Here is a 56,291-nt window from a genome sequence, read left to right on the forward strand (position 1 = left end):
GTCCCACTTGCGCGGACCGTCCTGGAGCTCGACCTGAGGGTGCGCCTTGAGGTTGTGGTACCAGACCGGGTGCTTCGGCGCGCCGCCCTGCGACGCGACCAGGGCGTAGCGTCCCTCGTGCTCGACGCGCATCAGCGGCGTCTTGCGGATCCTGCCACTCTTCACGCCACGGCTGGTGAGGATGACCACCGGCAGGCCCGTGTCGAGCAGCGTCGTCCCCTGAGTGCCGCCGGAGCTCTCGTACAGCTCCACCTGCTCGCGCACCCACTGCGTCGGGCTGGGCTCGTACTCGCCCTCCAGAGGCATGGCATCGGTCCTTTCGTCGCGTCGTACGGCATCGCTGCTCGCGTCGGTGTGCAACACCTCCACGCGGGCGTTCATTTCCGGTGACCGGTTCCGACGTACTGCAGTGAAGGCTTCCGGCCAGTTTCCCCGGTTCGCCGATGTGGCCGAACTTCGCGTCGCCGCATAGATGCCCGAGGCATCTAATGAAGATCGGAACGACGCACTCATCGTCTGCGAGGTCATCCATGACGGACTTGACGCATCAGCCGGCACCCGTCGCCTTCCCGCAGGACCGCACCTGCCCCTACCACCCGCCCACCGCCTACGACCCGCTGCGCGCCGGCGCCCCGCTGGCCCGCGTCACCCTCTACGACGGACGTCCCGCATGGCTGGTCACCGGGCACGCCGTCGCCCGTGACCTCCTCGCCGACCCGCGTCTGTCGACCGACCGCACCCGGCCGGGCTTCCCGGCGCCCACCCCCCGCTTCGAGGCGGGCCGCCACCGCCGGGCGGCGCTGCTGGGCGTGGACGACCCCGAGCATCACGCCCAACGGCGCATGCTGGTGCCCCGCTTCACCCTCAAGCGGGCGAACGCGTTACGGCCGGACATCCAGCGGATCGTCGACGATCTGCTGGACGCCATGATCGCGCAGGGGCCGCCCGCGGAGCTGGTCGGTGCGTTCGCGCTGCCCGTGCCCTCGATGGTGATCTGCGCGCTGCTCGGCGTGCCGTACGCCGACCACGAGTTCTTCGAGGAGCAGTCGCGGCGGCTGCTGCGCGGCCCGGGCGTCGAGGACGTCCTCGCGGCGCGCGACCGGCTCGAGACGTACCTCGGCGATCTGATCGACCGCAAGGCAAAGGACGCGGAGCCCGGCGAGGGCGTCCTCGACGAGCTGGTCCATCAGCGGCTGCGCACCGGCGAGGTGAGCCGGGCCGACGTGGTCGCGCTGGCGATCATCCTGCTGGTCGCGGGCCACGAGACGACCGCCAACATGATCTCCCTTGGCACCTACACCCTGCTGCAGCACCCCGATCGGCTGGCCGAACTGCGCGCCGACCCCGGGCTGTTGCCCGCCGTGGTGGAGGAACTGCTGCGGTTGCTGTCCATCGCCGACGGACTGCTGCGCCTCGCCGTCGAGGACATCGAGGTGGCCGGGACGACGATCCGGGCGGGCGAGGGCGTGCTGTTCTCGACATCGGTCATCAACCGCGACGAAACCGTATACGCCGACCCCGACAGCCTGGACTTCGGCCGTTCCGCCCGCCATCACGTGGCCTTCGGCTTCGGCATCCACCAGTGCCTCGGCCAGAACCTCGCCCGCGCCGAGCTGGAGATCGCCCTGCGCACCCTCTTCGAGCGGCTGCCCGGCCTGCGGCTCGCAGTTCCCGCCGAGGAGATCCCCTTCAAGCCCGGCGACACCATCCAGGGGATGCTGGAACTCCCCGTGACCTGGTAAGAGGCTGACGCACCATGCACATCCACATCGACAGGGACCTCTGTATCGGCGCCGGCCAGTGCGCCCTCGCCGCGCCGAACGTCTTCACCCAGGACGACGACGGCTTCAGCACCCTCGTCCCCGGCCACGACGGGCCGACCCCCGACCCGATGACCCGCGAGGCGGCCCGCGCCTGCCCGGTGGGCGCGATCACGGTCGGGGAACCGGCGAACTGAGCCCCGGCCGAAGCCCGTCCGGGACGGCCGCCCCCGCCGGGTGCGCACGTGATCCGGAGGGGTCGTACGACCTCACCGCGCCCCGACGAGTGCCCGTGCCGCCGCGCGGGCCTCGTCGGCCGGTTCGGTGCGGCCGGTGACACCGGCCGTGACCATGGCACCCTCGGCCAGCAGGAACAGCTGCCCGGCCAGCTCCGGTGCCAGCCCGGCATCGGCGACGAGCCCCGCGAGGTACTCCCTGAACGCGCGCTTGTGCGCCCGCACCTGACCCGCCACCGCCCGAGACGTGGCACCCAGCTCGCCGTACGCGTTGATCCACGCACAGCCGCGAAAGCCCTCCTCGCCGAACCAGCCGCGCAGCCAGTCGAACACGGCCAGGATGCGCTCGCGCGGATCCTCGTGGAGCTCCACGTGCGTGGCGAGCCGCCCGCGCCAGCGCGTGTCGCGCCGCTCCAGATACGCCTCCACCAGCTGCTCCTTCGCCGGGAAGAGCTGGTAGAGCCGCTTGAGGGAGACGCCCGAGGCGGCGCGGATGTCGTCCATGCCGACGGACTTCACACCCCGCCGGTAGAACAGCTCCTCCGCGGCGTCCAGGACCCGCAGGCGGGCGCTCGCGCTGTCCACGGGCACGGGCATCACTCCTCGACGATTCCCCGACACGGCGGAGGACAGCGGACGTTGACCTGAGAACGATCGTTCTCTACCTTAGCCGACCAGGTGGAGAACGATCGTTCTCCCCGCCGTTCCGTCGAGGAGGACACCATGGCCGACCGCCCGCCCCTTCCCCCGTTCACCCGGGAGACCGCTGCCCGGAAGGTGCAGGCCGCCGAGGACGCCTGGAACACCCGGGATCCGCACAAGGTCGCGCTCGCCTACTCCGAGGACTCCGTCTGGCGCAACCGCGACACCTTCCTCACCGGACGCGCCGAGATCATCGGCTTCCTCACCGCCAAGTGGGCCCGCGAGCTGGAATACGCCCTGCGCAAGGACCTGTGGGCCTTCGACGGCAACCGCATCGCCGTCCGCTTCCAGTACGAGTGCCACGACACCGACGGCCGGTGGTGGCGCTCCTACGGCAACGAGCTGTGGGAGTTCGACGAGCACGGCCTGATGACCCGGCGCGAGGCGAGCATCAACGACGTACCGATCGAGGAGCACGAGCGCCGCATCCACGGCCCGCGCCCGCTGGGCGAGCGGGGCCGCGCCTTCCCCCTGAAGTGACCGGCGGGTCGGCGGACGCGGTCACTGCCGGGCGATCTTCGAGTGCGCACGAAGTCATAGGCTCGGACCGTCAGCCGCCGACGAAGGCAGGAGCAGCAACGATGCAGTACGTGAAGCTGGGTTCCACAGGTCTGGACGTCTCCCGGATCTGCCTGGGCTGCATGACCTACGGTGTTCCGGACCGTGGCGCGCACGAGTGGACCCTGGACGAGGAGGCCTCCCGGCCGCTGATCCGCCAGGCCCTGGACGCCGGGATCACCTTCTTCGACACCGCCAACGTCTACTCCGACGGCACCAGCGAGGAGATCGTCGGCCGGGCGCTGAAGGAGTTCGCCCGCCGCGACGACATCGTGCTGGCCACCAAGGTGCACGGCCGGATGCGCCCCGGCCCCAACGGCGGCGGGCTGTCCCGCAAGGCGATCATGACCGAGATCGACCACAGCCTCACCCGCCTCGGCACCGACTACGTCGACCTCTACCAGATCCACCGCTGGGACCCGCACACGCCGATCGAGGAGACGATGGAGGCCCTGCACGACCTCGTCAAGGCGGGCAAGGTGCGCTACATCGGGGCGAGTTCGATGTACGCCTGGCAGTTCTCCAAGGCGCAGTACACGGCCGAGCTGCACGGCTGGACGAAGTTCGTGTCGATGCAGAACCACTACAACCTCCTCTACCGTGAGGAGGAGCGCGAGATGCTGCCGCTCTGCGCCGACCAGGGCGTGGGCGTCCTGCCCTGGAGCCCGCTCGCCCGCGGCCGGCTGACCCGCGACTGGGGGACCGTCACCGGCCGCAGCACCACCGACAACTTCGGCAGCACCCTCTACCAGGAGGGCGACCGCGCCGTCGTCGAGACCGTCACCCGCATCGCCGACGAGCGCGGAGTCCCGCGCGCCCAGGTCGCCCTGGCCTGGCTGCTCCACCAGGACACGGTGACCGCGCCGATCATCGGAGCCTCCAAGCCGCAGCACCTCCAGGACGCGGTGGCCGCCGTCGACCTCACGCTGACGGAGAAGGAGATCGAGGAACTGAAGCAGCCGTACGTGCCGCACCCGGTCGCCGGCCACTGAACCACCGGACGCCGACGGGAGGGCTCAGGCGCCGGTGCCCGGGCTGAACGGTGTCAGCGACACCGTGGAGGCGTTGCCGCCGACCGGCACCGGGCCGCCCTGCCACGGCACCCTCAGCGGCTTGCGCTCGTCGGGCGGCGTGACGAGCAGCGCGGCCGGAGTCGCCGTACGGGCCTCGCTGATCTCGGGGTTGGAGAAGGTCAGCCCGGCCCAGGCGCTGCGGCCCGGCGCCAGCGCCACCTTCGTCCGGGCCGGCCCGTCCTCGCGCCGCGGGTCGGGCCCGAGCTGCCGGCCGGAGGCGTCCACGAAGGCGGCGCCGGGGTAGCCGTACACCGTGCAGGTGCGGGCCGAGGTGTTCGTCAGCACGACGGGGAAGTTCTCCTGTCCGGCGCCCGGGTTGTTGCGCCCGACCGTGGCCCGCAGGTCGCCGGTATGGCAGCGCGACGACGCGGGCCGCGCGGACGCCGTGGCCGGCGCGGTGGACCGCACGGTCCCCGCGGCGGCCGTCCCGGTGGGCTCGGTGGGCTCGGTGGAGTCGGTGGAGTCGGTGGCGGTCGTCGCCGGCGGCTGCTGCGCTGTGCTCGCGGCCGTGCCGCCGCCGTCACCGCCGCCGCAGGCGGTCAGCGCGCCCAGCGCGGTGAGCGCGCTCACGAGCAGGACGGGAAATCGCGTGTAGGGGGCCATGCTGGACGTCTGCCCCGCTCGCCCGGCCGCGATGCCGGGACCGCGCGGCTTCACTCCGCTGATCCCTCTGCCAGGCCCTCTGCCAGTCCCGACGGCAGACCCTCTGCCAAGCCCTCCTCCAGCAGCCCCAACTCCGCCCAGATGGTCTTGCCTTCCGTGGTGTGCCGGCTGCCCCAGCGCTGGGTGAGCTGCGCGACCAGCAGCAGCCCGCGCCCGCCCTCGTCCCAGGTCTTCGCCCGGCGCAGATGGGGCGCGCTGTGGTTGGTGTCGGACACCTCGCAGATGAGCGTGGTGTCGTCGTGGATCAGCCGCAGCCGGATCGGCGGCGCCCCGTAGCGGATGGCGTTGGTGACCAGCTCGCTCACCACCAGTTCGGCCGTGAACGTCGTGTCGCTCAGCGACCAGGCGGCGAGCTGGTCGACGACCTGCTTGCGGATCGGCGCGACCAGCGACGGGTCGGCGGGGATGTCCCAGGTCGCCACCTGGGTGGAGGGCAGCCCCTGGGTGCGGGCCAGCAGGAGGGCGACGTCGTCGGCGGCGCCGCCCGGCGGCAGCAGCGTGTGGAGGATGTGGTCGCAGGTTTCGTCGAGGGAGCCCGCGTCGGCCTCCAGCGCGTCGCACAGCGTCCGGTGGCCGGCGTCGACGTCCCGCTCCCGCGACTCGATCAGCCCGTCCGTGTAGAAGGCCAGCACGCTGCCCTCGACGAGGTCCAGTTCGGTGCACTCGAACGGCAGCCCGCCCACGCCGAGCGGGGGACCGGACGGCAGGTGCACCCGGCGCGCGGGGCCGTCCGGCGGGAGCAGCACCGGCGGCGGATGCCCGGCCCGGGCCATCGTGCAGCGTCGCGACACCGGGTCGTACACCGCGTACAGACAGGTCGCTCCGACCTCGCCGGGGCTGCCCTCGCCCCCGGCCTCCTCCGACAGCCGCAGCACGAGATCGTCGAGGTGGGTGAGCAGTTCGTCCGGTGGCAGGTCGATGTCGGCCAGTGTCCGTACGGCGGTGCGCAGCCGGCCCATGGTCGCCGAGGCCTGCACCCCGTGCCCGACGACGTCCCCGACGACCAGGGCCACGCGCAGCCCGGACAGCGGGATCACGTCGAACCAGTCGCCGCCCACCCCCGAGCGGGCCGCGGGGAGATAGCGGGAGGCTGCCGAGACGGCGGCGCTGCGCGGCAGGGAGCGCGGCAGCAGGCTGCGCTGCAGGGCCAGGGCGGTCTCCCGCTCGCGCGAGTAGCGGCGGGCGTTGTCGATGCAGACGGCCGCGCGGGCGGTGATCTCCTCCGCCAGCAGCGCGTCGTCCTCGGTGTACGGGTCGGGGTGACGGAACCGGTGGAAGAGGGCGACGCCGAGCGTGGAGCCGCGGGCCTGGAGCGGAACCGCCATCGTGGAGTGCACACCGTACTGCTGGAAGAGGCGGTGACGGCGCTCGTCCCAGGACACCCACCGTTCCAGGTCCCCGGAGGGTGCCGAGACCACGATCGCCTGGCCCGCCAGCAGCGCCGCGGCCTGTGGTGAGGGCGCCGGGTACTCCTCCGCGTCGCCCAGCATGGTCACCGCCCCGGGGCTGCCGGGGTTCACCGAGTGGTGGGCGGCCCGGCGCAGCACGACCGGCGGGACCAGCCGGACCGGCGGCTCCCCGCCGTACTGGTCCGGGTCGAGCAGGTCGACGCTGACGAAGTCGGCGAGCAGGGGCACGCACACGGCCGCCAGTTCCTGCGCGGTGCGCGAGACGTCGAGGGTGGTGCCGATGCGGACGCTCGCCTCGTTGACCAGTTGCAGCCGCTCACGGGACAGGTACTGGTCGGAGAGGTCGTGGGCGGTCACGCACACCCCGCGCACCCGGCCCTCGGCGTCGGTGACCGGGGCCATCCGGGCGAGCCAGGCGCGCGGACGGTCCCCACCCCCGGCGCGCAGCCGTGTCTGGGCGTCGAGCGACCGGCCCGTGGTGAGCACCTGTGCGAGACGGCGTTCGAGGTCGTCGCTCTGCGGGATCCCGCCGATCTCGGCGAGTCTCAGTCCGCGCACCTGCTCCTCGGGCAGCCCGACGAGGTCCGCCATGGCGTCGTTCATCCGGTGCAGCCGCAGCCGCTCGTCGAAGAGGGCGAGGGCGCAGGGGGACTGCACGAGCGCCGCCGCGTCCAGCGGGTCGTCGGGGGAGTGGGGGGCGGAGGCGTCCAGGGGCGTGACCACCAGCCAGTGGCCCGGCTCGCCGTCGTGGGGCCTGAGGTGATGGGCGAGCACCCACACCTCGACCGTACGGCCGTCCCGGTGGCGCAAAGTCACCGTTCCATGGTCGCGTGGTTGCGCCGGACGGGGCGACACGCCGTCCGGGTCCGCGAGCAGACGCGTGGCGGGCCGGCCCACCACGTCCGCGGCGGTCCAGCCGAGCAGACGTTGCGCACCGGCGTTCCACCCGGTCAGCGTGCCGTCGTCGGAGATGACAGCCCGGGCCGTCGCGGCGTCGTCGAACGGGTAGTCCGGGCTCATCCTCGCACTCCATTGCGCACACTCACAGTGAACGGTGTGTCACTCGGTTCCAGAGTAGTGCGTCCGCGTCGCGCGCGGTCGGGAACCCCCCGTCTTCACAGGATTCGGCCGATCGACGTCAAGACCGAAATCGGTCGATCTGGCGCGTCCTGGTGCCCGGCAGAAAGCGCTGACCCGACTCTTGACGCGCAACCGAGGCACGCTGTCAGAATCTGTGCGATCACGTTTCTTTGTGTGTACTTCTGGGCCCTCGTGAAAGGGGAGCCGCTGTGTCGGTCACTAGGAGATCGGTCCTGATCGCCTCCGCGGGCGTGCCCGCTACCGGGGCGCTGCTGGGAGTGGGGGCGATCCCGGCCGCGGCGGCGGACCCGCGCGCCATGGGCCGCAGCACTGTCCCGCTGCGTGACGGCTGGCGTTTCGCGCTGGTCAACCCCGGGGGGATCGCGGACCCGACCGGCGCCTACGCGAACGCGGCCGACCCCGGATACGACGACACCGGCTGGCGTCAGGTGGCCGTACCCCACGACTGGAGCATCGAGCAGACGCCCACCACCGAGTACGGCACCACCAGCGGGACCGGTTTCCTGCCCGGCGGGCTCGGCTGGTACCGCCTGTCGTTCACCCTGCCGCCGGCGTACGCGGGCAAGCGGATCGCGGTCGAGTTCGACGGCGTCTACATGGACTCGCACGTCTACTGCAACGGCACGGAGGTGGGCCGCCACCCCTACGGCTACACCGGCTTCACCTTCGACCTCACCGGCCATGTGCACACCGACGGGCGTACCGCGAACGTGCTCGCGGTCAAGGTGCAGAACCAACTGCCGAGCAGCCGCTGGTACTCCGGCAGCGGCATCTACCGAGAGGCACGCCTGGTCGTCACCGAGCCGGTGCACGTGGCCCGCTGGGGCACGTACGTCACCACGCCGGACGTCACCGCCGAGCGTGCCCTGGTGCGGGTGCGCACCGACGTGGTGAACGACTCCGGCGCCGCAGCGCAGGTGGAGGTGGTCTCCCGGATCACAGACCCGCGCGGCCGTACCGTCGCCCGCACGTCGTCGACCGCGCACGTCGCCGACGAGCGCACGGAGACCCATGAACTGTCCGTACCGCAGCCGCTGTTGTGGGACTTCGCCACCCCGGAGCACCGCTACGCGCTGCACACCGAGCTGCGGGTCGGAGGCCGCACCACCGACACGTACCGCACCGGCTTCGGTATCCGCACCTTCCGCTTCGACCCCGACGAGGGCTTCCACTTCAACGGCGTCCACGCCAAGATCAAGGGCGTCGACCTCCATCACGACCTCGGCGCGCTCGGCGCGGCCGTGCACGTCGACGCGATCCGCCGCCAGATGACGATCATGAAGTCGATGGGTGTCAACGCCCTGCGCACCTCGCACAACCCGCCCGCGCCCGAGATGATCCAGGTCTGCGAGGAGCTGGGCATCGTGATGATGGTGGAGGCGTTCGACTGCTGGCGCACCGGCAAGAACCGGTACGACTACGGCCGCTTCTTCGACGAGTGGTGCGAAAAGGACGCAGGCGAGATGGTGCGGGCGGCCCGCAACTCGCCCGCCGTGGTGCTGTGGTCCATCGGCAACGAGATCCCCGACTCCACCTCCACCGCCGGCCTCGCCATGGCCGACCGGATCATCGCCGCGATCCGGGCCGCCGACGACACCCGCCCCCTGGTCATCGGCTCCGACAAGTACCGCCGCCTGCCCGCCAAGGGCTCCGCCGCCGACCTGATGCTGGCCAAGCTCGACGGGCTCGGCCTCAACTACAACTCCGCCCAGTCGGTGGACGCCCTGCACGCGGCCTACCCGCATCTGTTCCTCTTCGAGTCCGAGTCGTCCTCGGAGACGTCCACCCGCGGCGCGTACCAGGAGCCCGAGCACCTCAACACCGGCGAGAACCACACCCCCGGCCGCCGGGCGACCTCCTCCTACGACAACAACCTCGCCTCCTGGACCATGAGCGGCGAGTACGGCCACAAGAAGGACCGGGACCGCAAGTGGTTCGCGGGCCAGTTCCTGTGGTCCGGCATCGACTACATCGGCGAGCCCACGCCGTACGACGTCTTCCCGGTGAAGGCGTCGTTCTTCGGCGCGGTCGACACGGCCGGTTTCCCCAAGGACATGTACCACCTCTTCCAGAGCCAGTGGACGAGCGAGCCGATGGTGCATCTGCTCCCGATGAGCTGGAACCACGAGGAGGGCGAGACGGTCGAGGTGTGGGCGTACGCCAATGCCGACACCGTCGAGCTGTTCCTGAACGGCGAGTCCCTGGGCGTGCGCACCTTCGACCGGAAGAAGACCCTCGACGGCCGGGAGTACCTGGAGACCACCGAGCCCACCGGAGACGACAAGACCTTCACCGGCGGCCCCTACCCGGGCAGCTACACCAGCCCCAACGGCAGCGCGGGCAAGCTGCACCTGATCTGGAAAGTGCCCTTCCGGCCGGGCGAGCTGAAGGCGGTCGCCCGCCGGGACGGCCGGGCGGTCGCGACCGACCTGCTGCGCACCGCGGGCGCGCCCCACGCCGTCCGGCTGACCCCCGACCGCAAGGCCCTGACGGCGGACGGCTCTTCGCTGCTCTTCGTCACCGCCGAGATCGTCGACGCGCACGGCGTGGTCGTCCCCGACGCCGAGCACCTGATCTCCTTCGACGTCACCGGCGGCTCACTCGCCGGGCTGGACAACGGGCGACAGGAGAGCGCCGAGCGCTACCAGGCGAGCACCCGCACCGCCTTCCACGGCAAGGCGCTCGCCATCGTCCGCGCGGGCACGAAGCCCGGCGCCCTGAAGGTGACCGCCCGCGCCGAGGGGCTGCGCTCCGACACGGCGAGCGTGCGCATCCGACCGGGCCGCTCTGCGTCCACCACCGCGCCCGCCGCGTTCGCACCGGACTTCCCGCCGCCGCCCGCCTATCCGTACGCGGACGCGAGCTACTCCGGCCGCCCCGACTCGCTTCCGGCCGCCATGCTCGAGGGCAACCCGGCCACCGGCTGGTCCAACGGCTTCAGCAAGGCGGCCACCGGCCTGCTGCCCGCGTTCGACGGGGCCCGCGCGAAGGACTGGGTGTCGCTGGACTGGGGCCGTACCCGGACCGTCGACCACGTCGAGGTCTCCTTCACCGCCGACGCCGCACACAGCCTGCCGTCCGCGCTCGCGGTCGACGTCTGGGACGGGCTGCGGTGGGTGCCCGTCACCGGGGCGAACACCGACTGGGCCACCGCGTCCGACGCCCCCACCGTCGTCACCTTCCCCGCGGTCCGCGCCTCCCGCCTCCGCCTGACCCTGACCAGCAGCCACCCGGGCGAGCCCCGAGGGGCGGTGCGGATCAGCCGTCTGGCGGTACCGGGGGCGTGACGGGGGGCGACAACGCCGGGGCGTGCGGTGACGCGGGCCCCGGCCCGCACCCGTACGGCCCCGGTGCGCAGCTCGCCGCGCACCGGGGCCGCGCTGTGATCGGTACCTCCTTACTTCCTTCCTGACCTGCGGGTATTTACGCGTGAGTACCCGGGCGGTACCGTGAGGGCATGCCAGCTCTGAATGTGGAGTTCAGCGAGCGCGAGCTAGAGGACCTGCGACAGATCGCCAAGGAACGCGGTACGTCGATGAAGGCGCTCGTGCGGGAGGCGGCCGCCGCCGACATCGCGCGGCACCGGGCGCTGAAGGAGGGCGCGGAGGCCTTCCGGCGGTTCTTCACGGCCCATGCCGAGGAGTTCGCCGTCGCCTTCCCCGACGACGAGCCACCGGTGAGCGGCGAGGGGCGGGTCGCCTGAGCGATGGCTTCCGTCGTGCACATCGACGTCCCCTGGCTGCTGCAGCGGCATGAAGAGGTCATGCCGGAGCAGCCCACCATCAACGACTTCTCCGCGCTCGTCGCCGCCGTCGCCCGGCACCGGGTCGACCCGCCGCGGCTCGGCGTGAACTCCGATCCCGCCTGGCGGGCCGCGGCCCTGCTCCACACCCTCGCCGTGCTCAAGCCGCTGCCCTCGGCCAACGCCCGCTTCGCCTGTTCGACGGCGGTGGCCTACATGTTCGTCAGCGGTGTCGGCATCGACCCGCCCTACGGCGCCCTGGTCGACCTCGCCCGCGATCTGATGTCCGGCAAGGCGGACGTGTACCGCGCCGCCGACCGGCTGCGCTCCTGGCAGATCTGAACGTTCCCTCCGGGCCGCCGGCCGAGGGCGGGAGGATCAAGGCCGGCGGCCGTTTCGCGCGGGAGAGCCGCCGTCCCGCGCGGGGCCTTCGAGGTAAGGCCGTGTCCAGTGGACTACAGCGCGTGGCGGGCCGGGAGCGTGCGCGCCGCACGGGCCTGTGCGCGCGTTTCACACGGGGCGCGGAAATTCCCGAAAACGCTTGCCACAAGGGGGGATTGGGAAGCGGCATTCTGACTTTCTGTCAATGGCGGGGACGCCCTCCGGGTGGGTTGTTGGGTGCAAGTCGGGTATGCAAGGCTGAGCGCTTCCCCGCGCGCCGGAAAAGGCAGGCCGTACCGCGTGTTGCCTTGACGGCGCGCGGAGATCCTGTGTTGTTCCCAGCGCGTGGGAAGGAATCCGCTCACCGTGCCCACCCCCCACCCCCCTCGTCCGCTCTTTCCGCTCTCCGGCGGCTTTGTGGAGGAATCCGAAGAGGAGCTCGCCGCCCGGGCCCGCGGCGGCCCCGACGACGACGTCGCCCAGGCCACGGCCCTGCTGATGGCACGGCACTGGCAGCCGGTGCACGACTACGCCGTCATCTGCCTGGCCTCGTCCGCGCAGGTCGCGGCGATGGTCACGGCGGCCGCCTTCCATCAGGTGCTCGACCGGCTCACGCTGGGGGAGTCCGCTGCCGCGCTGCGCCCGCGGCTGCTGCTGGCCGTCCGGGGCACGGTGCGGCAATGGGCCGGAGCCGAGCGGATAACCGGGGCTCTGCCGCAGCTGCGCAAACCGGCGGGCGGGCGCGGTATGCGGGTCGCCAAGTACATGACAGCAGAAAACCGCCGGCTGACCGAGCGGGCATTCCACGCCCTTCCCGCCGAGGCCCAGTGCCTGCTGTGGCACATCGACGTGGAGGCCGAGCCGGTAACCGTTCCCGCGACCCTGCTCGGCATGAGCGAGGAAGCCGCGGCGGCCGCATACGAGGACGCCCGGGAAAAACTCCGCGAGGGCTGCGTGCGCGCCCATCGGGAACTCGCGCCGACCCCGGACTGCCGCCATCACAACCGTCTTCTCGACATTCCCCTGCGCCGCGGCGGCGGGCTGCTGCCCGAGGTGCGCCGGCATCTCGCCCAGTGCCGCCACTGCCGCGCGGCCGCCGACCAACTGGAGCAGTTCGAGGCCGCGTTGGGCACCCTGCTCGCCGAGGCCGTACTCGGCTGGGGCGCCGGCCGCTACCACGACTCCCGCCCCGGCCGCCGCGGCCGGGCCGGCGGCCTCCCCCGGGGTTCCGCACGCCACCGAGGCGGCCGCCCCGGCCGCGGGCTGCGGCCGCGTCGCCCTCTGCCCGGTGCCCGCTCCACGCGCACGCTGCTCACCGGGGCGGGCCTCGCCTCCGGCGTGCTGCTGACGATGCTTCTGCTGAGCGGGGTGTGGTCCGACGACGGCCACGGCACCGGCCCGGCCGCCTCCGCCGCCGCCACGGGCGCACCGGGTACGACCACCCCCGGTGCGCCGGGTACGACCGCCTCGCTGCCGCCGGCCGTCTCCACCGCGCCGCCCGGAGCCGCCGAGCTGCCCACAGCGCCCCGGCGCACCAGGCTGCGCAACGTCGCCGCCGGGCTGTGCCTCGACATCAGCGGCCGGGCCGCAGCCGGTGCCCAGGTCCAGCTCGCGGTGTGCTCCTCGGCCTGGACCCAGCAGTGGGGTTACGAGGACGACGGGCTGCTGCGCAGCGCGGCCGCGCCCCAGCTGTGCCTGGACTCGCACGCGGACGCCGGGGTCGTCATCCTCGGTCCGTGCGCACCGCGCGGCGACCGGCGGGCCGACGACGTGCGCTACGACCTGACCGCGCGGGGCGAACTGCTGCCCCGCTGGGACGAGTCGCTCGCCCTGGCCTCGGTGTCCGAAGACCCGGGCGCCGACATCGTCGTCAACGTCCGCGACGGTTCCGACGCCCGTCGCTGGAGCACGGACGACCCGTCGGCGGCCCCCGGCTCGCGGTCGGTGGTCGGCGCGGGCGCCCGGCAGGGCCGCCCGGCGGATCTGCGGGACCACATCTGACGGCGACTCCCGGGGCGGCTACGTCACCACGTCCCGCGGTGGTTCGCCCGCCAGGAAGGCCGCCGCGTTGCGGACCGCGGCCACGCCGATGCGGACGACCGTCTCGCGCGTGACGCCGCCGACGTGGGGGGAGAGCACCACGTTCGGCGCCTTCAAAAGGCGCAGGGACGGCGTCGGGGGTTCGGGCTCGAAGACGTCGAGGCCCGCTCCGGCGAGCGCGCCCTTCTCCAGGGCGTCGGCGAGGGCGTCCTGGTCGATCAGGGCGCCCCGCGCGGTGTTGACCACGAACGCCGTCGGCTTCAGCAGCGCGAGCCGGCGCGCGTCGAGCAGGTGCCGGGTCTCCTCCGTGAGCGGCGCGTGCAGGGTGACGTAGTCGCAGGCGGCGAGGAGTTCGTCGAGGGGGACGTGCCGGGCGGTGAGGCGGGCCTCCGTCTCCGGGGGCACCCGGCTGCGGGCCGTGTACAGCACGGTCATGTCGAACGCGGCGGCCCGGCGCGCCACCTGCTGTCCGATCCCGCCGAGGCCGACGATGCCGAGCGTCTTGCCCGACAGCTCCGTGATCGATCGCGTGAGCCGGGGCAGTGCCCAGTCGCCTTGTGTCAACGCGGTGTGGGCCGGGACGAGTTGCTTGGCGAGGGCCAGCATGAGGGCGAACGTCTGCTCGGCGACGTTCTGCGCCTCCGCGCCCGTGGAGCCGATCGTGCACACGGTGACGCCGCGGGCGCGCGCTGCCGTCACGTCCACGTAGTCGTAGCCGTGGCTCGCGCACTGCACCAGCTCCAGTTGTTCGGCGGCTGCGAGGTGACCGGCGGTGACCGGGGCCAGCGCCGTGACGACGGCATGCGCCGCGCGCAGGGCCGCCGGGTCCTCGTCGGTGCTCTCGACGACGGTGACGTGCGTGTCGCCGGGGAAGACGGAGGCGAGTCCGGCGCCCGCGGCCCGGCCGCCGACGTGCGGCGGGACGACCGCGAGCACGTTGCGGCGGGCGCTCACGCGATCTCCTCGGCGAGGTCGTCGGCGCCGACCGTGCCGGGGCCGGCGTGCCCCGACAGGGCGAGGGTGAGGTCGAGTTCGGCGAGCAGACAGCGGATCACGTGTTCCACGCCCGCCTGCCCGTCCAGGCCGAGACCGTAGACGTACGGCCGTCCCAGCAGCACCGCCCGTGCGCCGAGCGCGAGCGCCTTGAAGACGTCGTCGCCGGTGCGCACGCCGCTGTCGAACAGCACCTCGAGCCGGTCGCCGACCGCCTCCACCACCCGGGGCAGGGCGTCCGCGGCGGCGATGGCGCCGGCCACCTGGCGGCCGCCGTGGTTGGACACCACCACACCGTCCATCCCGGCGTTCGCCGCTCGGCGCGCGTCATCCGGGTGCAGGACCCCCTTGAGCACGATCGGACCGTCCCAGTTCTCGCGCAGGAACTCCAGGTCCGGCCACGTCTTGCCCGGGTCGGCGAACATGCCGACGAAGTGCATCACGGCAGCGTTCGGATCCTCCTCCACCGGCTTGGCCAGGCCCGCCCGGAAGGCCGGGTCGGAGAAGTAGTTGGCCGTGCCCACGCCGTGCAGGAACGGCAGATACGCCTGGTCGAGGTCGCGCGGCCGCCAGGACAGCAACGGGGTGTCGAGCGTGACCACGAGCACGCTGAACCCGCTCGCCTTCGCCCGGTCCAGGAAACTGAGGGCCACCTCAGGGTCCTTGGGCCAGTACAGCTGGAACCACCGCTCGGCCTCCCCCATCGCCTTCGCGACCTGCTCCATCGGCGTGCTGGAGGCGGAGGAGAGGACGTACGGCACCCCCTGCGCGGCGGCGGCCCGGGCTGCGGCCGGCTCCGCGTCCGGGTGCATGATCGACAGCACGCCGACCGGGGCCAGCGCGAGCGGCGCCGGCAGCGGGCGGCCCAGCACCTGAACCGACAGGTCACGCTCGCGTACGTCACGCAGCATCCGCGGCACGATCCTGCGGCGCTCCAGGGCGGCCCGGTTGGCGCGGGCGGTGCTGCCGTCGCCCGCGCTGCCGGCCACATAGCCGACGGGAGCGGGGCCGAGCCGCTGTTCGGTCAGTTCCTCCAGCCGGGTCAGGTCGGTGGGCAGGCGGGGCACCGCGCCCGTCATCCCGTTCAGGTAGATCTCGTACTGGAAGTCCGCCCAGTGCTTGGCCATACCGGATCCGCCTCTCGTCACAAGGACCGTGGTGCCAGACCATACCGACCGGTAGGGCGGTCACGGCAGGCGCAAGGTGAACGGAGCGAGTCGTTCCGGGGCTCTCCGAGCGCTGAAGCGGAATGTTTCCGGACGATTAACTGACGGAGTGAATCGCGTCATTTGACCGGTTCTCATGATCGAAAGCGCTTGGAACCGGCATTGGAACGTTCGAATTACGTCACTTCACGCCACTGATTCAATACGCAAGGTTACTTAAACCCATGGGGTCGATGTGAGTTTCGGCAGCGGACTCGGCAGAGTGGCGCTCGCCGTCGCGGCCTCTGACCGAGGACACGGCCGGCACCACCCCCGAATCGAAGCGGAAGGATGCACACAATGCGGAACCCCGCGCGCTGGGCAGCGGCTCTTACCCTGACGGCCACCGCCGTCTGCGGCCCCCTGGCCGGCGCCGCCCACGCCGCCCCGGCCTCGCTCTACGCGCCCTCGGCGCTCGTCCTGACCCTCGGCCACGGAGACAGCGCCGCGAGCGCCACCCCGGCCCGTGCGGTCACCCTCTCCTGCGCGCCCACGGCCTCCGGCACCCACCCGGACCCCGCCGCGGCCTGCGCCGAACTCCGCCTGGCCGGCGGCGACCTCGACGCGCTGAACGCCGGCGCCGAACCGCTGTGCACCAAGCAGTACGACCCGGTCGTCGTCACCGTCGACGGCGTCTGGCAGGGCAAGCGCGTCTCCTACGAACGGACCTTCGCCAACGAGTGCGTGAAGACCGCCCACGGGCCGACCGTCTTCGCGTTCTAGGACCGGGATCACACGGACCCCGTGAAACGCCGCGCGAGGCTCGCAGGTGGGGAGTGCGAGCCCCTGTTGCGGGGCGGCGTGTGATCTCGCACCGGGGGTCGGCCAGGCGGAGTGGGGCCGCCGGCCGACCCCCGGCATCGTGCTGGTGCGAGCAGAGCCGGCCCTCCGGTCACACCGGAGGGCCGGCTCTGCTTCTGCTTGTGCCCCCGGGTCAGTCGTCCCGGCGGGCCGGGTCCGTGCGGCCCTGGGCCGGGTGCGTCCCGCGGCCGCCGTCGCGGGCCGGGGCGTCCGGCTTCGCCGTCCTGCGGTGGCTCGTGTCGCACCACGGGTAGCGGCGGCTGCGCCGGCAGGTGCACAGCGCGACACGGAAGCGGTCGGAGGAGACGGTGGTGCCGTCCTCCAGCTCCACCTCCACCGGGCCCTCCACCAGCAGCGGGCCGGGGCGCTGGACCTTGATCCTGCGGGGCGGGTCAGACGGGGAGTTCGGCACGGACCACCACCAGTTCCTCGCTCGTGTCCTCGGCGGACAGCAGCCCCCGCGCCCGCAGCCAGCCCTGCCGCTCGCGCAGCACCGGTCCGAAGCCGATCCGGTGGCGCCGGATCACCGACGCCTTCAGCCCGGCCGCACGCAGACAGATCAGGGTCTGTTCGGGGTCGCTCAGCGCGGAGTGGACGATCAGCAGGATGCCGCCGGGGCGCAGCAGGCCGGGCGCCTCGCGGCAGATCCGGTCCAGCAGCAGCCTGCCGTCGCCTCCCGCGTCCCAGGCGCGGGCCGCCCCGCGCGGCGTCCGGTGGCCATCGGGGGCCGGAACGTAGGGCGGGTTGGCCACGATGAGGTCGAAAGACTGCCCGCGCACCGGCTCGAACAGGTTTCCGCGCCGGATGCGCAGTCGCAGACCGGACCGCCATGCGTTCAGCCGAGCGCTCCACACCGCCCGCCGCGACACGTCGACGGCTGTCACCCGCATGCCGAGGCGGGCGGCCTCCAGGGCCAGCGCGCCACTGCCGGTTCCCACGTCCAGCACGGCCGCGCCCCGCGGGAGCGGCTCGTCACACAGCGCCCCGGCCAGGAGCCGGGTGTCGTCCTGAGGGGCGTACACGCCCGGGAGCACCAGAGGAGTCACGGGCGTCGGGTTCCCCCTCGATCAGGAAATATGAGGCACTTCTGTGGCGGTCGGGGCGTCCAGGGGCGTCCGCAGGGAGGAGGCGCCCGTACGCCAGGCGTCCAGCAGGCGGTCGGCGAGGCGGCCCTCCAGGTATTCGGTGGCGTCGATGCCGAAGACCACGTCGGGCGCGAGGTGCGGTTCGTCCGCCAGCAGGCCGTCGATCACCTCGTGGCGGACGATCTGCTCGTGCACGGCGTCCGCCTCCACGTGCTCGTCGTAGAAGAACACGGCGGCCGGGCCCGCACCCGCGCGGCGCATCGCCTCCGCGAGCCGCCGGGAGCCGGGGGAGGAGGTGATCTCCACGTCGGCGAAGTGGCCCACCAGGGCGCCGCGCAGTTCGCGGTGCAGGCCGAAGAGCGACATCAGGTTCACGACGGCCAGCATCTGAGCGCAGGCCGCGTCCAGGTAGCGGCCGTACGTGGTGTCCAGCCCGAGGTCCGTCATCAGGTCGGCGAACAGGCGGGCGTGCACCCGGTCGGCCCGGCCGCCGCCGAACTCGTCGAACTCCACGGCCGCCATCGCCGCCTTGGCCCGCCCCGTCAGCCGGGGCAGCACCCAGGCGTGCGGGTCGGCCTCCTTCAGGTGATACAGGGAGCGGTGCGCCGCGTACTCGCGCAGCTGCCACAGCTCGCCCTTCTCGCACAGGTGGTGGCTGACGCCGGTGCCGTCGGCCGGTTCCACCAGCAGGTCACCGACGGCCTCCTCGACGCTGTCGTGCACCGGTGTGTCCGCGCGCAGCGCCGCCAGGAAGCGGTGCTCCAGCGCGGCCCGGGTGCGCAGCAGGTCGGGGTCCCACTCCCGGTCGTCGGGCACCCCGGCGAAGCCCCGGTAGTGCAGCTCGTAGCACAGGTACAGAGCGAGCTGCAGGTCGTCGCCGTACGGGTCCGCGCCGGCCACCGCGGGGGCGGCGGGCAGCGGACCGGTGCCGCGCAGATGGTCCAGGACGGCCCCGGACAGGGGGCCGCGGGCCGACGGCAGCCGAGGTCCTCGGAGATCATGTGCCATGCCGCCTGGGTACCCGGGCCCGCTGAAGACACGCGTGGCGCCCCGGGCATACGCGAGCCGGGCCCGCGCGCCGCCGGGTACACGCGAGCCGGGGCCCGGAAACGGATCCGGGTCCCGGCTCGGGGCGACGGGCCGCACGGCGGAGGCGATCGGCGTACCTCCGCCGCGCGGCCCGCCCGCGCGTTCAGTCGCCCTGCGACTCCTCCTCGGCGCGGACGTTGGGCGTGATGGCCTCCCCGGCCTCGCCCCGGCGGTGCTTGTCCCGCTCGTCGTCCGTGACGCGCTTCTCGGCGTCCTCCACCTCGCGCAGGACCTCCCCCAGGGCGGTCTCGGGGCGGCGGTCGGTGTCCTCGGCCATGTCGTGGTTCTCCTCGCTGTCGCCGTTCACTTCGTCACCGTCGCGATCCGCAGCGGCACCGGGTCGGGCGGTGCCGTGTCCTCGGCCCGACGGCAGATCTCCGCCCACCAGGACGGACCGTCCTCGATATGCCGCAGCATCACGCCCTCGCGGATCGCCCATGGGCAGACCACGACCGCTCGCAGTCCGGTCAACTTCATCGCCGTGTGCCCGACCACCGCACCGGCGAGGCTCTGGGCGGAGCGCGGCGCGGAGATGCCGGGCAGCGCGGCCCGTTCCGCGGCCGGCAGCTCGGCCAGCCGGGCGGCGGCCCGGCGCAGGTCCGCGCGGCGCAGTTCCCGTTCCACGAACGGCCCGTGCCGGCCGGGCGCCGCCCCGCACAGCCGCCCCAGCTGCTGGAAGGTGCGCGAGGTGGCGGCCGCCGTGCGCGGGCCCTCCCAGCGGATCCGCGCCGCCACGTCCCGCAGCTGGTGGCGTACCCGGCGGCGCAGCGCCTTCAGCTGTTCCGGCGCCGGCGGATCCTGGCCGTCCTCGAGGAACTCATGGGTCAGCCGCGCCGCGCCCAGCGGCAGCGAGGCCACGAAGTCCGGCAGCCGGCCGCGCCCGAAGGCGACCTCGAGCGACCCGCCGCCGATGTCCAGCAGCGCCAGCGGTCCCGACCGCCAGCCCATCCAGCGCCGCGCCGCGAGAAACGTCAGCTCGGCCTCCAGCTCACCCGGCAGCGTGCACAGCTCCACACCCGTGCGGGCCCGCACCTCGCGCAGGACCTCGCCCCGGTTCGGCGCGGCGCTCACGACCGCGGTCGCGAACGCCAGCGGCCCCGCCGCGCCCCACTTCGCCGCCGTCCGGCCCGCCCCGGCGACCGCCTCGGCGAGCTGCTCCACGTCCTCCTCGGGGATCGGGTCCCCGGGTCTGACCCGTTGCCCCAGCCTGAGTCGCCATTTGGCGGTGTGCACCGGCAGCGGCACCCCGCCTTCCGCGTCCGCCACCACCAGCCGGACCGTGTTCGATCCGACGTCAACCACACTCATCCGCATGGCGTGGCGGGTACCCAGCGCACCGGGATCATGCCGGAACGCACCGGCCCATTCCTTGACCGGCATATAACCACGGAGGCATATTGGGGTTATGTCCGACGACATCTCGTTGTGGGCCGCCCTCGCCGACCCGCACCGGCGCGCCATCGTCGCGCTGCTTCTGGAGCGGCCGCGGTCCGTCGGCGAGATCGTCGAGGCCCGCGGACTGAGCCAGCCCAGCACGTCCAAGCACCTGAAGGTGCTCAGACAGGCCGGTCTGGTCCGGGTACGGCAGGACGCGCAGCGCCGCGTCTACGCCCTCGACCCGGCCCCGATCGCCGCGCTGGACGCCTGGCTCGCCCCCTACCGCAGGCTGTGGAACACGAGCCTGGACGCCCTCGGCCGCCACCTCGACGGTGCGCCGGACGCGTCCGGGAACACCGGGGCCCCCGAGCCCCCTCGGCAGCCCCCCACCCCGAAGGACTGATCCGCCATGGCCGCCGACCTCACCGGTACCTACCTCACGCTCGACGACGGCCGCCCCGCCGTCCGTTTCAGCCGCACCTACGACCACCCCGTGGACCGCGTCTGGCGTTTCGCCACCGACCCGGACGAACTCGCCCGGTGGTTCCCCGCCCGCGCCGCGTTCGACCTCCGTCCCGGCGGCACCGTCACCTTCCGCGGCGACCCGAACATGCCGGAGTCCACCGGCCGGGTCATCGCGGTCGACCCCCCGCGGCACCTGTCCTTCTCCTGGGGCGACGACGAACTCCACTTCGACCTGGAGGAACTCACCGGGGGACGCACCCTCTTCAGCCTCACCGACGTCCTCGCCGCACCGGACACCGCCGCCCGCAACGGCGCCGGCTGGGAGGTGTGCCTCGCCGCACTCGACGCCGCCGCGCGCGGCGAACGCCTCCAGGGCCCGCACGCCGGTCCCACCGCCGACTGGAAGGCGCTCTACGCCGCCTACATCGACGCAGGCGTCCCCTCCGGCGCCCCCGTACCCGGCCTGGACTGACCCGTAGCGCCGCAGGAAGGGGTCACGCCATCTGCCGCCGCACCAGCTCGTGCAGCCGCCCTCCCGTGTCGGCGAGCAGCTGCGCGGGCGGCCCCTGCTGGGCCACCCTGCCGTTCTCCATCACGATCACGCGGTCCGCGTCCAGCACCGTCGACAGACGGTGGGCGATCACGATCCGCGTCGCGTTCAGCGCCTTCGTCGACTCGATCACCGTGCGCTGCGTCTCGTTGTCCAGGGCACTGGTCGCCTCGTCGAAGAACAGGATCCGCGGGCGCCTGATCAGCGCCTGCGCGATCATCAGCCGCTGCCGCTGCCCGCCGGAGATCGCCCCGTTGCCGGCGACGATGGTGTGCAGGCCCATCGGCATCCGCTGGATGTCCTCCGCGAGCCCCGCCAACTCGGCCGCCGCCATCGCCTCCTCCGGCGTGTACGGCTCGGTGCCGCAGATGACGTCCAGGATCGAGCCGGTGAACGGCTGCGCGTGCTGCAGCACCACCCCGCACTGCCGCCGTACCGCGGACTGGTCGAGGGCGGCCAGGTCCTGCCCGTCGTACAGGACGCTCCCCGAGACCGGCTTGTCGAAGCCGATGAGCAGGCGCAGCAGGGTCGACTTGCCGCAGCCGCTCGGGCCGACGACCGCCACGAACTCGCCCGGGCGCACCTCGAACGACACGTCGTCCAGGACGAGCGGCCCGTCGTCGGAGTAGCGGAACGACAGCCGGCGCGCCTCGATCGCCCCGGACAGCGGGCCCGGCCGGGTGCTCGCCGCGGCCACCTCGGGCGCGGCCTGAAGCACCGGCCTGATCTCCTCGAACAGCGGCAGCGCCGCCACCGCGGAGACGAACGCGCCGGTCAGCTGGGTGACCGAGGTCAGCAGCATCGTCACCGACGTGTTGAAGGTCAGGAAGTCGGCCGCCGACAGCGCGCCGCGCGCCGGGCCGGCCAGCAGCATGAACATCACCAGCGAGCACAGGGGCAGATACACCGCGCCCAGCACCGAGTTGAGATTCTTGATGCGCCCGAGCCGCTGCTGCAGCTCACGGCTGCGCGCGAACTCAGACGCCCACGCCGCGTACGCGTAGTTCTCGGCCGCCGCCACCCGCAGCTTCGGCAGTCCGCGCAGGGTCTGGAAGGCCTGGTTGTTCAGCTGGTTGGAGAGCACCACCAGCTTGCGCTGCCAGCGCACCTGCCACAGCCCCAGCGCCGTGAACACGCCCGCGATCACCACCAGCATGCCGATCGCCGCCATGGCCATGGGCACGCTGTACCACAGCAGCAGTCCCAAATTCATCGCGCCGATGGTGACCGACTGCGCCACCGACGGGCCGACGCCCGCCAGCAGCCGGCGCATCGCGCTGACGCCCATCGCCGCGCTGGCCAGCTCGCCCGTGGAGCGCTGCGCGAAGAACGTCGTCGGCAGCCGCAGCAGCCTGTCCCACACGGCCGGTTGCAGCGTGGCCTCGATGCGTCCCTCCAACCGCAGGATGGTGAGGTTCTGCAGCAGCATGAACGCCGCCGCCACCACACTGGAGACCATCACCGCCAGGCACACCTGCACGATCGGCCCGGACTGCGCCCGCGGCACGTACTCGCCGAGCACCCGGCCCGTCGCCACCGGCACCAGTGCGCCGATCGCCACCGTCACCAGCCCGGCCAGCAGCAGCCACGTCAGGTCCGAGCGGGTGCCGCGCAGTGTGAACCGCATCAGCCCCAGCGGTCCGAGTCCCTTCTCGGGCAGCGGCCGGTAGAACATCACCGCGCGCGGCTCGAACTCCCCGGAGTTCGCCTTCTCCACCGGTGTCTCCCGTCCGGTCGACGGGTGGACGGCGACGTAGCCGCCGCGCCGCCACAGCAGCGCCACCGGCGCACCGGACAGCGCCCGGTGACCGACCAGCGGGCCCGCGTTCTCCCGCCACCAGCGGCCGTGCAGGCGTACCGCGCGCGTGCGCAGCCGCGAGGCGAGCGCGACCCGCTCGACCGGGTCGAGGCGGTCGTCACCGGTGCCGGACTGCGGCGGTGCGGTCAGCGTGATCCCGGCGGCCTCGGCGACCAGCTTGCAGGCCGCGTAGGTGGCGTCCGCGTCGGCGGACGTGGTGCGCTTGGCCGAGGTGCGCCCGATGGAGGCGAGCAGGGTCCGGTCGGCCTGGGCGCGTACCGCCTCACCGGCCTTGATGCCGGCGGCCGTGCGGGTTTCGTGGGTGCGCTCCAGCTGCTCGATCCAGCGGTCCAGGGTGGCCAGCAGCCGGTACTGCTGATCGACCATGCCCTGCCACACCGCCGGGTCCATCAGCAGGTCGGCGGCCGCCTCCTGGCCGTACAGGGAGCCGTACTGGACGCTGCCGGGCGGCACCTGCATCCAGAACACGTCGTCGTCCGTGATCTCCGCCGGGCGTTCGTCGGCCATCGGCGCCTGGAACAGGATCGACAGACCGCGGCCCACGCCGAGTGCGAGGGCGTACTCCAGCGGGCTCGTCGTCGGCGGCACGTACTGGGGGTTGCCGTACTCGTCGTAGGACCAGGTCTGCGTCTGCGCGGGCTGGTACAGCTCGCGCAGCGCGATGCGGTGCACGACGCAGTCGCGCACCGGGCGGGCGACGAGCGTGTGCTGGGGACCTGCGACCGGCCCGAGCAGCAGCGAGCCCGCCTCCAGCCGGCCCAGGTGGTGCCAGTGGCCCTGCTCGGCGGCGTCCACCGCGAACAGGTCCAGCGCCCCGGCCGCGACCAGCCACAGCGTCTGCGGACCCTCCAGGTCCAGCCGGCCCAGGCCCGCGCAGTGCAGCGGTGTGCCCAGCTGCCCGAGCGCGCCGAGTACCAGGTCGCCTTCGTGTACGGCCGTCATCTCACCGCTCCCTGACCAGCGCCGCGTACGCGCCGCCGCGTGCCACCAGCTCCTCGTGTCGCCCGCGCTCCACGATCTGGCCGTGCTGGAGCACGACGATCTCGTCGCTGTCGCGCACCGTGCTCAGCCGGTGCGCGATCACCACGCAGGCGCAGCCGCGGCGGCGCAGATTGTCCATCACGATCTGCTCGGTCTCCGCGTCCAGGGCGCTGGTGACCTCGTCCAGGACGAGGATGCTCGGACGGCGCACCAGGGCCCGCGCGATCTCCAGCCGCTGGCGCTGCCCGCCGGAGAAGTTGCGGCCGTCCTGCTCCACGCGGCTGTGGATGCCGCCGGGCCGGCGCATCACCACGTCGTACAGGGCGGCGTCGCGCAGCGCCTCCAGCACGGCGTCGTCGGGGATCGACGGGTCCCACAGCGCCACGTTGTCGCGGACGGTGCCCTCGAACAGGAACACGTCCTGGTCGACGAAGGACACCGAGGCCGCCAGCGCGCCGCGCGGGATGTCCTCCAGGCGCTGACCGTCGATGCGGATCACGCCCTCCCACGGTGTGTACAGGCCCGCGATCAGCCGGGACACCGTCGACTTGCCGCTGCCCGAGCCGCCCACCAGGGCCACCTGCCGGCCGGGGCCCACCGTCAGGTCGAAGCCGGTCAGCAGCGCCTTGTCCAGCGGGCTGTAGCCGAAGGTGATGTTCTGCAGCTCGACATGGCCGTGCAGCCGGCGCGTGGAGTCCGCGCCGCTCTTGCGGTCGTAGAGCGGGTCGGCGCGGAAGTTCTCCACGTCCTTCAGCCGGGCCACGTCCGCGGCGAAGTCCTGGATGCGCCCCGCGACGCCGTTCAGCCGGGTCAGGGGAGCGGTGAACCGGGTCACCAGCGCCTGGAAGGCGACCAACAGACCGACCGAGATGTGCCCCTCGATGGCCCGCATGCCGCCGATCCACAGGATCAGCGCGCTGTTCAGCGTGGCGAGTGTCGGCGCGACCACGCCCAGCCAGGCGCTCGGCACCCCGAGCCGCTGCTGCTCCTCCAGCGTGGTGGCGTGCTGCCCGGCCCACTTGCGGAAGTAGCCGTCCTCGCCACCGGTCGCCTTCATCGTCTCGATCAGCTGCAGACCGGTGTAGGCGGTGTTCGTCAGCCGGGCGCTGTCCGCGCGCAGCTTCGCCGTGCGCGTCGCCCGCAGCCGGATGACCACCCGCATGGCGACGACGTTCAGCAGGGCCACGCCGATGCCGACGACCGTCAGCTGCGGGTCGTAGGTGTACAGCAGGAGCGCGTACAGCACGACGACCACCGCGTCCACGCCCGCCGCCGCCAGATCACGGGACAGGGTCTCGGCGACCTGGTCGTTGGACTGCAGCCGCTGCACCAGGTCGGCCGGGCTGCGCTGGGAGAAGAAGGTCACCGGCAGCCGCAGCAGATGCCGCAGGAAGCGGGCGCTGGAGAGCGTCGAGGAGATGATCCGGCCGTGGTGCAGGTTCGCCTGCTGCAGCCAGGTCAGTGCGACCGTGAGCGCGACGCACGCCGCCATGGACGTGAACAGCACGCCCAGCAGCGAGGTCTGCCCGCCGATCAGGAACATGTCGATATAGGTGCGGCTCAGCGCCGGCACCGCGGCGCCCACCAGCACCAGCAGCAGGCTCGCCAGCACCGCGGCCGGCAGGGTGCCCGCGGTGCCCGTCAGCCGGGCGGGCATCGCGCCCCACACGCCGGGTCTGCGACCGCCCGTGGTGAAGTTCTCGCCCGGCTCCATGACCAGTACCACACCGGTGAAGCTGCCGTCGAAGTCCTCCAGGGTCACGAACCGGCGGCCCTTGGCGGGGTCGTTGACGAACACGCCCCGGCGGCCGAAGCGGCGGCCCATCCCGTCGTAGACGACGTAGTGGTTGAACTCCCAGAACAGGATCGCGGGCGCCTTGACCTCGGCGAGTGCCGCCAGGTCCATCTGCATGCCCTTGGCGGTCAGGCCGTAACTGCGGGCGGCCTTCAGCAGGTTGGAGGCGCGCGAGCCGTCGCGGGAGACGCCGCAGGCGATGCGCAGCTCCTCCAGCGGGACATGCCGGCCGTGGTGGCCGAGCACCATCGCCAGGGAGGCGGCGCCGCACTCCACGGCCTCCATCTGCAGCACGGTCGGGGTGCGCACGGTCTTCCTGCGCGGCTTCGGCACGGACCGCTTGGGCGGGGCGGCGCGGCGGCGGCCCCGGGTCTCGGGAGCGGCGGTGGTCACGGCAGCAGCCAATCGACGGGACGCTGATCAGCCAGGTGGATCGAACCCGTGGCCAGGGTCATGGAGGTCAGGGGGTACGGCGGCCCGTCCGCGGAGGACCAGCGGTAGCCGCTCTTCGTGCGTGACGACGTGTCCAGCTCGACCGTGACGGCGACCGGGCGGCCCTTCTTCGTGAACTGCTCGCCGAGCTGGCTGTCCCCGAGGAACGCGCCGATGGCCTGCGCCGACTGGGCGGCGCGGTCCACGGACTTCACATGGCCGCGCAGTACGCCGTACTGCTGGGCCGGCACCGTCTGCACGGTCAGGTCCACGGCGGCGTGCGCGGGGATGGTGGAGGCGTTCTCCGCCGGGACGTACACGGTCGCGTAGAGCGGGTCGCCGGCGTGGGCGACCTTCTCCACGGCCGCGACGTTCGCGCCGGTGGAGATGATCTGCCCGATGGTGGCGGCGAGCGCCGTGATCCGGCCCGCCGCGACCGTGCGGACCGTGGTCTCGCCCTCGGCCGTACGGACCTTCAGCACCGGGGCGTCGGCGGGCAGCCGCGCGCCCTCCTCGGCGAGGACCGCCGTCACCTGTCCCGCGACCGGGCTCTGCAGGACGTAACTGCCCTCTCCGTGCGTGAGAACGGCCGGCGCGCCGACCGTGGAGGCCACGGAACCGGTCACCGCCCACACCGACGCGGCCACGATCGCGACCACCGTCACCGACAGCACGAGCCAGCCCTGCGGGCGGGCGAGACGCACCGGAAGATCGAGCTCCTCCGGCGACTGGAGCTTGGCGAGGGCCTGTTGGCGGAACTGCACGGTCACCTACATCGGGAACGAAAAGCCCTGGGCACACCCGTGGGTCCCGGAGCCGGGGGGCGGCTTCCGGGACCCGGGGAGCACAAAGGGTGCGATCAGAGACCGGCGACCAGGTTGGTGACCGGGGCGACGTTCAGGCCGGTGACACCCTCGACGGTGCCGACGGCCGTGTCCACCAGGCCGGCGACCGGGGCAACGCCGTTGACGGCACCGGTGACGGTGTTCAGGGCGTTGAGGGACAGACCGCCGGAGACGTTGTCGAGCTCGGCGTCGGAGATCTCGACGGTCTCAACCTGGGGGGTGGAGTTCATGATGGAACTTCCCTTCGTATGGGTATTTCACAAGGGGGTACCGGGGGCCACGGGGGATCCCTGCGGTGCGTTGGATAAAAGCACGCGGTGACCGCGCGATTCCAATCAACCATCGCTCTCACCTGGGCACTTGTGCCGCTCGCCGACCCAAAGGTGCAGGCGTGCGCACGCCGCGTCGGCGACTTCTTCACACCGTGCTCCGCTTCGTCGCACACCTCCGCTTGCCGCCCGCCGGCCGAATCGGACACATGGCGCAAACGAAGACCGGGCGCCGTGCGGTTGTGCAGATCCGCCGCGCCCGATGGCCTGGTTGAGCATTCGATGTGCAGATTCCCTGAAGCAGATATTCCGTTACGTGTCCGCAACCGACCGTCGCCGGACCGATACCGATCGTGTCAGCCGAGCAGCGCGTACACCGTGGTCGCGTGCGCGGCCAGCTCGCCCGACTCCGCGTCGACGAGGGAGACGTCCGCGAAGGCCATCCGGCGGCCCAGCTTGGTGAGCACCGCCGTGACCAGGACATCCGCACCCGTCACGGCGCGCTGGAAGGACGTCGACTGCTGCACGGTCGTCATCGGGACGTAGCCGTCGCGCGAGGCCGACACGGCGAGCACGGTCGCCGTGTCGGCGGCCGCCATCAGTGCCTGCCCCGACAGCGCCCCGCCCTCCCGGGCCAGCCGGTCCGACCAGGGCAGCCGCAGCACCGCCCGGCCCGCCTCGATCTCCTGCACCGACAGCCCCAGATCCAGCACCCAGGGCGCGAAGTTGCCGGCCAGGATCTTGTCCGCTTCCGCGGTGGTCATCGTCATGCAGGGGATTGTTCCCACGCGGCGCGCGCCACGCCCGTGTCCTGGCCGGATCACCGTCCACCCCGCGGCCGAATCCGTCTTCACCCGACGACCGAATCGCCGCCAGCGCCACGCGAGTTGACGCACCGCGTTGAACGCCTGGCCCGCCCCTTGCGTACCAACGGCCATCCAGGCGCCGCTGACAGGGCCCCGACCCCCACAACCCCCAGGAGGGCGAGAAGGTTGAGTCACAAGCGAATCCCGAAGCGCAAGGCAGCCATGGCGGCAGGCGGTGTGGCGGCGCTCGGCGCGGCGGCGATCCTGCTGCCCCAGGCCAACGCCTCACAGGACGGCGCCTCGGGCACGCCGGCCCCCCGCACGCTCAAGGCGGCCGACGCCCAGGGCCTGGCCGCGCAGCTCTCCGGACTGCTGGGCGACTCCTTCGCCGGCTCCTACTACGACGCGGGCAAGCGCCAACTCGTCGTCAATGTCGTCCCCGGCGACAACAACAACGTCGTCGCGCAGGCCAAGAAGGCGGGCGCGGCCGTCCGCGAGGTCGCCCACAGCCTGGCCGCCCTCGAGTCGGGCGCCCACACGCTGAAGGCGCAGGCCTCCATACCCGGCACCGCGTGGGCGATCGACCCGCGCACGAACAAACTCCGGGTCACCGCCGACCGCACCGTCACCGGCGCGCGGTGGGACCGGCTCCAGGCGACCGTGCGGCGCCTGGGCCCCGGCATGGCCACCGTGCAGAAGTCCGCCGGCACCTTCAAGACCTTTGTCTCCGGCGGCGACGCCATCTTCGGCGGCGGGGCGCGCTGCTCCCTCGGCTTCAACGTCACGGCGTCCGACGGCTCGCCCGCCTTCCTGACGGCCGGTCACTGCGGGGTCGCCGCCAAGCAGTGGTCCGACGCCCAGAACGGACAGCCGATCGCCACCGTCGACCAGGCCGTCTTCCCCGGCAACGGCGACTTCTCCCTCGTGAAGTACGACGACCCGAACACGCAGGCGCCGAGCGAGGTGAACGTCGGCGGCGGGCAGACCGTGCAGATCAGCCAGGCCGCGGAGGCGACCGTCGGACAGCAGGTCTTCCGGATGGGCAGTACGACGGGACTGCACGACGGGCAGGTCCTCGGCCTCGACGCCACCGTCAACTACCCCGAGGGCACGGTCACCGGGCTCATCCAGACGAACGTGTGCGCCGAACCCGGCGACAGCGGTGGCTCCCTGTTCACCCAGGACGGCCTCGCGGTCGGGCTCACCTCCGGCGGCAGCGGCGACTGCACCTCCGGCGGGGAGACGTTCTTCCAGCCGGTCACGACGGCACTGCAGGCGACGGGAGCGACGCTGGGCGCGGGCGGCGGTTCCGCTGCCGGAACCGGCGGCGCGGGCCAGGGCGCGGGCGATCAGCAGGCCGGCGGTGACCAGCAGGCCGGCGGTGACCAGTCCGGCAGCGGCGCGGGCGACGGTTCCGGCGCTCAGGACGGTTCCGGCGCGGGCGACGGTTCCGGCGCTCAGGACGGTTCCGGCGCGGGCGACGGCTCCGGCGCTCAGGACGGCTCCGGCGCGTCGGACGGCTCCGCGCTCACCGGGACCAACTGACCTCGCCCCACCCCGAACCCCCTGACCGGCCTCACCCGCGGTTCCCGGCCGGCAGGGGAGACGGTCCGGCCCTCCGGTGGGAGGGCCGGACCGCTCACAGCGCCGCACACCGCCGTGCCCCCGCCCCCGTCTCACCGCGCCCGGAGCAGCATCAGCGCCACGTCGTCGATCCGTTCCTCCCCGGCCGCGTACTGCGCGACGAGACCGTCGGCGAGTTCGTCCAGGGGCACGTTCCCGCAGGCGGCGAGCCGCTCGGACAGCTCGGCCAGCGCGTCCCCTATGTCGGTGCCCGGGGACTCGATCAGCCCGTCGGTGTACAGCAGGAGCAGCGCACCCGGCGCCAGTTCGACCTCGGTCGTCGCGTACGCGGCCGCCGTGTCGATGCCCAGCAGCGGACCGCCCGCCCGGTCGAGCACCTTCACCCGCCCGCCCGGCCGGCGCAGCAGCGGCGGCGGATGCCCGGCCCGCGCCATCACCGCGCGCCCATGCCCCGGGTCGAGCCGCAGATACAGGCAGGACGCGAACAGCTCCGAGCCGAGCTCGATCAGCAGCCGGTTGGTGGCGCTCATGACCTCACCCGGGCTGTGCCCGACGGTCGTGTACGCCCGCACCGCCGTGCGGATCTGCCCCATCAGCCCCGCCGCCGTCACGTTGTGCCCCTGCACGTCGCCGATGACCGCCGCCGCCAGCGGCGGGGAGGGCACCAGATCGTAGAAGTCGCCGCCGATGTCCATCCCGCGGGTCGCGGGAAGATAGCGGGCGGCGGCGTCGATGCCGGGCAGCCGCGGCAGCGAGTGCGGCAGCAGCGCCTCCTGCAGCCCGTGCGCCAGCTGGTGCTTGACGTCGTACAGCAGGGCACGTTCCAGGGCCTGCGCGATCAGCCCTCCCAGACTCGTCAGCACCGCCCGCTCGTCGGCCGGGAAGGGATGCGGCTCGGTGTAGGCGAGGACGCAGGTGCCGACCGGCCGGCCGGAGGCGATGAGCGGCAGGTACGCCCAGGCCGCGAAGCCGTCAGGGGTGGCCTGGCGGGACGGGTACAGCCGCTCCAGCTCCGGCTGCGAGGCGAAGAACCCCGGTACCCCACTGGTGAGGGCCTGTACACCGGGCGTCGGTTCGGTCAGCGGGGTGCCGTCGAACCGCTCCACGATGTGCGCGTCCGGGTAGCCGCGATGTCCCAGCACGTGCAGCCGGCCGGCCCGCGAGCCGAGCAGCACGACGGCCCGGCTGCCGATGGCCGGGGCCAGCTCCTGTGCCACCAGCTCCACCACGTCCTGCACGCCCACCGCCTCGGTCAGCGCGCCGGCCAGGCTCAGCACCTGCGAGATGGTCACCAGCCGGGACGGGGCGTCCCCGGGCTGCGGACCGGCCCGGTACAGCTCCGACACCGCCCGGGCCCGGGAGATGCGCACGCTCAGCCCGGTCGTGCTCGGATACAGGCGGAACGACAGCCAGGTGCCGGGCGGGCGCATCGCCACGAACGACGTGACCTGCTGGCTGATCAGCGCGGCCCGGTAGCGGTCCTCGTACATCGGATCGCGCAGCCAGGGCAGCGTGGCCCACGGCTGGTTGCCGAGCAGCGTGGCGACGTCGACGCCCAGCAGCTCGGCCGCCGCCGCGTTGGCGAAGGAGACATGGCCGTTCAGATCCAGCGAGCACAGCCCGTACGGCAGCCGCGCCACCATCCTGGCCGCCTCGGCCGAGCCGAGCGAGCCGGTCAGGCCCTCCGGGGGCGGCGTGGCGAGCAGATCGGGTTCGGGCCGCAGCGGCCGGCCCTCGGTGGCGGCCCGCTCCAGCTGCCGTGCGAGACGGTCGCAGGCCTGGGCCAGCCGCCGCAGGTCCTCCCCCTGCGGCTCGGCCGGACGCCCGCCGGGCCAGGTGACGAACACCGCCCCGTACACCGCGGAGTCGGTGGCCACCGGCAGCGCGGCCAGCCCGAAGGGGTAGGGGAGCACCACCGAGATGCGGGGGTAGCGGCGGGCCATCTCCTCCTCGCCGCCCACCCAGACCGCGCGCCGCTCGCGGGCCGCCTCCGCGACCGGGATCGGGGCGCTCAGCCCCACCCGCTCCCACGGGGCGGCGAACGCCCGGGGCAGCCCGACCATCACGGCCATCTCCAGCACCGGCTCGTCGGGAACCCGCAGGTACACCGCGCCCGAGTGCGCCCCGACGTCCTCCAGCATCGCCGTCAGGGCCAGTGACAGCAGCGGCCCGCCGCCGGGCTCCCGGGGGGCCGGTCCGCGGTCCGGCTCCTCGTGGGCCGGCGCTGCCTGCCCGGGCGGCTGCCCGTCGCTCACGCCGACCACCTCCTCGCCCGCCCGCGTGGGCCGCGGACCCGGCGTTGAACGGATTCCCCGCGGGCAGGCCGGAAAGCCCCGGGGAGGTCCCAGGGAACAAATCTGCCTTGCCGGGCCGAGCCGCGCACGGCGAGCGCCCGCGAGCCGCCGCGACGGCGGGGGCACCGGTCGTCGCGGCGGCCCGCCGCGCGGGAGGATCGGCTGCCGACGCCCCCGCGCTCACGCGACCGAACCGACTACCCCCCTTGCGGTCGATCATGCCCGGGCAGTCGAGGCGCGGGGCGGTGCACGGGCTGTGCCTGTGCGCCCCCGCGCCCCGCGTTGGCCGGATCTCCGCCACCGGGGTACGTCACGAACGCCAACAATGGGGCACGCGTTCACCACTATGACTGCGGCGCAACAAGGAGAAGGGACAGCGGTGATCCGGGTACTTCTGGTCCATGACGCGTCTTTGGTGCGGTCCGTCCTCGCGGACTGGCTGCGCCGCGAGGACGACCTGCGCGTCTACGACACCTCATGGCGCGCCGCGCCGGGCCGGGTGCGGTCGGTACGGCCCGACGTGTGCGCCGCGGACCTGGAGTGCTACGACGCACCTGGCGTCCCGCCGCTCGGCGAGCTGTGCAGGCGTGGCGCGGCCGACGGGACGGGGCCACGGCTGCTGGTGCTGGCCGACGCGCACCGGCCGGGGATGCTGAGAAGAGCCAGGGAGGCGGGGGCGCTCGGCTACATCGGCAGGAAGGGCGCGCCCGAGCGCCTGCTCGAGGGCATCCGGCGTGTCGCCCAGGGGGAACGTTTCGTCGACGACTCGCTCGGCTTCGGCTTCCTCGAGGCCGCCGAGATGCCGCTGACCCGCCGTGAGCTGAGCGTGTTATCCCTGGCCGCCGGTGGCGCATCCGTCGCCGAGATCGCCGGGAGCCTGCACCTGTCCCACGGCACGGTGCGCAACTACATGGCGGCCATCACCCGCAAGACCGGCGCCCGCAACCGCGTCGACGCCATCCGCATCTCCCAGGGCCAGGGCTGGGTCTGAGGGAGTGGCCCAGGGACCGACCAGCTCGCGATAGAGCGGTGAGCGGGCCGGCAGCTCGCCGTGCGTGCCGTACGCCGTGCGCGGGCCGTCAAGCACCAGCACACGGTCGGCGCGCCGCGCCGAACTGATGCGGTGCGCGACTACGACCAGCGTGCCGCCGGCGCGCTGCGCGAAGGCCCGCTCCGCGCGCTCCTCCGCCTCCGCGTCCAGGTGGCAGGTCGCCTCGTCCAGCAGCACGAGCGGCGCGTACGACAGATAGGCCCGGGTCAGCGCGATCAGCTGCCGCTCGCCGGCCGACAGTGCCGCCGGGTCCACCGGCGCACCCGGACCGCCGAGCCGCTCCAGCAGGGATGTGAGCCCGACCGCGTCGGCCGCCGCGAGCAGCTCCGGCTCGGGCACCGGAGCCGGCCGCAGCAGACCGAGGTTCTCACCGAGGGTGCCGCTGTGCACGTACGCCTCCTGCGGGACAAGGACGCGCAGGGCGGCGGCCCGTGCCGAGGGCACCGGCGCGCCGTGGACGCGGATGTCGCCGCGCACGGGCTCCAGCAGCCCCGCGACGAGCGCGGTGAGCGTCGACTTCCCGATGCCGCTGGGTCCGACGACGACCAGGTGGGCGCCGGGCGGGAGCGTGAGGTCGAGGTCGTCGATCACGGGGGCGGCGCCGGGGCCGTACGAGAAGGTCACGCCGGTCAGGCGCAGAGCGGGTTCGGCGGGCGCCGGGGCCGGTGCGGGCACCGGAGCCGGCGCAGGGCCCGCCGCGCCGGTGCGGTCCGCGGGCCCGCGCACCCCGACCGTCCCCTGCGCACCGCCCGGCCTTCCGGCGTCCGTCCGAGGTGCCAGCCGGCGCAGGACCACCGTCAGCCGGGCGCCGCTCGTGCCGAGGCCGTGGATGAGCGTGCCCAGCGCGGGCAGCAGGGACTGGGTGACGTAGGCGAGGGCGCCGACCAGGGCGCCCGGGGTGACACCGCGGTCCAGGAGCCAGGGCGCCGCGGCCGGCAGCAGCACGGCCGGCAGATGACCGCCGACGGCGAGGGCCGCCGTGCGCAGCACGGAGAAGCGGGCCAGGGACCGCGCGGCCCGCAGTTCGGCGTCGACGTCGGCCCCGACGTCCGCCGCGATCCGTTCCTCCGCCCCGGACGCCGTGATGTCCCGCATCCCGGGACAGACGGCGCCGAGGCGGGCGGCGAGCGCCTCGTCGGCGGCGAGGTAGGCCTCCTGCCGCCGCGCCAGCGGCCGCAGCGTCGCCGCGAACAGCGCCACACCGGCGGCCAGCGGCGGCCCCACGACGAGCAGCAGGGGCGGGGCGAGAGCGAGCAGCCCGGCGACCGCGCCGACGGACGTGAACACGAACGACCGCGCCACCATCACCAGCCCGGCGAACGTGTCCCGGGCGATCTCCACCTGCTGCGTCAGCCCGGACAGCGCCCCGTCGTCCGCCTCGCGCACGCCGCGCGCCACCACCCGGGTCACCAGCCGGTCCCGCAGCGGTTCCACCAGGGCGGCGACGGCGCCGTACACCCGCCCGGTGCCCAACGCGCCGACCAGCACCCCCGCGCCGGCCACCGCCAGCCAGACCAGCCCCGTCCCGGACCGCCCGGCCAGGAACCCGTCGTCCAGGGCGCGGGCGAGGGCGTACCCGAGCAGGAAGGTCTGCCCGGTCTCCAGCACCGACCAGCCGGCCAGCCGCAGCAGCACCCGCCACCGCCGGTGCAGAAAGCGCGTCCCCCGCGCGAACAGCCCGACGCCCGCGGCCGTACGTCCCGCGCCGCTCATCGCCGTACCCCCTCCGGGTCCGCGCCGGCGAACATCGCCCGGTAGCCGGGGTCCCGCCACAGCGTCGCGTGTGGCCCCACCGCGCGGACACGTCCGCCGTCCAGCCAGGCCACGGCGTCCGCGCGGGCGGCCGTGGCGGCGCGGTGGGCGACGAGCAGGCGGGTGCCGTGGGTGCCGGGGGCGGTCAGCGCCTCGGTGATGCGGTGCTCGGTGACCGTGTCGAGGCTGGACAGCGCGTCGTCCAGGACGAGCAGCCGTCCGCCCCGGGCGAAGGCCCGTGCGAGGCCCAAGCGCTGGGACTCGCCGCCGGAGCGGGGGGCCTCGGCGCAGGCGGTGGCGTACCCGGCGGGCAGGCGGCGCACGAAGTCGTCGGCGTGGGCGGTACGGGCCGCCTCCCGGATACGGGCGGGTGAGGGGTGCGGCAGGCCGAGAGCGAGCGCGTCCCCCACCGTGGTGCCCAGCAGTACCGGGCGGTCGAAGGCGCAGGCCACCGCGGTCCGCAGCTCCTTGTGGGACAGCTCGCGCAGGGGCACCCCGTCCAGCAGGATCTCCCCGGCGTCCGGGTCGGCGAGCCGTGCGGCGAGCGCGGCGAGCAGTGACTTGCCCGTTCCCGAGCGGCCGACGAGAGCGAGGGTGGTCCCGCCGGGCACGACCAGGTCGACCCCGTCGAGCACCGTGCGCTCGCCGCGACGCGCGCTCACCCCGCGCAGCTCCAGCCGTCCCGGCCCACCCCGCGGCAGCCGGCGTCCGCCGTGACGCGGGGCGGGCACGGCGTGCAACTCGCCCAGCCGTCCGGCCGCCGCGCGGGCCCGTGCCACGGCGGTGAGCCGGCCGACGAGCGCACCGACACCGGTGGCGAGGACCGCGTACCGGGACGCCGCGAGCAGCTCCCCGGCGGTGAGCCGGTGCCGCGCCAGCAGCAGGCCCGCGACCGCCACCACCGCCAGCTGCAGCAGGGGTGCGACCGCCACCGCCTGCGCGGCGGCCCGGCCCTGCACCCGCCACATGCGGTGGCCCGCCCGGGACAGTTCGGGCAGCGGCGTCAGGATGCGGGCCGTCTCGCGCTCCTGGAGCCCGGCCGCGCGGATGGTGCGCCGGCCGGCGACGGCCTCGGCCAGTGTCGCCGCCATCCGTCCCTGCACCCGCTGGTAGTCGGCGACGCAGGCGGAGGTGTCGCGGGCCAGGGCGCGCAGCAGCAGGTAGAGCGGCGGTGCCCCGGTGAGCAGGACGACCGCCAGCCACGGGTCGATCACCGCCAGCGCGACGACACCCCCGGCCGGGACCGCGATCGCGGCCGGCAGCGCGGCGCGCGCGGCGGGTGCCGTTCCGGCCGCCGTGGCGTTGCTGACCAGCCGGGCGACCAGCTCACCCGCCGGGAAGCGGTCCTGGGCGCGGGGGCCGAGGGCGAGCACATGGCCCGTCGCGCGGCGGCGCAGCCAGGCCGTGGTGCGGGCGTCGACGGTGCCGTGGAGCACGGTCTCGGCCGCGTCCAGCACGGTCGTCAGCAGGACGAGGGCCGTGCACAGGAGCACCCAGCGGGTCGCGGGCTCGTGCGCCAGCACCAGGTCCAGGGCCCGGCCCAGCGCGGCGGGCAGCAGGAGTCCGGCGCCGGCCGACGCCACGGAGGCCACGGACAGCGCCGTGCGGCGGGCCGCGCTGTGCCGGGCGGCGTCGCGCAACAGTGCCGCGCTCTCGCGGGTCACCGCGTCGCCTCGCTGGTGTGGACGTGGCATGCCGGCTGCTCCCGGAGAAGAGTGAGGGCCCCGGGTGGCCCCTCCTTCAGCGGAAGGGCACACCCGGAGCCGTGGTCACGCGGTGGGCGTCACAGACAGAGCAGAACGCTCGCCGCGCTGATGCAGGACAGCAGGCTGACGGTGCTCGCGCCGCCGCCGTTGTGCTCGTCGGACTCCATCGTCTGCAGGTCGAGAAGAGCCATGATCGTGTCCTTTCGTCATGGGGACAGGGGTGGTGTCACGACCGCGGGACTGCGGCCGCGTCTTCAGGGCCGCGTGAGCGGCGGGAGGAACGGCAGGTGTGCCGGGCCGGGGCCGTCGAGGGCCGCGCCGAGCGCCAGCAGACAGCCCGCCGTTCCGGTGGCGAGGTCCATGGCGAGCCGCATCATCTGATGGCCGGGGAAGGCGAGTTGGCCCTGGTAGGCCATCGCGTACCAGCCGAGTCCGGAGATCTGGCCGGCCAGGTGCTCCGGTGCCGCCCCGGTGCGGCTCAGGTACGCGATCATTCCGGCGCGGCCCTGGAACAGCCCGGGCTGCGCGTAGAAGCGGGAGGTCGCGGCGGTCAGCACGCCCGCCCGTACGGCGGCGAACTCCTCGGCGGCCTGCGGCGCATGGACGAGGAAGTCGTCCAGGACCATGCCGATCCCGACGCTGCCGTCACCGGCGTAGGGCAGGGTGCGCCAGCCCTCGTCGACCTCCAGCGAGCCGCCCGGCCGCACCACGCAACGCTCGAGGTCGCGCTGCAGCGCCACACCGGCCGCCCGCAGCAACTCCGCCTGGCCGGTGCGCTCGTACTGCCGCAGCAGGAACAGCGCCGGCCCGCTCGCGCCGCGCAGCAGCCCGGCCCGCCGTTTCGGCGCGGGCGGTTCTGCGAGGCGCCCGACCAGGATCCGCGCGGCCTCGGAGGCCCGCTCGCCCAGCTCGCTCTCGCCGGTCGAGTCCGCGAGCGCGCCGAGGACCAGGCCGAGCCCGGCCAGGCCGCCGTGCAGGTCGGACGACAGGTTCTGCCAGCGCTCGTTCAGGATGCTCTCGACCAGGTCAAGGGCCCGTTGCCGGTGGCCCAGCAGCTCCAGTACGTGGGCGACGCCCGCGAGACCGTCGTACAGGCCGAGCGGGGTGCCCGCCGGTGCCGGGTCGCTGTGGTCGAGCAGCCAGCGCTCGCCCTTGTCGTAGCGTTCGGCGCCGGTCGCCGCGAGCGCGTACAGCACGCCGGCCGCGCCGTGGGCGAGGCCGAGGCCGCCGCCGTCGGAGAACTGGGCGATGTCGCCGGGGAAGAGCCGGTCGTCGCGCTCCGGGGTCGCCGAGGCGAGGATCGCCTTGGTCATCGAGTCCCGGCTGTGCGGCCAGTCGGCGGGATCCACGAGCGGGACGGATCCCGCCGGCCGGCCGGTCGTGCCCCGGGTGATCTCGGCGACCGCCTCCGCCAGGAAGCCGGCGGGCACCTGCGGGAACTCACGCGCGATCACCTCGGCGAGGTGGGCCGCCTTGCCCCGGTCCACCACGAACAGCGTGGTCACCGGCAGGAACAGCGCGAGCCGCAGGCAGGCCAGCGCGTAGCGGTCCACCTCGACGCCCCGCCGGTCGGGCGGCGCGAAGAACCCGGGGTGGGCGACGACCTGGCGGCCGTGCTCCTCGACCGGGGCGGCCGCCTCGAAGTCGATCAGGTACACGGACTCCTCGTCGGGGGCGACCATGATGTTGAACACGTGCAGGTCGTTGAAGACGACCCCGCGCGCGTGCACCTTCTCCACCGCCTGCTCCACGGCCCGGTGGATGCGCACCGCCCACGCCGTGTACGCGGCGACCTCGCCGGGGTCCGGGTCCGGCGCGAGCAGCGGATGCCGTTCGGCGAAGAACGCGTTCAGCGGCCGCCCCTCGACGAAGTCCGTCACCAGGAACCGGTGGTCACCGAGCGTGAACCAGTCCCGCACCTCCGGCACGACCCCGGTCCCCGCCAGCCGCTCGAGCGCGTCCCTCTCACGCTCCAGCCGGGCGATCGCGTCGGCTCCGTCGGAGGCCAGCCCCGCGTGCGGCCGGCCCTCCTTCAGCACCACCTTGCGCCCGTCGCGGGTGTCGGTGCCCGCGTACACCCCGCCGCCGTTGGAGAAGTGCAGCGCCTTGTCGATGCGGTACGGCAGCTCACCCACCGTCGTGGTGTTGCGCGCCGCCAGATGAGGCTGGAGGAACTCGGGCAGCGTCACCCACTCCGGCACCTGGAAGGAGGGCGAACGCCGGTCCGGTACCAGCCGGCCCTCTCCGTCGCGCACCGCCGGCACCAGCGCACCGCGCTCGTCGACGACGTAGGAGCGCGCGAAGGCGCCGTAGCGGACGTACAGCGGGCCCTCGCCCCAGCGCAGGTCGGTGAGGATGTAGGGGCCCTCGAAGCCCTCCAGCAGCTCGCCCAGCTCGCGCAGCACGGTGTGCAGCTGCTCCTCGCCGTCCGGGTAGACGGTGACGAACTTGCCGCTGGTGTCGCGCCCGGCGTACTTGGCGTTGCGCAGGTGCAGCAGGTGCGGGCCGGGCACGAACTTGAACGGGATGCGGCGGGGCACGCAGTAGTCCCACACGATCGCCGCGATCTTCTCGGCGTTCGCCCGGGTGGCCGAGGCGTGGATCTTCCAGCCCTGGGCCGGTCCGGAGTGCGGGTGGCCGTCCGCGGTGAGCGGGGTCAGCGTCAGCCAGTCGCCGACGCGTGCCGCGCTCCAGCCCGCGGGCACCTCGCGGCGCGCCGCCGCGAACAGCGGTGCGGCCTGCTCTCCGCCGTCCGACAGCCGGTCCGGCGTGTCGTAGAAGTGACGGTCCGCGAGGGCGTACACCTCGTACCGCTTGTCCATGCGTCCCCCTCCGTGGTCCGGCCTCGAGGTTTCCAGTGAGTGACCGACCACCGAAAGTCACGGGTGTCACCACATCACCGTGCAGAACGCATGCGTCAAAAGATGTTCGGATCGTTTCGAGCAGCTCACGCGCCGGGGCGCGGCCACGGTCGCAGGGGCTGCGCCCGCGTGCGATGCGCGCTGTAATACCGACGTGGTCAGTGAGGGAGCTGCGGGACACAGCACGCGGACGCTGCGTGCCGAAGGTGCCCTCAAAGCGCTCGCCTCCGGCCCCGACTCACCCGAACGGATCAGGCAGGTCCTCGAACAGGCGCTGGTGTTCGCCGGCGCCCAACTGGCCGCCGTCTACACGCCCGACGAGGAGGGCGACCTGCTGTGCCTGGTGGAGTCCGCCGGGGTGCCGAGATCCGTGTACGGACTGCGCGAGAGCTACCCGGTGTCCGGGCGCTCCCCGGCCGCCGACGTGCAGCGCACCGGGCACGCGGTGTGGCTCGGACCGCGCGAGCTGGCCGCCCGGGCGCCGTCCCGGCGCGTCCCCGCGCTCGACTTCCACCTGGCCGCGCTGCCCCTGCACGGCACCGGCGGCTGCCTGCTCGCCGTCAGCGAGGACAGCGGCGGCTTCGGCACCGAGGCGCGCACCTGTCTCGAACTGGTCGCCGCGGCCGTCAGCGCGCCGGTGCCGGCCACGGCCGCCGAGGCCGGAGAGCTGCCCGCGAACGCCTTCAGCCTCGCCATGGACAGCGGGCGGGTCGCGGTCGGCGACGGCATCCTGCGGCTGTTCGGGCTGGCCCGCGAGGACTTCGACGGCAACGTCGAGACGCTGCTGCGCCTCACCGTCCCCGAAGACCTGCCCGCGCTGATGTCCGTCGTCGAGGCAGACCACATGTCGATCGGCGACCGTGAGCTGGAGTTCCGGATCCTGCAGCCCACGGGAGCGCCCAGATGGCTCAGGCTGCACGGCCGGCTGCTGCCCGGCGGCGAGGGCCGTACCGCCCGGCTCGTCGGCACCGTCGAGGACACCTCCGTGCTGCGCTCCGACGTCACCGACGTGGCCCGGGTGCAGCGCCTGGCCGCCACGCTGGCCACCGCCGGCACCGTGCGGGACGTCAGCCAGGCCGTCGTGTCCGCCCTGCGCGGGCCGCTGCGGGCCGACCGGATCGCGCTCGCCGAGCTGGAGGGCGACCGGCTCATCGTCACCGTCCTCGACCCGCCGGAGCCCGAGGCCTGGCCCGAGCTGTGGCGGCTGGAGTGGCGCGCCGAGTGGCCCGACGCGCCCGTGCGCGCCATGCCCACCCTCGCCGCCGCGCTGCGCGAGGGCCGCGCCCGGATCTGGCCCGCCGGCACCGCCCTGGAACCCGCCCTCGCCGAGGTCGGGCCCGGCGGCCTCGCCGTGCTGCCGCTGCCCGCCGGCAACCGCATGGCGGGCGCCTGTCTCATCGGCTGGGACACCCCGCACGACTTCGGCCCCGACGAGCGCGCCCTGCTCACCGCCTCCGCGGGCCTCGCCGGGCAGGCCCTGATGCGCGCCCACGCCTTCGACGCCGAGCACGAACTGGTCGGCATGCTCCAGCGCCAGCTGCTGCCGCGCCGCCTGCCCGCACTGCCCGGCGCCGTCGCCGTCGCCCGCTATCTGCCCGCCACCGCGGGCCTGGAGGTCGGCGGAGACTGGTACGACGTGATCCCGCTGCCCGACCACCATGTCGCCCTGGTGATCGGCGACGTGCAGGGCCACAGCACCGCCGCCGCCACCGTCATGGGGCAGATGCGCACCGCGCTGCGCGCCTACGCCGTCGAGGGCCACCCGCCGGACGTGGTCGTCTCGCACTCCAACCGGCTGCTGGCCGACCTGGAGACCGACCTGTTCGTCACCTGCGCCTACGTCGACCTCGACCTGGAGTCGGGCTCCGCGTGGTGCGTACGGGCCGGGCATCTGCCGCCGGTGCTGCGCCACCCGGACGGCAGCACCGAGATCGTCGAGTCCGACGGCGGTCCGCCGCTCGGTGTGCTCCCGCAGGCGGACTTCCCGCTCGGCCCGCTGTCCCTGCGGCCCGGCACGGTGCTCGCGCTCACGACGGACGGCCTGGTCGAGTCGGTGGACGCCGACATCGACAGCGGCCTCGCCCGGCTCGCCCGTGACCTCGGCGGCTGCGCCGTCGACGACCTCGGCACGGTCGCCGACGCCCTCCTCGGCAACGCCCACCGCAGCGACGACGTCGCCCTGCTCCTGGTGCGCTACGACGGCATGGCCTCGCGCCCGCTGCGGGAGAGCTGGACGGTGTGGCGGGTCCCGCAGGCCGTCGGACACGCCCGCCGCTTCACCCGGCGGACCCTGCGCGTCTGGGGCGTCCCCGCGTCCGACGTGGACGCCGTGCTGCTCGTCGTCTCCGAACTCGTCACCAACGCCCTGGTGCACACGGGCGGACAGGTCCGCCTCGGCCTCACCCTGGTCAACCACCGGCTGCGCATCGCGGTCACCGACGCCTCCCCGCGCACCCCCGTCAAGCCGACCAGCATCGGCTGGGAGGCCACCGGCGGCCGCGGCATCCTCCTCGTCGAGGCCGTGTCGGACGCCTGGGGCGCGGTCCCGGTCAGCGGCGGCAAGCAGGTCTGGAGCGAGATCGACCTAGCCCGCTGAATCCCCGTGTCACCGGCCGTCTGCGGGTAACCCGGCTCCCGCACACCCCCTTGCGAAAAGGAGTACGTCATGACCCAGCACGTCCGCGACATCATGACCGCCGACCCGGTCACCGTGGAGCCGCAGGCCTCCGTCACCTCCGTCGCCCGGCTGATGCGCGACGAGGACCTCGGCGCGGTCCTGGTGACCGACGGCGACGACCTGCGCGGCCTCGTCACCGACCGTGACCTGGTGGTCCGCGGCATCGCCGACGGCGGGGACCCCGAGCAGACCACCGTCGCCGGCATCTGCAGCGACGACGTGGTCACCGTCGGCCCCGACGACGACCTGAACCTCGTGATCCGCCTGATGCGCGAGCACTCCGTACGCCGCATCCCCGTCGTCGACCACGGCCACCCGGTCGGCATCGTCTCCCTCGGCGACACCGCCATGGAACGCGACCCGGACTCGGCCCTCGGCGACATCAGCGCGGCCCGCCCCAACATCTGACGGCACCCCCGCCCCCGACCGCGTCCGCGATGCGCACCCGAACGGGTGCAGTGGGCTCAAGACACGGGTGGTTCCCCCGCCGCCGCGTGCCACAGGCATGCCGGCGGGGGAGGGTCATCTCCGGTGGGTCGGCGGACACGGGAGGTACAGGGACGTGGAGCGGCACGGCCGGTCGGAGCCGGTGACGGGGGAGAGCAGGGGCGAGCGGCTGACCGGTGCCCTCGACGCGCGGCTGCCGGTCGGTGAGGGCGGCGCGATGCTGCGCAAGGCGTTCCCCGACCACTGGTCTTTCCTGCTCGGCGAGATCGCCCTGTACAGCCTGCTGGTGCTGGTGCTCACCGGCGTCTGGCTGACCTTCTTCTTCGACCCGGAGATGCGCGAGGTCGTCTACGCCGGCCACTACGTGCCGCTGCGCGGTGTGGCGATGTCCGCCGCCTACGAGTCCACCCTGCGCATCAGCTTCGACGTGCGCGGCGGACTGCTGCTGCGCCAGATCCACCACTGGGCGGCGCTCGTCTTCGCCGCCGCGATCGGCGTGCACCTGTTGCGGATCTTCTTCACCGGCGCCTTCCGCCGCCCCCGTGAGCTGAACTGGGTCATCGGCGTCACCCTGTTCATGCTGGCCCTGGCGGAGGGCTTCGCCGGCTACTCGCTGCCGGACGACCTGCTGTCCGGCACGGGCCTGCGCATCGCCCAGGGCATCATGCTGTCGCTGCCGGTCGTCGGCACGTATGTGAGCTTCTTCGTCTTCGGCAGCCAGTTCCCCGGGCACGACTTCATCTCCCGGCTCTACCCGATGCACATCCTGCTGCTGCCCGGCGTGCTGCTCGGCCTGGTGACCGTGCACCTGATCCTGGTGTTCCACCTGAAGCACACCCAGTGGAGCGGCCCAGGCCGCACCGAGCGCAACGCCGTCGGCAAGCCGATGGTGCCGCAGTTCACCGCGAGTTCCGCCGGGCTGTCCCTCATGGTCTTCGGCCTGCTCGCCGCACTCGGCGCCGTCGCCCAGATCAACCCCGTGTGGGTGTACGGCCCTTACCGCCCCGACCAGGCCTCCACCGGCTCCCAGCCCGACTGGTACGTCGGCTTCCTGGAGGGCGCGCTGCGCCTCGTACCGCCCTGGGAGACCAACGTCGCCGGCCACACCCTCATGTGGAACGTGCTCCTGCCCGCCGTCGTCCTGCCCGGCCTGCTGTTCCTGGTGCTGTACGCCTACCCGTTCGTCGAGCAGCGGCTGACGGGGGAGGGGCGCCAGGAGCAGCACCTGTGCGACCGGCCCCGCGACCGGCCCGTCCGCACCGGCCTGGGCGTCGCCGGAATCGTCTTCTACGCCGTCCTGCTGATCGCGGGCGGCAACGACGTGGCCGCCGCCGCCTTCCGCGTCTCCGTCAACGTGATGACGTGGACCCTGAGGGTTCTGCTGGTGCTCGCACCGATCGCCGCGTTCTTCCTCACCCGCTGGCTGTGCCACGCCCTCACCGACGAGGAACGCGAGCACCTTCGGGAGGGCGTGGACACCGGCGACGTACGGCAGACCGTCGAGGGCGGCTACGAGGAGAGCCGGCGCCCCGTCACCACCGTGCGGCCCGGCGCCCCGCGGCCGCAGCTCACTCCTGCTCCTCGCCCCGGTGCACGAACTGGAACACCATCCCCAGAACCCCCCGAGCCAGCACCGCCATCCCGATGAGGAACAGCCACAGCCCGTACACCACACCGGTCGCCGCCAGCGCGAACCCGGCCGCCGTCACCACCGGCCAGCGGCTCGCCGCGGGGAAGAACTCCACCGGCCCGGCCGCGTCGGCGATCTCCGCGTCCCGCCGGTCCTGTGGCCGCGGGCCCCGGCGCCGGTACTGCACGGCGCTGAAGAAGGACACCAGGGACGCCATCAGGAAGGCGACCACGAGCACCGCCGAGCCGGCCGGTTCCCGCGACCAGCCGCCGTAGAGTGCCGCGATCCCCGCGAAGAACAGGGCCACGCCCCCGAACAGCACCGACTCCGTCTTCATCGCTGCCCCACTTCCTTCGCCTGGCGGGCCACATAGGGATGGTGCAGGTCGAAGGCGGGGGACTCGGAGCGGATCCGGGGCAGCGCGTGGAAGTTGTGCCGCGGCGGCGGGCAGGAGGTCGCCCACTCCAGGGAACGCCCGTACCCCCACGGGTCGTCCTCGGTGACCACCCGGCCGTGCCGGGCGGAGTACCACACGTTGTACAGGAACGGCAGCGTGGAGACGCCGAGCAGGAACGCCCCGGCCGTGGACAGGGTGTTGAGCAGGGTGAAGCCGTCGGCGGCGAGGTAGTCGGCGTAGCGGCGCGGCATGCCCGCCTCGCCCAGCCAGTGCTGCACCAGGAACGTCAGCTGGAAACCGGGGAAGAGCAGCCAGAAGTGCAGCTTGCCCAGCCGCTCGTCGAGCATCCGGCCGGTCAGCTTCGGCCACCAGAAGTAGAAGCCGGCGAACATGGCGAACACCACCGTGCCGAACAGTACGTAGTGCAGGTGCGCGACGATGAAGTACGAGTCGGTGAGATGGAAGTCCAGCGGCGGCGAGGCGATCAGCACCCCGCTCAGCCCGCCCAGCAGGAACGTCACCAGGAAGCCCAGCGACCACACCATCGGGGTCTCGAAGGAGATCGAGCCGCGGACCATCGTGCCGATCCACGCGAAGAACTTGATGCCCGTCGGCACGGCGATCAGGAACGACATCAGCGAGAAGAACGGCAGCAGCACCGCCCCGGTCGCGAACATATGGTGCGCCCACACCACCGCCGACAGCATCGTGATGCTGACGGTCGCGCCGATCAGCGGCAGATAACCCCACAGCGGTTTGCGGCTGAACACCGGGATGATCTCCGAGATGATCCCGAAGAACGGCAGCGCGACGATGTAGACCTCCGGGTGCCCGAAGAACCAGAACAGGTGCTGCCACAGCAGCGCCCCGCCGTTCGCCGAGTCGAAGACGTGCGCGCCGAATTTGCGGTCCGCCTCCAGGGCGAGCAGCGCCGCGGTCAGCACCGGGAACGCCGGCAGCACCAGGATCGAGGTGAACAGCACGTTCCAGGTGAACAGCGGCATCCGGAACATGGTCATGCCGGGCGCGCGCAGACACATGATGGTGGCGATGAAGTTCACCGCGCCGAGCGTGGTCGACACACCGGCCACCACCAGCCCCATCGCCCACAGATCGCCGCCCGCGCCGGGCGTGTGCACCGCGTCGTTCAGCGGCGCGTACGCGAACCAGCCGAACGACGCGGCGCCGGTGGGCACCAGGAACCCGGAGACCACCATCAGCCCGCCGAACAGGTACATCCAGTACGACAGCGCGTTCAGCCGCGGGAACGCCACGTCCGGCGCGCCGATCTGCAACGGCATGACGGCGTTGGCGAACCCGGCGAACATGGGCGTCGCGAACAGCAGCATCATGATCGTGCCGTGGATCGTGACGAACTGGTTGTAGCCCTCATTGCTCAGCAGCTGCAGCCCGGGCCGCGCCAGCTCGGCGCGCATGGCCATGGCCAGCAGGCCGGCCAGGAGGAAGAAACAGAACGCGGTGACCAGATACAGGTGGGCGATCACCTTGTGGTCGGTCGTGGAGGTCCAGCGCAACAGCGCCCGGCCGAGCGCCCGCCCGGTCGGGGCCGGCCGGCCGTCCGGTCTGTGCTGTGCCTTCAGGTCTGTCATCGTCCTCCTCCCCGGACCGCGGCGACGCTACCGCCGCGCTCCGCGCAGGTACTCGCGCCACGCAGGACCCGGGGCCCGAGGTGCGCCCTACGGCCTATCCGCGGCCGATTCCTCACCTGCTGGACGTGCGTTTGAATCCGGGACGTCCGGGGACTCGGCGACGTAGTGCGAACCGAAGGAACGCGCGGGCAGCAGAAGGAAGATGAGACGCCGTGACGACCGCTCAGTCCCAGGACAAGACCGTCATACGCCGAGCCGAGACCGGCTGGGCGAGGGCACGCAGGCTGCGCCGCCAGCGCGCACTGCGCACCTGCCTGCCCGCCGTGGAGGACCCCGGCGCCGAGCCCGCGTCACGCACCGGGACCGATGGGAACATCGTGCGGGGCGAGGACTGAGCCGAGCCTCCCGGCAGCACCGACGGGGACTGCGACAGGGGCGGAGGCGGCACCGCGCAGGACCTAGCGGTCGACGCGTCAGCCGTGCGTCTTGGCGAGGAGTTCGAGGATCCCCTCGGTCGTGCCCGTCTCGCCCAGCCGCGGGAAGATCCGCCGCACACTGCCCGTGTGCGCCTCGGCGTCCATGTCGCTCATGGCGTCCGTGGCGAGGGCGACGTGGTAGCCGTGCTCGTGTGCGGCGCGGGCCGTCGACTCGACGCCGATGCTGGTGGCGATGCCGGTCAGCACGATCTGCGTCACCCCGCGTCGACGCAGCTGAACGTCCAGGTCGGTGCCGTGGAAGGCGCCCCAGTTGTGCTTGGTGACCGTGATGTCGCCCGCGTGTCCGGCCAGTTCCGGCACGATCACGTCCCAGCCCTCGGGGCGGGCACCCCCCGCCCGGGGGGCTTCGGTGCGTCCGGGGACGGCGTCGGCGCCGTCGGCGGCGAACGACACCCGCACCAGGACGACCGGCAGGTCACGCTCGCGGAACGCCTCGGCCAGCCGGGCGGACCGGGCGACGACGTCGGCGCCGGAGTGGGGCTGGACGGGCGCGGCGGCGATCCCCGCCTGGAGGTCGATCACCACGAGGGCGGTGCGCGGATCGAGTGCGGTGACTGCCATGGCCGGGCCTTTCGGTTGGGTGCTGTTCAGTGCTGCGGACTTCGGGGCTGAGGTTTCCGGACTCTTCACGGACGCGGGGGCGCCACGGCTCACGGAACGAGGGGTTGTCACGGCTGCGACAGCCGCTCCAGGAGCGCCAGCGCCTCGAGTACGGTGCGCCGCTCGGCCTCGGTGAACCGGTCCTGGAGGGCCCGGGCCAGCCACTCCTCGCGGGCCTGCCGGTCACCGGCGATACGGTCCTGCCCGGCCTCGGTGAGCGTGACCAGCTGGCGGCGGCCGTCGGCGGGGTCGGGGCTGCGCCGGATCAGTCCGTGCTGCTCGAGCGCGGCCAGCGTGGCCGCCATCGACTGCGGGCGCACGCCCTCGGCGGACGCGAGCGCGCTCGCCGTGGCCGCGCCGTGCTTGCCGACCAGGGTCAGCGCGGAGACCTGCGACGGGGTGAGCGCGTCGTCCCCGGCGACCTCGCGGACGCGGCGCCGCAGCCGGCCGATCAGCACGCGCAGCTCCTGGGCGCCGCGGGCGGCGCTGCCGGAGATCTCCGGGGCGTTCTCGTCGTGGGCCATGCCCCGACGGTAATTTCTTCAGGTAAAACTGTCCAGTTTCACCTGAACAGCTTTGCCTGAAGAATACGTCCGGACCGGCGCCGTACCCTGAAGCCGTGCGCCTGCTGCTGATGTCCGACACCCATCTCCCCAAGCGCGCCAAGGAGCTGCCGGCGCCGCTGCTCGCCGAACTGCCCGACGCCGACGTCGTCCTCCACGCCGGGGACTGGGTCGACACCGCCACCCTTGACCTGCTGGAAAGCCGCAGTCGCCGGCTGATCGCGGTGTACGGCAACAACGACGGCCCCGAGCTGCGCGCCCGCCTGCCCGAGGTGGCCCGTGCCGACCTGGGCGGTCTGCGCTTCGGCGTGGTGCACGAGACCGGCCCCGCCCAGGGCCGCGAGGCACGCTGTGCCGCGCGCTTCCCCGACCTGGACGTCCTCGTCTTCGGGCACAGCCACATCCCCTGGGACACCACGGCGCCCGGTGGCCTGCGGCTGCTCAACCCCGGCTCCCCGACCGACCGCCGCCGCCAGCCCCACTGCACCTATCTCACCGCCACCGTGGCCGACGGCCGGCTCACGGACGTCGTACTGCACCGGCTGCCGCCGCGCTGACGGCCGCCGCCCGTCGGCTCGTTTTCGCCGTCCCGACGGCCGGGCACCCGAGGCGGACGCCTGTCGTCCAGGGCGGCCGACGCGGACACTCGTTGACCGCCTCGGCCGCTACGAGTGATCTATGACTCACACACCCCTGACCTTCCTCAAGCGCGCGGTGCGGCCCGCCGCGCGGCCCGCCTCCCCCGGGGGCGTGCTCGTCGTCATGTGCGCCGGGTACTTCCTGGTGCTGCTGGACGTCACGATCGTCAACGTCGCCCTGCCCGCGATCGGCGCGCAGCGCGGCACCGACGTGGACGGTCTGCAATGGGTCGTAACGGTTACGCCCTGGCGCTCGCCGCCCTGATGCTGACCAGCGGCACCGCGCGCGACCGCTACGGTCACCGGCGCGTCGTACCGGCCGGGCCGGCCGTCTTCGGTGCCGGTTCGCTGGCCTGCGGGCTCGCCCCCACGGCCACCGCGTTGATCGCCGCCCGCAGGGCGCCGGGGCCGCGCTGCTGCTGCCCGGCACGCTCGCCGTCATCGGCCGCGCCTTCCCCGACCCCGCCGAGCGGGCGCGGGCCATCGGAGTGTGGGCAGGCATCGGGAGCCTCGCTCTGCCCGCCGGGCCGCTGCTCGGCGGCGCCCTCTTCGACGGGATCGGCTGGTGGGCGATCTTCCTGGTCAACGTGCCGATCGTGCCGGTCGCCCTGGTCCGTGCCGCCGCCGTGGTCCAGGAGAGCCGTGAGGCGACGGCCCGCCCCCTGGGCCCGCCCGGTGTCCTGCTCGGCGCGCTGCTCCTGGCCGCGACCTACGCCTTCATCCAGGGCGGCCGCTCGGTTCCCGGCGCGCCGCAGGTCGTCGCGGCGGCGGTCGTGGCGGTGGCTGCCCTGGTCGCGCCGGCCGCCGTCGAGTCGCGCCGTGGGGACGACGCCCTGCTGCCGCCCGCGCTGGTGAAGCGGCCGGCCTTCGCCGGGGTCAACACGACAGCCGAACGGGCGGGGCAATCGGTATCGCCGTCGCCGGCGCCGTCGCCGGGTCCGCCGCCGACCGGAGCCCCTTCCTGCACGGCTTCCACGCCGTGGCGCTGGGCTCCGCCTGCCTCTACGCGGCCGCCGCGCTCCTCGCGCTCGCCGTCCTGCCCGGGGCGCTGCTGCCCGCGCGCGCGGGCGCCGGCTGACCGGCGGGCCCCGGACATGGGCCGGGCCGCCTCACCTCGGTGGAGGCGGCCCGGGCGCTGCGATTGGGTTGCGCTGTCACGGACCTCCTTCGGGTGGATTTGTAGCGGCGACGCATGCTTTGCATGCCTCGTCCCTATAAGGCGCGCTTACCCCGAAAAGCCCGTCTCACACCCATGCGCCGACGTTTTTTCTCCCGTCGGACTGGCTCGCGCTCAGCTGCTCGGGCCGCTCCAGCCGGCGGCGACACGGCCGAGCCGTACCCGCTGCGGGTGGTCGCCGACCGGGACCGACACCCGCTTGCGGCCCGTGGCGAAGTCGATGGCCGTGACCTGGTCGGCGCCGCTCTCGGAGATCACGCAGTCCCGGCCGTCGCCGCTGACCGTGGCCCAGTACGGCTTGGACGCGGGGACCAGCGGGCCCTCCTCGAGGGTGGCGCGGTCGACGACGGTCGCGTAGTCGTCCATGGTGCCCGCCACGCACAGCTTGCTGCCGTCCGGCTTCATCGACAGGCCGTGGTGGCGCGAGTCGTTGACGAAGGTGGTCCGGTCGTCGCTGGTGGCGGGGTTCTTCGGCAGGGTCTTGGTCCGGGTGATCCGGTCCGTGGCGAGGTCGTACTCGAAGAAGCCGTTGAAGAAGGACACCTGGAAGTACAGCTTCGACTCGTCGGGGGAGAAGACGGCCGGCCGCACCGCGTCGGAGTAGTCCTTCAGCCCGATCGCGTCGAGTCGCTCGCGCATGTCGATCACCTTGACCGGCTTGTACGTCGTCGCGTCGACGACCGTGATGTGCCGGTCGCCCTTCGTCCAGTCCAGCCAGGGCGCGTCCAGCGCGGTGTTCACGTCGCCGATGGCCATGTTCCAGAGATACTTGCCGTCCTTGCTGAAGATGTTCTCGTGCGGCTTGTCCCCGGTGGCGAAGGAGCCGAGCTGCCGGCCGGTGACGATGTCCAGGACGTGCACGGTGTTCGCGGTGGACGCTGACACCGCGACCCGGGTGCCGTCGGGAGAGACGGCCATGTGGTCGGCGCGGTATCCGGACACCGGGAAACGCCAGTTCAGCCTGCCGGTGGCCAGGTCGATCGAGACGACGTCGGCGAAGCTGGGCCGCGAGACGACGACCGAGCGGCCGTCGGGTGTGGAGTACATGTCGTCGGCGAACTGGTCGTGGCCCTCGCCGACGCTGTTGCGGATCGCCATGAAGTACGCCCACTTGACCGGGTCGGCGTTGATCTCCGCGAGCCGCTGCTCCTTGTCCGGTACGACACTGATCCGGCCGATCCGCGCGAAGTCGCCGCTGGAGGCGATGACGTCGGCCGTGCCGTCCCAGTTGTTGCCGACGAACAGCACCTCTCGCAGCCCCGCGGGGTCGGCGTGGGCGGCGGTGGCGGGCGAGGCGGCGGTGAGGGCGAGCGCGGCGGCGACCGTGCACACAAGTCGGGGTCGGAAGGCGGGCATGACGGCTCCTCGGGGTGGGGTGGAAACCGAACACACGTGATGCGCAAGAGACTTACTGCAAAGTAAGGAAAGGCCGCCCGCCCCGGCAAGACCACGGACGTAACACCTGGCCCGCGATCCGCTCCAGCGCCCTGCGGGACCGGTGCCGTCCCGTCCTCCTCGCGGACCCGGGTCTCCGGGGCCCGCGCCCGCCGCCCGTACGACGGGTCGGTGACCGCCTCCACGAGCGCGGAGGCCGGCGCGTGCGCGGTGAGACGGCCCAGCGGCAGGGCGCGCGGGGCGACGCCCGGTCCGACCAGCCGGGACGCCCAGAAATGCTCGTCGAACTGGATCGGCACCGGCACCGCAGGCACCCCGGCCCGCAGCCCCGCCCCGGTCGTCCCCGCACCGCAGTGACCCGGCGTCCAGGACCTCCCCCAGCTTGGCGGGCAGTTCACGCTCCCGGTCGTACGGCCACCAGTGACCGGTCACCTCCAGGCCCGGCCGCCAGTCCCGCGGACGGGGCACCATCAGCGGAGTGAAGCCGTGCAGCACCGGCCGGCGCTGCCGCTCCCGGGCGCGCAGCGCCGCCACCGGGCCGACGGCGGGCAGACCCAGCCGGGCGCGCACGGAGGGCACCGCGGAGGCGAAGACGTGCTCCACGGCGAGGTTCACCCCGAGCCCCGCGACCCGGTTCGCGGCACCGCCCCAGGAGCCGGCGGTGAGCAGAGGGGGTGCGAACTCCCGGGTGGGAGCCATCGGTTGCAGCCGAAGGCGCAGGCTCGGGCGGCCCAGACCCTCGGCGACGACGTGCGGCAGCGGCGCGAGCGCGGCGGCGAGGAGAAGCACGTCGGCGCCCTCGGCCGCCTCCGGCAACGCGTCGGTCGTGCGGCCGGCCACCGCCCGGGCCATCTCCACCACCCGCACAGCTTGCCCACCCCGGTCGCGCTGCGGTGCAGGCCCCGGCCGCGCGCCGGCTCCGGCTCGGCCCGCGGATCGACCGGCAGCGCGTGGAAGGCCACCCCCGAGCCCGCCGGGAGCGGCGCGAACCGCTGTGGGTGACCAGGGTGACCTCGCGACCCGCCCACGCCAGGGCGTGCCCGAGGCCGGTGAAGGGGGCCGCGTCGCCCCGGGAGCTCGCCGTCGTGATCACCACACGCATACAGCGCAGTAGGGCCACGATCCCACGCCACCCACACGAACGACCCACGCGATACGGCCACTTCGGGCGGCTAAGGCGTCACACCGATACCCCGAGCTGCCGGGCCGCCGCGTCCACCGTCTGCTCCAGCAGCGTCGCGATGGTCATCGGACCGACCCCGCCCGGCACCGGAGTGATCAGCGAGGCGCGCTCCACCGCCGAGTCGAAGTGGACGTCGCCGACGTTGCCCTCGTTGTAGCCCGCGTCGATCACCACCGCGCCCGGCTTGACGTCCTGGCCGCGGATCAGCCGGGGCCGGCCCACCGCTGCGACGACGATGTCCGCCTCCCGCACGGCCGCCGACAGGTCCGCGGTCCGCGAGTGGCAGTAGGTGACGGTCGCGTCCCGGGCGAGCAGCAGCATCCCGACGGGCTTGCCGAGGATCGCGCTGCGGCCCACCACGGCCGCCCGCTTGCCCGACGGGTCGACGCCGTACGCGTCCAGCAGTCGCATGATCCCGCCCGGCGTGCACGAGACGAAACCGGGCAGGCCGAAGCTCATCGTCGCGAACGACGCGAAGGTGACGCCGTCGACGTCCTTCTCCGGCGCGATCGCCTCGAACGCGGCCCGCTCGTCGATGTGGTCGCCCACCGGGTGCTGGAGCAGGATGCCGTGCACGGACGGGTCGGCGGACAGCGCCCGGACCGCCGCCACCAGCTCCTCGGTCGTGATGGACGCGGGCAGCGCCACGTGCCGGGAGTCGATCCCGGCCTTGCGGCAGCGGTTCTGCTTCATCCGCACATAGGTGACGGAGGCGGGGTCCTCGCCGACGAGCACCGTGGCGAGACAGGGCGCCGTCCCGGTGCGCCCGGTGAGGTCGGCGGCGCGCTGGGCGGTCTCCTCGAGGGTGCGGCGGGCGAGCGCGGTGCCGTCCATGAGGCGGGCCTGGGTCATGATGCAACTCCTGAGCGGGTACGGCATCGCCCAGGCGCACGGCATCGACTCCACGGGGCCGCTCCCCGGTGGTGCTCCACCTCAGCGCCAGTCACGGCCCGCGACCAGGGTAACCGAGCCCGTCCACCGTCCCCGCCCCCGGTGCCGCACGGAGAAGGTCCAGGTCAGCCGGGGGCCGACCTGGACCGCACCCCCTGTCTCGTCACTCGTCCCATGCCTCGACGATGATCTGTTCCGAGATCTTGCCGTCCGTGAGCGTGATCATCGACTCGGACAGCACGCGGGTGCCGTCCGGGTACTCGCAGGACTCGCAGTACGCCGCGTGGTCGCCCTGGACCACGCACTGCTCCAGCTTGTGGGTCATGTCACGGCTGTAGACGTCGCCGAGCATCTCGCGGATCTCGTCCCGGCCGTGCACCACCGCCGGGTTGCTGGGCTGAGCGTTGCGGTTGACGAGACGGATCTCCGCGTCGTCCGCGTACAGGGAGAGCAGCGCCTCGGCGGTGCGGTCCTCGATGCCTCTGCGCAGAGTCTCCGTGTCGAAGCCGGTGTGTGCCGTTGTGCCCATGGTGACCTCCTTGCCAGGCCGCGGGCCCGAAAGGGAGGAGAACGGGCCGCACGGGGCCTAGTCAAAAGGCTCCTCCGCCCAGCCGGGCTCGGCAAGCCCGGCCCGGGTGCTGCGCCTGACGTGTGAGCTGCCCGGCGAGCCGGTGTCACACCGGGCCCCTTCCGCCGTTGCTGAAGGCATGATCTCCACTCGTCGTATCGTCGCCGCCGCCGCACTCGCCGCCGGGACCGCCGGTATCACCCCCCACGGCGAACGCGGGCGTCCTGCGCGCCGAACAGCTGAACCCGATCGCCGCGCTCGACTCGCTCACGACCAGCGACATCCCGGCCGAGCACAAGGGCGAGGTTCCCCGGGTCTCCCAGCAGCTGGGTGCGTTGAACCAGGCGAACGCGCTCAACAAGCTGAACGCACTCCACCAGCTCACCGGCAGGTTCCCCTCTTCGGCCCCCCGGCGCTTGATCACGCGTAGGGTCGGAACCGGGGCGGACGCCCCGTCGAGGGAAGGATGGAGCAGCATGGCGCAGGAAGTACGCGGCGTGATCGCGCCGGGCAGGGACGAGCCGGTGCGCATCGAGACGATCGTCGTGCCCGATCCCGGGCCCGGAGAGGCCGTGGTCCGCGTCCAGGCCTGCGGCGTCTGCCACACCGACCTGCACTACAAGCAGGGCGGGATCAGCGACGACTTCCCCTTCCTGCTCGGGCACGAGGCGGCCGGCGTGGTCGAGTCCGTCGGCGACGGTGTCACCGACGTCGCGCCCGGCGACTTCGTGGTCCTCAACTGGCGTGCGGTGTGCGGCCAGTGCCGGGCCTGTCTGCGCGGCCGGCCCTGGTACTGCTTCGCCACCCACAACGCCTCGCAGAAGATGACCCTCGCCGCCACCGGCCAGGAGCTCTCCCCGGCGCTCGGCATCGGCGCGTTCGCGGAGAAGACCCTCGTCGCCGCCGGCCAGTGCACCAAGGTCGACCCGGCCGTCTCCCCGACCGTCGCCGGGCTGCTCGGCTGCGGGGTGATGGCCGGCATCGGCGCGGCGATCAACACCGGCGGGGTCACCCGCGGCGACTCGGTCGCCGTCATCGGCTGCGGCGGCGTCGGTGGCGCGGCGATCGCCGGAGCGCGTCTGGCCGGCGCGGGCCGGATCATCGCCGTCGACATCGACGACCGCAAGCTGGCCACCGCCCGCACCCTGGGCGCCACCCACACCGTGAACTCCAAGGACGCCGACCCGGTCGAGGCCGTCCGCGAACTGACCGGCGGCTTCGGCGCCGACGTCGTCATCGAGGCCGTCGGCCGCCCCGAGACGTACACCCAGGCGTTCTACGCCCGCGACCTCGCCGGCACCGTCGTGCTCGTCGGGGTGCCCACGCCCGAGATGAAGCTGGAGCTGCCGCTGCTGGACGTCTTCGGCCGGGGCGGAGCGCTGAAGTCGAGCTGGTACGGCGACTGTCTGCCCTCCCGCGACTTCCCGATGCTGATCGACCTGCATCTGCAAGGGCGGCTGCCGCTGGACGAGTTCGTCACCGAGACCATCCAACTGGACGAGGTGGAGAAGGCGTTCGAGCGGATGCACCTCGGCGACGTGCTGCGCTCGGTGGTGACGCTGTGACGACCGCCCGCATCGAACGCCTCGTCACCGCTGGGCAGTTCACGCTCGACGGCGGCACCTGGGACGTCGAGAACAACGTGTGGATCGTCGGCGACGACCACGAGGTGATCGTCATCGACGCCGCCCACGACGTGGACGCCATCACGGCGGCCGTGGGCGACCGCCGCCTCACCGCGATCGTGTGCACCCACGCCCACAACGACCACGTGAACGCCGCGCCGGAACTCGCCGACCGCACCGGAGCGGTGATCTGGCTGCACCCCGACGACCTGCCGCTGTGGAAGCTCACCCACCCCGACCGCGACCCCGACGCCCACCTGGTCGACGGGCAGGTCATCGAGGCCGCCGGCACCGATCTGACCGTGCTGCACACCCCGGGGCACGCTCCGGGCGCCGTGTGCCTGCACGACCCGGGCCTCGGCGCCGTCTTCACCGGCGACACGCTCTTCCAGGGCGGCCCCGGCGCGACCGGCCGCTCGTACTCCCACTTCCCGACGATCATCAACTCCGTGCGCGACCGTCTGCTGACGCTGCCACCGGAGACGAAGGTGCTCACCGGACACGGCGACGCGACCACCATCGGCGCCGAGGCACCCCACCTTCAGGAGTGGCTCGACCGGGGGCACTGAACGGCGAGGCCGGGCGAGTGACGGGCCGTAAAACCTGACAGAAGATGTCCGGCTTCCACGGCACCCTCGGGGACGACGCACCTCACCCAGGGAAACAGGAGGCCGGGCATGTCACGTCCGCTGGACGGCAAGGTGGCGCTCGTCGCCGGGGCGACGCGCGGCGCGGGCCGTGGGATCGCGGTGGAGCTCGGCGCGGCAGGCGCCACCGTGTACGTCACCGGTCGCACCACCCGCGCCCGGCGTTCCGAGTACGACCGCCCCGAGACCATCGAGGACACCGCCGACCTGGTCACCGAGGCGGGCGGCAAGGGCATCGCCGCACCCGCCGACCATCTGGACCCCGCGCAGGTCCGCGCCGTGGTCGACCGCGTCGACGACGAGCAGGGCCGTCTCGACGTC

The 56,291-nt window shown here is 73.2% G+C and carries 49 protein-coding genes, 3 pseudogenes and 1 riboswitch (2 of these 53 only partly in view); of the genes and pseudogenes, 23 read left to right on the forward strand and 29 right to left on the reverse strand.

Features of this window, described 5'->3' with window-relative positions:
* A protein-coding gene (locus tag ACF1GV_RS28755) for a nitroreductase family deazaflavin-dependent oxidoreductase (RefSeq protein ID WP_391686063.1) crosses the window boundary here: on the reverse strand, window positions 1-306 show its 5' portion. The gene continues 138 nt to the left of window position 1, outside the view; the window shows 306 of its 444 coding nt (coding positions 1-306); its start codon is at window positions 304-306; its stop codon lies beyond the left edge, outside the window.
* 224 nt (window positions 307-530) lie between these two features.
* Between ACF1GV_RS28755 and ACF1GV_RS28760 the strand changes: the two genes are divergently transcribed.
* Both ACF1GV_RS28760 and ACF1GV_RS28765 read left to right on the forward strand, forming a co-directional pair.
* Window positions 531-1,742 (forward strand): cytochrome P450, encoded by a 1,212-nt coding sequence (locus tag ACF1GV_RS28760; RefSeq protein WP_391686065.1) that lies wholly within the window; start codon window positions 531-533, stop codon window positions 1,740-1,742.
* Between the two features lie 14 nt (window positions 1,743-1,756).
* Window positions 1,757-1,957: a ferredoxin gene (locus tag ACF1GV_RS28765; protein ID WP_363263740.1), complete on the forward strand. Its 201-nt coding sequence runs from the start codon at window positions 1,757-1,759 to the stop codon at window positions 1,955-1,957.
* 72 nt (window positions 1,958-2,029) lie between these two features.
* Here the strand turns inward: ACF1GV_RS28765 and ACF1GV_RS28770 are convergent, their stop codons facing one another.
* A complete protein-coding gene (locus ACF1GV_RS28770; protein WP_391686445.1) occupies window positions 2,030-2,581 on the reverse strand; it encodes a TetR/AcrR family transcriptional regulator in 552 nt (183 codons plus the stop codon).
* Window positions 2,582-2,719: 138 nt separating this feature from the next.
* Between ACF1GV_RS28770 and ACF1GV_RS28775 the strand changes: the two genes are divergently transcribed.
* Both ACF1GV_RS28775 and ACF1GV_RS28780 read left to right on the forward strand, forming a co-directional pair.
* Window positions 2,720-3,178 (forward strand): nuclear transport factor 2 family protein, encoded by a 459-nt coding sequence (locus tag ACF1GV_RS28775; RefSeq protein ID WP_391686067.1) that lies wholly within the window; start codon window positions 2,720-2,722, stop codon window positions 3,176-3,178.
* Between the two features lie 101 nt (window positions 3,179-3,279).
* Entirely contained in the window at window positions 3,280-4,248 is a 969-nt protein-coding gene (locus ACF1GV_RS28780; RefSeq protein WP_391686069.1) for an aldo/keto reductase, read from the forward strand.
* Window positions 4,249-4,272: 24 nt separating this feature from the next.
* Here ACF1GV_RS28780 and ACF1GV_RS28785 read toward each other — a convergent pair whose 3' ends face one another.
* Together ACF1GV_RS28785 and ACF1GV_RS28790 are read right to left on the reverse strand one after the other, a co-directional pair.
* Window positions 4,273-4,932 (reverse strand): DUF4232 domain-containing protein, encoded by a 660-nt coding sequence (locus tag ACF1GV_RS28785; RefSeq protein WP_391686071.1) that lies wholly within the window; start codon window positions 4,930-4,932, stop codon window positions 4,273-4,275.
* 50 nt (window positions 4,933-4,982) lie between these two features.
* Window positions 4,983-7,421: a SpoIIE family protein phosphatase gene (locus ACF1GV_RS28790; protein WP_391686073.1), complete on the reverse strand. Its 2,439-nt coding sequence runs from the start codon at window positions 7,419-7,421 to the stop codon at window positions 4,983-4,985.
* A gap of 269 nt (window positions 7,422-7,690) precedes the next feature.
* Between ACF1GV_RS28790 and ACF1GV_RS28795 the strand changes: the two genes are divergently transcribed.
* The 4 genes from ACF1GV_RS28795 (at window position 7,691) to ACF1GV_RS28810 (ending at window position 13,626) form a co-directional block, all read left to right on the forward strand.
* The gene (locus ACF1GV_RS28795; protein WP_391686075.1) at window positions 7,691-10,789 is read left to right on the forward strand and encodes a sugar-binding domain-containing protein; all 3,099 of its coding nucleotides are present in this window, start codon (window positions 7,691-7,693) and stop codon (window positions 10,787-10,789) included.
* A gap of 170 nt (window positions 10,790-10,959) precedes the next feature.
* The gene (locus tag ACF1GV_RS28800; RefSeq protein ID WP_361629682.1) at window positions 10,960-11,205 is read left to right on the forward strand and encodes a hypothetical protein; all 246 of its coding nucleotides are present in this window, start codon (window positions 10,960-10,962) and stop codon (window positions 11,203-11,205) included.
* Window positions 11,206-11,208: 3 nt separating this feature from the next.
* Window positions 11,209-11,586: a toxin Doc gene (locus ACF1GV_RS28805; protein ID WP_391686077.1), complete on the forward strand. Its 378-nt coding sequence runs from the start codon at window positions 11,209-11,211 to the stop codon at window positions 11,584-11,586.
* A 405-nt stretch (window positions 11,587-11,991) separates the two neighbouring features.
* The gene (locus ACF1GV_RS28810) at window positions 11,992-13,626 is read left to right on the forward strand and encodes an RICIN domain-containing protein (protein WP_391686079.1); all 1,635 of its coding nucleotides are present in this window, start codon (window positions 11,992-11,994) and stop codon (window positions 13,624-13,626) included.
* A gap of 18 nt (window positions 13,627-13,644) precedes the next feature.
* Here ACF1GV_RS28810 and ACF1GV_RS28815 read toward each other — a convergent pair whose 3' ends face one another.
* Both ACF1GV_RS28815 and ACF1GV_RS28820 read right to left on the reverse strand, forming a co-directional pair.
* Window positions 13,645-14,619: a 2-hydroxyacid dehydrogenase gene (locus ACF1GV_RS28815; protein WP_391686081.1), complete on the reverse strand. Its 975-nt coding sequence runs from the start codon at window positions 14,617-14,619 to the stop codon at window positions 13,645-13,647.
* Entirely contained in the window at window positions 14,616-15,785 is a 1,170-nt protein-coding gene (locus tag ACF1GV_RS28820; RefSeq protein ID WP_391686083.1) for a lactate 2-monooxygenase, read from the reverse strand. Before ACF1GV_RS28820 ends, ACF1GV_RS28815 begins: the two co-directional genes overlap by 4 nt.
* Before the next feature lie 378 nt (window positions 15,786-16,163).
* Between ACF1GV_RS28820 and ACF1GV_RS28825 the strand changes: the two genes are divergently transcribed.
* On the forward strand, window positions 16,164-16,586 hold the full coding sequence (locus ACF1GV_RS28825; protein WP_391686085.1) for a subtilase-type protease inhibitor: 423 nt from the start codon (window positions 16,164-16,166) through the stop codon (window positions 16,584-16,586).
* A 211-nt stretch (window positions 16,587-16,797) separates the two neighbouring features.
* Here the strand turns inward: ACF1GV_RS28825 and ACF1GV_RS28830 are convergent, their stop codons facing one another.
* The 5 genes from ACF1GV_RS28830 to ACF1GV_RS28850 form a co-directional block, all read right to left on the reverse strand.
* Window positions 16,798-17,076, reverse strand: coding sequence for a CDGSH iron-sulfur domain-containing protein (locus tag ACF1GV_RS28830; protein WP_391686087.1), 279 nt, complete (start codon window positions 17,074-17,076; stop codon window positions 16,798-16,800).
* A complete protein-coding gene (locus ACF1GV_RS28835; protein WP_391686089.1) occupies window positions 17,057-17,710 on the reverse strand; it encodes a HemK2/MTQ2 family protein methyltransferase in 654 nt (217 codons plus the stop codon). The genes ACF1GV_RS28830 and ACF1GV_RS28835 overlap by 20 nt, the downstream gene beginning before the upstream one ends.
* Before the next feature lie 21 nt (window positions 17,711-17,731).
* Complete coding sequence (locus tag ACF1GV_RS28840) at window positions 17,732-18,757, reverse strand: iron-containing redox enzyme family protein (RefSeq protein ID WP_391686091.1); 1,026 nt, start codon at window positions 18,755-18,757, stop codon at window positions 17,732-17,734.
* A 184-nt stretch (window positions 18,758-18,941) separates the two neighbouring features.
* Window positions 18,942-19,145 (reverse strand): hypothetical protein, encoded by a 204-nt coding sequence (locus tag ACF1GV_RS28845; RefSeq protein ID WP_391686093.1) that lies wholly within the window; start codon window positions 19,143-19,145, stop codon window positions 18,942-18,944.
* A complete protein-coding gene (locus ACF1GV_RS28850; RefSeq protein WP_391686448.1) occupies window positions 19,142-20,152 on the reverse strand; it encodes a Ppx/GppA family phosphatase in 1,011 nt (336 codons plus the stop codon). The genes ACF1GV_RS28845 and ACF1GV_RS28850 overlap by 4 nt, the downstream gene beginning before the upstream one ends.
* Before the next feature lie 91 nt (window positions 20,153-20,243).
* Between ACF1GV_RS28850 and ACF1GV_RS28855 the strand changes: the two genes are divergently transcribed.
* On the forward strand, window positions 20,244-20,618 hold the full coding sequence (locus ACF1GV_RS28855) for an ArsR/SmtB family transcription factor (protein WP_391686095.1): 375 nt from the start codon (window positions 20,244-20,246) through the stop codon (window positions 20,616-20,618).
* A 6-nt stretch (window positions 20,619-20,624) separates the two neighbouring features.
* On the forward strand, window positions 20,625-21,152 hold the full coding sequence (locus tag ACF1GV_RS28860) for an SRPBCC family protein (RefSeq protein WP_391686097.1): 528 nt from the start codon (window positions 20,625-20,627) through the stop codon (window positions 21,150-21,152).
* A 22-nt stretch (window positions 21,153-21,174) separates the two neighbouring features.
* Here the strand turns inward: ACF1GV_RS28860 and ACF1GV_RS28865 are convergent, their stop codons facing one another.
* From ACF1GV_RS28865 to ACF1GV_RS28885, 5 genes are all read right to left on the reverse strand, one after another.
* On the reverse strand, window positions 21,175-23,991 hold the full coding sequence (locus ACF1GV_RS28865) for an NHLP bacteriocin export ABC transporter permease/ATPase subunit (RefSeq protein ID WP_391686099.1): 2,817 nt from the start codon (window positions 23,989-23,991) through the stop codon (window positions 21,175-21,177).
* 1 nt (window position 23,992) lies between these two features.
* Window positions 23,993-26,218, reverse strand: coding sequence for an NHLP family bacteriocin export ABC transporter peptidase/permease/ATPase subunit (locus ACF1GV_RS28870; RefSeq protein ID WP_391686101.1), 2,226 nt, complete (start codon window positions 26,216-26,218; stop codon window positions 23,993-23,995).
* A complete protein-coding gene (locus ACF1GV_RS28875) occupies window positions 26,215-27,021 on the reverse strand; it encodes an HlyD family efflux transporter periplasmic adaptor subunit (protein ID WP_391686451.1) in 807 nt (268 codons plus the stop codon). The genes ACF1GV_RS28870 and ACF1GV_RS28875 overlap by 4 nt, the downstream gene beginning before the upstream one ends.
* Before the next feature lie 95 nt (window positions 27,022-27,116).
* Complete coding sequence (locus ACF1GV_RS28880) at window positions 27,117-27,332, reverse strand: type A2 lantipeptide (RefSeq protein WP_391686103.1); 216 nt, start codon at window positions 27,330-27,332, stop codon at window positions 27,117-27,119.
* 395 nt (window positions 27,333-27,727) lie between these two features.
* Window positions 27,728-28,141, reverse strand: coding sequence for a PaaI family thioesterase (locus tag ACF1GV_RS28885; protein ID WP_391686105.1), 414 nt, complete (start codon window positions 28,139-28,141; stop codon window positions 27,728-27,730).
* 222 nt (window positions 28,142-28,363) lie between these two features.
* Between ACF1GV_RS28885 and ACF1GV_RS28890 the strand changes: the two genes are divergently transcribed.
* Window positions 28,364-29,722: a S1 family peptidase gene (locus tag ACF1GV_RS28890; RefSeq protein ID WP_391686107.1), complete on the forward strand. Its 1,359-nt coding sequence runs from the start codon at window positions 28,364-28,366 to the stop codon at window positions 29,720-29,722.
* A 131-nt stretch (window positions 29,723-29,853) separates the two neighbouring features.
* On the opposite strand, the gene ACF1GV_RS28895 is transcribed toward ACF1GV_RS28890, so the two are convergent.
* Window positions 29,854-32,025: a SpoIIE family protein phosphatase gene (locus tag ACF1GV_RS28895; protein ID WP_391686109.1), complete on the reverse strand. Its 2,172-nt coding sequence runs from the start codon at window positions 32,023-32,025 to the stop codon at window positions 29,854-29,856.
* 679 nt (window positions 32,026-32,704) lie between these two features.
* Between ACF1GV_RS28895 and ACF1GV_RS28900 the strand changes: the two are divergent.
* Window positions 32,705-32,962, forward strand: a pseudogene (locus ACF1GV_RS28900) (LuxR C-terminal-related transcriptional regulator); the annotation flags it as partial.
* Here the strand turns inward: ACF1GV_RS28900 and ACF1GV_RS28905 are convergent.
* The 4 genes from ACF1GV_RS28905 to lanKC form a co-directional block, all read right to left on the reverse strand.
* Window positions 32,885-34,819: an ATP-binding cassette domain-containing protein gene (locus tag ACF1GV_RS28905; protein WP_391686111.1), complete on the reverse strand. Its 1,935-nt coding sequence runs from the start codon at window positions 34,817-34,819 to the stop codon at window positions 32,885-32,887. The pseudogene ACF1GV_RS28900 and the gene ACF1GV_RS28905 sit on opposite strands and share 78 nt — an antisense overlap.
* Window positions 34,816-36,552 carry an ATP-binding cassette domain-containing protein gene (locus ACF1GV_RS28910; protein ID WP_391686113.1) on the reverse strand — a complete coding sequence of 579 codons (1,737 nt, stop codon included), beginning with the start codon at window positions 36,550-36,552 and terminating at the stop codon, window positions 34,816-34,818. The genes ACF1GV_RS28905 and ACF1GV_RS28910 overlap by 4 nt, the downstream gene beginning before the upstream one ends.
* Window positions 36,553-36,641: 89 nt before the next feature.
* Window positions 36,642-36,755 (reverse strand): SapB/AmfS family lanthipeptide, encoded by a 114-nt coding sequence (locus ACF1GV_RS28915; RefSeq protein WP_391686115.1) that lies wholly within the window; start codon window positions 36,753-36,755, stop codon window positions 36,642-36,644.
* A 63-nt stretch (window positions 36,756-36,818) separates the two neighbouring features.
* Window positions 36,819-39,386, reverse strand: coding sequence for a class III lanthionine synthetase LanKC (gene lanKC / locus ACF1GV_RS28920; RefSeq protein ID WP_391686117.1), 2,568 nt, complete (start codon window positions 39,384-39,386; stop codon window positions 36,819-36,821).
* 193 nt (window positions 39,387-39,579) lie between these two features.
* On the opposite strand from lanKC, the gene ACF1GV_RS28925 reads away from it, so the two are divergent.
* From ACF1GV_RS28925 to ACF1GV_RS28935, 3 genes are all read left to right on the forward strand, one after another.
* The gene (locus tag ACF1GV_RS28925; RefSeq protein ID WP_391686119.1) at window positions 39,580-42,021 is read left to right on the forward strand and encodes a SpoIIE family protein phosphatase; all 2,442 of its coding nucleotides are present in this window, start codon (window positions 39,580-39,582) and stop codon (window positions 42,019-42,021) included.
* 69 nt (window positions 42,022-42,090) lie between these two features.
* Window positions 42,091-42,510 (forward strand): CBS domain-containing protein, encoded by a 420-nt coding sequence (locus ACF1GV_RS28930; RefSeq protein WP_391686121.1) that lies wholly within the window; start codon window positions 42,091-42,093, stop codon window positions 42,508-42,510.
* Between the two features lie 256 nt (window positions 42,511-42,766).
* Window positions 42,767-44,197: a cytochrome bc complex cytochrome b subunit gene (locus tag ACF1GV_RS28935; protein ID WP_391686454.1), complete on the forward strand. Its 1,431-nt coding sequence runs from the start codon at window positions 42,767-42,769 to the stop codon at window positions 44,195-44,197.
* Here ACF1GV_RS28935 and ACF1GV_RS28940 read toward each other — a convergent pair.
* Together ACF1GV_RS28940 and ctaD are read right to left on the reverse strand one after the other, a co-directional pair.
* Window positions 44,118-44,516: a cytochrome c oxidase subunit 4 gene (locus ACF1GV_RS28940; protein ID WP_391686123.1), complete on the reverse strand. Its 399-nt coding sequence runs from the start codon at window positions 44,514-44,516 to the stop codon at window positions 44,118-44,120. The genes ACF1GV_RS28935 and ACF1GV_RS28940 overlap by 80 nt on opposite strands.
* Window positions 44,513-46,186 (reverse strand): cytochrome c oxidase subunit I, encoded by a 1,674-nt coding sequence (ctaD, locus tag ACF1GV_RS28945; protein ID WP_391686125.1) that lies wholly within the window; start codon window positions 46,184-46,186, stop codon window positions 44,513-44,515. The genes ACF1GV_RS28940 and ctaD overlap by 4 nt, the downstream gene beginning before the upstream one ends.
* 212 nt (window positions 46,187-46,398) lie before the next feature.
* Between ctaD and ACF1GV_RS28950 the strand changes: the two genes are divergently transcribed.
* Complete coding sequence (locus tag ACF1GV_RS28950) at window positions 46,399-46,581, forward strand: hypothetical protein (RefSeq protein ID WP_391686127.1); 183 nt, start codon at window positions 46,399-46,401, stop codon at window positions 46,579-46,581.
* A gap of 78 nt (window positions 46,582-46,659) precedes the next feature.
* Here ACF1GV_RS28950 and ACF1GV_RS28955 read toward each other — a convergent pair whose 3' ends face one another.
* Both ACF1GV_RS28955 and ACF1GV_RS28960 read right to left on the reverse strand, forming a co-directional pair.
* A complete protein-coding gene (locus ACF1GV_RS28955) occupies window positions 46,660-47,244 on the reverse strand; it encodes a hydrolase (protein ID WP_391686129.1) in 585 nt (194 codons plus the stop codon).
* 107 nt (window positions 47,245-47,351) lie between these two features.
* The gene (locus ACF1GV_RS28960; protein WP_391686131.1) at window positions 47,352-47,807 is read right to left on the reverse strand and encodes a MarR family winged helix-turn-helix transcriptional regulator; all 456 of its coding nucleotides are present in this window, start codon (window positions 47,805-47,807) and stop codon (window positions 47,352-47,354) included.
* A 95-nt stretch (window positions 47,808-47,902) separates the two neighbouring features.
* Here ACF1GV_RS28960 and ACF1GV_RS28965 point away from each other — a divergent pair, with 95 nt between their 5' ends.
* The 3 genes and pseudogenes from ACF1GV_RS28965 to ACF1GV_RS28975 all read left to right on the forward strand — a co-directional run.
* Window positions 47,903-48,403, forward strand: coding sequence for a metallophosphoesterase family protein (locus ACF1GV_RS28965; protein ID WP_391686133.1), 501 nt, complete (start codon window positions 47,903-47,905; stop codon window positions 48,401-48,403).
* A 121-nt stretch (window positions 48,404-48,524) separates the two neighbouring features.
* Complete coding sequence (locus tag ACF1GV_RS28970; RefSeq protein WP_391686135.1) at window positions 48,525-48,749, forward strand: hypothetical protein; 225 nt, start codon at window positions 48,525-48,527, stop codon at window positions 48,747-48,749.
* Between the two features lie 175 nt (window positions 48,750-48,924).
* Window positions 48,925-49,101 (forward strand): annotated as a pseudogene (locus ACF1GV_RS28975) (MFS transporter); the annotation flags it as partial.
* Between the two features lie 674 nt (window positions 49,102-49,775).
* Here the strand turns inward: ACF1GV_RS28975 and ACF1GV_RS28980 are convergent.
* From ACF1GV_RS28980 to ACF1GV_RS28995, 4 genes and pseudogenes are all read right to left on the reverse strand, one after another.
* Window positions 49,776-51,017, reverse strand: a complete 1,242-nt coding sequence (locus ACF1GV_RS28980) for a YncE family protein (protein ID WP_391686137.1) — start codon at window positions 51,015-51,017, stop codon at window positions 49,776-49,778.
* A gap of 137 nt (window positions 51,018-51,154) precedes the next feature.
* Window positions 51,155-52,158 (reverse strand): annotated as a pseudogene (locus tag ACF1GV_RS28985) (glycosyltransferase); the annotation flags it as partial.
* Window positions 52,159-52,236: 78 nt separating this feature from the next.
* On the reverse strand, window positions 52,237-53,091 hold the full coding sequence (locus tag ACF1GV_RS28990; protein ID WP_391686139.1) for a bifunctional 5,10-methylenetetrahydrofolate dehydrogenase/5,10-methenyltetrahydrofolate cyclohydrolase: 855 nt from the start codon (window positions 53,089-53,091) through the stop codon (window positions 52,237-52,239).
* 21 nt (window positions 53,092-53,112) lie between these two features.
* A riboswitch (ZMP/ZTP riboswitch) is annotated at window positions 53,113-53,196 on the reverse strand.
* Window positions 53,197-53,293: 97 nt separating this feature from the next.
* A complete protein-coding gene (locus ACF1GV_RS28995; protein WP_391686141.1) occupies window positions 53,294-53,659 on the reverse strand; it encodes a nuclear transport factor 2 family protein in 366 nt (121 codons plus the stop codon).
* A 515-nt stretch (window positions 53,660-54,174) separates the two neighbouring features.
* On the opposite strand from ACF1GV_RS28995, the gene ACF1GV_RS29000 reads away from it, so the two are divergent.
* The 3 genes from ACF1GV_RS29000 to ACF1GV_RS29010 form a co-directional block, all read left to right on the forward strand.
* Window positions 54,175-55,263, forward strand: coding sequence for an S-(hydroxymethyl)mycothiol dehydrogenase (locus ACF1GV_RS29000; RefSeq protein ID WP_391686143.1), 1,089 nt, complete (start codon window positions 54,175-54,177; stop codon window positions 55,261-55,263).
* Entirely contained in the window at window positions 55,260-55,892 is a 633-nt protein-coding gene (locus tag ACF1GV_RS29005) for an MBL fold metallo-hydrolase (protein WP_391686145.1), read from the forward strand. The genes ACF1GV_RS29000 and ACF1GV_RS29005 overlap by 4 nt, the downstream gene beginning before the upstream one ends.
* Window positions 55,893-56,000: 108 nt before the next feature.
* Window positions 56,001-56,291, forward strand: the 5' end (the start) of a protein-coding gene (locus tag ACF1GV_RS29010) for an SDR family oxidoreductase (RefSeq protein ID WP_391686147.1). Its footprint extends 624 nt past the window's final position; only the first 291 of its 915 coding nucleotides appear in the window; it begins with the start codon at window positions 56,001-56,003; its stop codon lies beyond the right edge, outside the window.

The organism is Streptomyces sp. NPDC014006 (assembly GCF_043088925.1).
GTDB lineage: Bacteria > Actinomycetota > Actinomycetes > Streptomycetales > Streptomycetaceae > Streptomyces.

Excerpts from the sequence above, each read along its gene's own strand:
- ACF1GV_RS28760 (WP_391686065.1), top strand. The coding sequence starts at position 531 with ATGACGGACTTGACGCATCAGCCGGCACCCGTCGCCTTCCCGCAGGAC.
- ACF1GV_RS28765 (WP_363263740.1), top strand. The coding sequence starts at position 1,757 with ATGCACATCCACATCGACAGGGACCTCTGTATCGGCGCCGGCCAGTGC.
- ACF1GV_RS28775 (WP_391686067.1), top strand. The coding sequence starts at position 2,720 with ATGGCCGACCGCCCGCCCCTTCCCCCGTTCACCCGGGAGACCGCTGCC.
- ACF1GV_RS28780 (WP_391686069.1), top strand. The coding sequence starts at position 3,280 with ATGCAGTACGTGAAGCTGGGTTCCACAGGTCTGGACGTCTCCCGGATC.
- ACF1GV_RS28785 (WP_391686071.1), bottom strand. The coding sequence starts at position 4,932 with ATGGCCCCCTACACGCGATTTCCCGTCCTGCTCGTGAGCGCGCTCACC.
- ACF1GV_RS28790 (WP_391686073.1), bottom strand. The coding sequence starts at position 7,421 with ATGAGCCCGGACTACCCGTTCGACGACGCCGCGACGGCCCGGGCTGTC.
- ACF1GV_RS28800 (WP_361629682.1), top strand. The coding sequence starts at position 10,960 with ATGCCAGCTCTGAATGTGGAGTTCAGCGAGCGCGAGCTAGAGGACCTG.
- ACF1GV_RS28805 (WP_391686077.1), top strand. The coding sequence starts at position 11,209 with ATGGCTTCCGTCGTGCACATCGACGTCCCCTGGCTGCTGCAGCGGCAT.
- ACF1GV_RS28820 (WP_391686083.1), bottom strand. The coding sequence starts at position 15,785 with ATGGCCAAGCACTGGGCGGACTTCCAGTACGAGATCTACCTGAACGGG.
- ACF1GV_RS28825 (WP_391686085.1), top strand. The coding sequence starts at position 16,164 with ATGCGGAACCCCGCGCGCTGGGCAGCGGCTCTTACCCTGACGGCCACC.
- ACF1GV_RS28840 (WP_391686091.1), bottom strand. The coding sequence starts at position 18,757 with ATGGCACATGATCTCCGAGGACCTCGGCTGCCGTCGGCCCGCGGCCCC.
- ACF1GV_RS28850 (WP_391686448.1), bottom strand. The coding sequence starts at position 20,152 with ATGCGGATGAGTGTGGTTGACGTCGGATCGAACACGGTCCGGCTGGTG.
- ACF1GV_RS28855 (WP_391686095.1), top strand. The coding sequence starts at position 20,244 with ATGTCCGACGACATCTCGTTGTGGGCCGCCCTCGCCGACCCGCACCGG.
- ACF1GV_RS28860 (WP_391686097.1), top strand. The coding sequence starts at position 20,625 with ATGGCCGCCGACCTCACCGGTACCTACCTCACGCTCGACGACGGCCGC.
- ACF1GV_RS28865 (WP_391686099.1), bottom strand. The coding sequence starts at position 23,991 with ATGACGGCCGTACACGAAGGCGACCTGGTACTCGGCGCGCTCGGGCAG.
- ACF1GV_RS28880 (WP_391686103.1), bottom strand. The coding sequence starts at position 27,332 with ATGAACTCCACCCCCCAGGTTGAGACCGTCGAGATCTCCGACGCCGAG.
- ACF1GV_RS28885 (WP_391686105.1), bottom strand. The coding sequence starts at position 28,141 with ATGACGATGACCACCGCGGAAGCGGACAAGATCCTGGCCGGCAACTTC.
- ACF1GV_RS28905 (WP_391686111.1), bottom strand. The coding sequence starts at position 34,819 with ATGAGCGGCGCGGGACGTACGGCCGCGGGCGTCGGGCTGTTCGCGCGG.
- ACF1GV_RS28910 (WP_391686113.1), bottom strand. The coding sequence starts at position 36,552 with ATGCCACGTCCACACCAGCGAGGCGACGCGGTGACCCGCGAGAGCGCG.
- ACF1GV_RS28915 (WP_391686115.1), bottom strand. The coding sequence starts at position 36,755 with ATGGCTCTTCTCGACCTGCAGACGATGGAGTCCGACGAGCACAACGGC.
- lanKC (WP_391686117.1), bottom strand. The coding sequence starts at position 39,386 with ATGGACAAGCGGTACGAGGTGTACGCCCTCGCGGACCGTCACTTCTAC.
- ACF1GV_RS28930 (WP_391686121.1), top strand. The coding sequence starts at position 42,091 with ATGACCCAGCACGTCCGCGACATCATGACCGCCGACCCGGTCACCGTG.
- ACF1GV_RS28935 (WP_391686454.1), top strand. The coding sequence starts at position 42,767 with ATGCTGCGCAAGGCGTTCCCCGACCACTGGTCTTTCCTGCTCGGCGAG.
- ACF1GV_RS28940 (WP_391686123.1), bottom strand. The coding sequence starts at position 44,516 with ATGAAGACGGAGTCGGTGCTGTTCGGGGGCGTGGCCCTGTTCTTCGCG.
- ctaD (WP_391686125.1), bottom strand. The coding sequence starts at position 46,186 with ATGACAGACCTGAAGGCACAGCACAGACCGGACGGCCGGCCGGCCCCG.
- ACF1GV_RS28955 (WP_391686129.1), bottom strand. The coding sequence starts at position 47,244 with ATGGCAGTCACCGCACTCGATCCGCGCACCGCCCTCGTGGTGATCGAC.
- ACF1GV_RS28960 (WP_391686131.1), bottom strand. The coding sequence starts at position 47,807 with ATGGCCCACGACGAGAACGCCCCGGAGATCTCCGGCAGCGCCGCCCGC.
- ACF1GV_RS28970 (WP_391686135.1), top strand. The coding sequence starts at position 48,525 with ATGACTCACACACCCCTGACCTTCCTCAAGCGCGCGGTGCGGCCCGCC.
- ACF1GV_RS28980 (WP_391686137.1), bottom strand. The coding sequence starts at position 51,017 with ATGCCCGCCTTCCGACCCCGACTTGTGTGCACGGTCGCCGCCGCGCTC.
- ACF1GV_RS28990 (WP_391686139.1), bottom strand. The coding sequence starts at position 53,091 with ATGACCCAGGCCCGCCTCATGGACGGCACCGCGCTCGCCCGCCGCACC.
- ACF1GV_RS28995 (WP_391686141.1), bottom strand. The coding sequence starts at position 53,659 with ATGGGCACAACGGCACACACCGGCTTCGACACGGAGACTCTGCGCAGA.
- ACF1GV_RS29000 (WP_391686143.1), top strand. The coding sequence starts at position 54,175 with ATGGCGCAGGAAGTACGCGGCGTGATCGCGCCGGGCAGGGACGAGCCG.